This is a genomic window from Helicobacter pylori SA213A (assembly GCF_000476275.1).
Taxonomy (GTDB): Bacteria; Campylobacterota; Campylobacteria; order Campylobacterales; family Helicobacteraceae; genus Helicobacter; species Helicobacter pylori_CL.
In genome coordinates, this window is sequence record NZ_CBOM010000009.1 from 1 (window position 1) to 57,671 (window position 57,671).

56 protein-coding genes and 1 pseudogene (1 of these 57 running past the window's edge) are annotated in these 57,671 nt (G+C 39.4%); 36 read left to right on the top strand and 21 right to left on the bottom strand.

From position 1 onward, the window contains the following. The 9 genes from QT74_RS04350 to QT74_RS04390 form a co-directional block, all read right to left on the bottom strand. On the bottom strand, positions 1–552 hold a 552-nt coding region (locus QT74_RS04350; protein WP_195742339.1), incomplete at its 3' end, for a DNA adenine methylase. Then, positions 549–1,550, bottom strand: a complete 1,002-nt coding sequence (locus QT74_RS04355; RefSeq protein ID WP_033764921.1) for a DNA adenine methylase — start codon at positions 1,548–1,550, stop codon at positions 549–551. The genes QT74_RS04355 and QT74_RS04350, both read right to left, overlap by 4 nt. Positions 1,551–1,606: 56 nt before the next feature. Next, positions 1,607–2,674, bottom strand: coding sequence for an LptF/LptG family permease (locus QT74_RS04360; RefSeq protein WP_033764923.1), 1,068 nt, complete (start codon positions 2,672–2,674; stop codon positions 1,607–1,609). 54 nt (positions 2,675–2,728) lie between these two features. Further along, on the bottom strand, positions 2,729–3,289 hold the full coding sequence (gene pth / locus QT74_RS04365; RefSeq protein WP_033764925.1) for an aminoacyl-tRNA hydrolase: 561 nt from the start codon (positions 3,287–3,289) through the stop codon (positions 2,729–2,731). 10 nt (positions 3,290–3,299) lie between these two features. Next, positions 3,300–3,836 carry a 50S ribosomal protein L25/general stress protein Ctc gene (locus QT74_RS04370; RefSeq protein WP_033764927.1) on the bottom strand — a complete coding sequence of 179 codons (537 nt, stop codon included), beginning with the start codon at positions 3,834–3,836 and terminating at the stop codon, positions 3,300–3,302. 54 nt (positions 3,837–3,890) lie between these two features. Then, complete coding sequence (gene tal, locus QT74_RS04375; RefSeq protein ID WP_033764929.1) at positions 3,891–4,841, bottom strand: transaldolase; 951 nt, start codon at positions 4,839–4,841, stop codon at positions 3,891–3,893. Positions 4,842–4,844: 3 nt separating this feature from the next. Then, positions 4,845–6,188: a UDP-N-acetylmuramoyl-L-alanyl-D-glutamate--2,6-diaminopimelate ligase gene (locus QT74_RS04380; protein WP_033764930.1), complete on the bottom strand. Its 1,344-nt coding sequence runs from the start codon at positions 6,186–6,188 to the stop codon at positions 4,845–4,847. A 3-nt stretch (positions 6,189–6,191) separates the two neighbouring features. Beyond that, entirely contained in the window at positions 6,192–6,803 is a 612-nt protein-coding gene (locus tag QT74_RS04385; protein WP_001168590.1) for a hypothetical protein, read from the bottom strand. 11 nt (positions 6,804–6,814) lie between these two features. Then, positions 6,815–7,084 carry a NifU family protein gene (locus QT74_RS04390; protein ID WP_000569296.1) on the bottom strand — a complete coding sequence of 90 codons (270 nt, stop codon included), beginning with the start codon at positions 7,082–7,084 and terminating at the stop codon, positions 6,815–6,817. Between the two features lie 140 nt (positions 7,085–7,224). Here QT74_RS04390 and QT74_RS04395 point away from each other — a divergent pair, with 140 nt between their 5' ends. The 24 genes and pseudogenes from QT74_RS04395 (at position 7,225) to ilvE (ending at position 34,522) form a co-directional block, all read left to right on the top strand. Continuing rightward, entirely contained in the window at positions 7,225–8,826 is a 1,602-nt protein-coding gene (locus tag QT74_RS04395; protein WP_033764931.1) for an inorganic phosphate transporter, read from the top strand. Positions 8,827–8,929: 103 nt separating this feature from the next. Continuing rightward, positions 8,930–10,279: a hemolysin family protein gene (locus QT74_RS04400; RefSeq protein WP_033764933.1), complete on the top strand. Its 1,350-nt coding sequence runs from the start codon at positions 8,930–8,932 to the stop codon at positions 10,277–10,279. Continuing rightward, entirely contained in the window at positions 10,276–11,808 is a 1,533-nt protein-coding gene (locus tag QT74_RS04405) for a TolC family protein (RefSeq protein ID WP_033764935.1), read from the top strand. Before QT74_RS04400 ends, QT74_RS04405 begins: the two co-directional genes overlap by 4 nt. Before the next feature lie 11 nt (positions 11,809–11,819). Continuing rightward, a complete protein-coding gene (locus QT74_RS04410; protein WP_080247175.1) occupies positions 11,820–12,809 on the top strand; it encodes an HlyD family secretion protein in 990 nt (329 codons plus the stop codon). 9 nt (positions 12,810–12,818) lie between these two features. Continuing rightward, positions 12,819–13,916 (top strand): ABC transporter permease, encoded by a 1,098-nt coding sequence (locus tag QT74_RS04415; protein ID WP_033764937.1) that lies wholly within the window; start codon positions 12,819–12,821, stop codon positions 13,914–13,916. Then, positions 13,913–15,043 carry an ABC transporter permease gene (locus QT74_RS04420; RefSeq protein WP_033764938.1) on the top strand — a complete coding sequence of 377 codons (1,131 nt, stop codon included), beginning with the start codon at positions 13,913–13,915 and terminating at the stop codon, positions 15,041–15,043. The genes QT74_RS04415 and QT74_RS04420 overlap by 4 nt, the downstream gene beginning before the upstream one ends. Next, on the top strand, positions 15,030–15,602 hold the full coding sequence (locus QT74_RS04425) for a YigZ family protein (protein WP_033764941.1): 573 nt from the start codon (positions 15,030–15,032) through the stop codon (positions 15,600–15,602). The genes QT74_RS04420 and QT74_RS04425 overlap by 14 nt, the downstream gene beginning before the upstream one ends. A 9-nt stretch (positions 15,603–15,611) precedes the next feature. Continuing rightward, complete coding sequence (gene hemJ / locus QT74_RS04430) at positions 15,612–16,058, top strand: protoporphyrinogen oxidase HemJ (RefSeq protein ID WP_033764943.1); 447 nt, start codon at positions 15,612–15,614, stop codon at positions 16,056–16,058. A 26-nt stretch (positions 16,059–16,084) separates the two neighbouring features. After that, complete coding sequence (gene ubiE / locus QT74_RS04435; protein WP_033764944.1) at positions 16,085–16,816, top strand: bifunctional demethylmenaquinone methyltransferase/2-methoxy-6-polyprenyl-1,4-benzoquinol methylase UbiE; 732 nt, start codon at positions 16,085–16,087, stop codon at positions 16,814–16,816. A 9-nt stretch (positions 16,817–16,825) separates the two neighbouring features. Then, on the top strand, positions 16,826–17,077 hold the full coding sequence (locus QT74_RS04440) for an exodeoxyribonuclease VII small subunit (protein WP_033764946.1): 252 nt from the start codon (positions 16,826–16,828) through the stop codon (positions 17,075–17,077). Between the two features lie 3 nt (positions 17,078–17,080). Next, positions 17,081–17,878: a carbon-nitrogen hydrolase family protein gene (locus tag QT74_RS04445; RefSeq protein ID WP_080247176.1), complete on the top strand. Its 798-nt coding sequence runs from the start codon at positions 17,081–17,083 to the stop codon at positions 17,876–17,878. Beyond that, complete coding sequence (gene serS / locus QT74_RS04450; protein WP_033764948.1) at positions 17,879–19,126, top strand: serine--tRNA ligase; 1,248 nt, start codon at positions 17,879–17,881, stop codon at positions 19,124–19,126. A gap of 9 nt (positions 19,127–19,135) precedes the next feature. Then, on the top strand, positions 19,136–21,670 hold the full coding sequence (locus tag QT74_RS04455; RefSeq protein WP_033764949.1) for a tetratricopeptide repeat protein: 2,535 nt from the start codon (positions 19,136–19,138) through the stop codon (positions 21,668–21,670). Then, positions 21,670–23,715 (top strand): DNA helicase UvrD, encoded by a 2,046-nt coding sequence (gene uvrD, locus QT74_RS04460; protein WP_033764951.1) that lies wholly within the window; start codon positions 21,670–21,672, stop codon positions 23,713–23,715. Before QT74_RS04455 ends, uvrD begins: the two co-directional genes overlap by 1 nt. Next, the gene (flgA, locus tag QT74_RS04465) at positions 23,712–24,368 is read left to right on the top strand and encodes a flagellar basal body P-ring formation chaperone FlgA (RefSeq protein WP_033764953.1); all 657 of its coding nucleotides are present in this window, start codon (positions 23,712–23,714) and stop codon (positions 24,366–24,368) included. The genes uvrD and flgA overlap by 4 nt, the downstream gene beginning before the upstream one ends. A gap of 9 nt (positions 24,369–24,377) precedes the next feature. Continuing rightward, positions 24,378–24,941, top strand: a complete 564-nt coding sequence (locus QT74_RS04470; RefSeq protein WP_000780111.1) for a UbiX family flavin prenyltransferase — start codon at positions 24,378–24,380, stop codon at positions 24,939–24,941. Then, entirely contained in the window at positions 24,941–25,414 is a 474-nt protein-coding gene (coaD, locus tag QT74_RS04475) for a pantetheine-phosphate adenylyltransferase (RefSeq protein ID WP_001169275.1), read from the top strand. The genes QT74_RS04470 and coaD overlap by 1 nt, the downstream gene beginning before the upstream one ends. A 1-nt stretch (position 25,415) precedes the next feature. Beyond that, entirely contained in the window at positions 25,416–25,991 is a 576-nt protein-coding gene (gene tmk / locus QT74_RS04480) for a dTMP kinase (RefSeq protein ID WP_033764955.1), read from the top strand. Next, entirely contained in the window at positions 25,979–26,554 is a 576-nt protein-coding gene (locus tag QT74_RS04485; RefSeq protein WP_033764957.1) for a ComF family protein, read from the top strand. Before tmk ends, QT74_RS04485 begins: the two co-directional genes overlap by 13 nt. Before the next feature lie 32 nt (positions 26,555–26,586). Further along, positions 26,587–28,625 (top strand): annotated as a pseudogene (locus QT74_RS04490) (HsdM family class I SAM-dependent methyltransferase). Continuing rightward, a complete protein-coding gene (locus QT74_RS04495; protein ID WP_033764959.1) occupies positions 28,622–29,818 on the top strand; it encodes a restriction endonuclease subunit S in 1,197 nt (398 codons plus the stop codon). Before QT74_RS04490 ends, QT74_RS04495 begins: the two are co-directional and overlap by 4 nt. A gap of 69 nt (positions 29,819–29,887) precedes the next feature. After that, positions 29,888–32,587, top strand: a complete 2,700-nt coding sequence (gene polA, locus QT74_RS04500) for a DNA polymerase I (RefSeq protein WP_033764962.1) — start codon at positions 29,888–29,890, stop codon at positions 32,585–32,587. A 115-nt stretch (positions 32,588–32,702) separates the two neighbouring features. Beyond that, positions 32,703–33,449, top strand: a complete 747-nt coding sequence (locus tag QT74_RS04505; protein ID WP_033764964.1) for an outer membrane protein — start codon at positions 32,703–32,705, stop codon at positions 33,447–33,449. A gap of 50 nt (positions 33,450–33,499) precedes the next feature. Beyond that, complete coding sequence (gene ilvE / locus QT74_RS04510; protein ID WP_033764965.1) at positions 33,500–34,522, top strand: branched-chain-amino-acid transaminase; 1,023 nt, start codon at positions 33,500–33,502, stop codon at positions 34,520–34,522. 4 nt (positions 34,523–34,526) lie between these two features. Here ilvE and QT74_RS04515 read toward each other — a convergent pair whose 3' ends face one another. Then, entirely contained in the window at positions 34,527–35,222 is a 696-nt protein-coding gene (locus QT74_RS04515; protein WP_033764967.1) for an outer membrane protein, read from the bottom strand. 133 nt (positions 35,223–35,355) lie between these two features. Here QT74_RS04515 and QT74_RS04520 point away from each other — a divergent pair, with 133 nt between their 5' ends. The 5 genes from QT74_RS04520 to QT74_RS04540 are packed head-to-tail and all read left to right on the top strand — an operon-like array spanning position 35,356 to position 39,353. Beyond that, on the top strand, positions 35,356–36,489 hold the full coding sequence (locus QT74_RS04520) for an ABC transporter permease (RefSeq protein WP_000845827.1): 1,134 nt from the start codon (positions 35,356–35,358) through the stop codon (positions 36,487–36,489). Beyond that, entirely contained in the window at positions 36,489–37,274 is a 786-nt protein-coding gene (locus tag QT74_RS04525; protein ID WP_033764971.1) for an ABC transporter ATP-binding protein, read from the top strand. Before QT74_RS04520 ends, QT74_RS04525 begins: the two co-directional genes overlap by 1 nt. Then, positions 37,259–38,074 (top strand): MlaD family protein, encoded by an 816-nt coding sequence (locus QT74_RS04530; RefSeq protein WP_000439508.1) that lies wholly within the window; start codon positions 37,259–37,261, stop codon positions 38,072–38,074. The genes QT74_RS04525 and QT74_RS04530 overlap by 16 nt, the downstream gene beginning before the upstream one ends. Positions 38,075–38,076: 2 nt before the next feature. Beyond that, on the top strand, positions 38,077–38,754 hold the full coding sequence (locus QT74_RS04535) for a hypothetical protein (protein ID WP_033764974.1): 678 nt from the start codon (positions 38,077–38,079) through the stop codon (positions 38,752–38,754). A gap of 11 nt (positions 38,755–38,765) precedes the next feature. Next, entirely contained in the window at positions 38,766–39,353 is a 588-nt protein-coding gene (locus tag QT74_RS04540) for an META domain-containing protein (RefSeq protein ID WP_001053531.1), read from the top strand. A gap of 294 nt (positions 39,354–39,647) precedes the next feature. Here the strand turns inward: QT74_RS04540 and QT74_RS04545 are convergent, their stop codons facing one another. Then, complete coding sequence (locus QT74_RS04545; protein WP_033764979.1) at positions 39,648–40,700, bottom strand: cytochrome-c peroxidase; 1,053 nt, start codon at positions 40,698–40,700, stop codon at positions 39,648–39,650. A 148-nt stretch (positions 40,701–40,848) separates the two neighbouring features. On the opposite strand from QT74_RS04545, the gene dnaE reads away from it, so the two are divergent. From dnaE to QT74_RS04580, 7 genes are all read left to right on the top strand, one after another. Continuing rightward, entirely contained in the window at positions 40,849–44,484 is a 3,636-nt protein-coding gene (dnaE, locus tag QT74_RS04550; RefSeq protein WP_033764981.1) for a DNA polymerase III subunit alpha, read from the top strand. Continuing rightward, positions 44,466–45,254 (top strand): pseudouridine synthase, encoded by a 789-nt coding sequence (locus QT74_RS04555; RefSeq protein WP_080247178.1) that lies wholly within the window; start codon positions 44,466–44,468, stop codon positions 45,252–45,254. The genes dnaE and QT74_RS04555 overlap by 19 nt, the downstream gene beginning before the upstream one ends. Positions 45,255–45,309: 55 nt before the next feature. Further along, positions 45,310–45,624, top strand: a complete 315-nt coding sequence (locus tag QT74_RS04560; protein ID WP_000895155.1) for a thioredoxin family protein — start codon at positions 45,310–45,312, stop codon at positions 45,622–45,624. Between the two features lie 414 nt (positions 45,625–46,038). Beyond that, positions 46,039–46,671, top strand: coding sequence for a penicillin-binding protein activator LpoB (lpoB, locus tag QT74_RS04565; protein ID WP_000243392.1), 633 nt, complete (start codon positions 46,039–46,041; stop codon positions 46,669–46,671). A gap of 23 nt (positions 46,672–46,694) precedes the next feature. After that, on the top strand, positions 46,695–47,222 hold the full coding sequence (locus QT74_RS04570; RefSeq protein ID WP_000795979.1) for an LPP20 family lipoprotein: 528 nt from the start codon (positions 46,695–46,697) through the stop codon (positions 47,220–47,222). Positions 47,223–47,229: 7 nt separating this feature from the next. Then, positions 47,230–47,571 (top strand): hypothetical protein, encoded by a 342-nt coding sequence (locus QT74_RS04575; protein WP_033764983.1) that lies wholly within the window; start codon positions 47,230–47,232, stop codon positions 47,569–47,571. Positions 47,572–47,580: 9 nt separating this feature from the next. Further along, positions 47,581–48,492, top strand: a complete 912-nt coding sequence (locus QT74_RS04580; RefSeq protein WP_033764985.1) for an LPP20 family lipoprotein — start codon at positions 47,581–47,583, stop codon at positions 48,490–48,492. Positions 48,493–49,304: 812 nt separating this feature from the next. On the opposite strand, the gene QT74_RS04590 is transcribed toward QT74_RS04580, so the two are convergent. The 10 genes from QT74_RS04590 to smpB form a co-directional block, all read right to left on the bottom strand. Then, entirely contained in the window at positions 49,305–51,545 is a 2,241-nt protein-coding gene (locus QT74_RS04590; protein WP_033764987.1) for an outer membrane beta-barrel protein, read from the bottom strand. Between the two features lie 209 nt (positions 51,546–51,754). After that, positions 51,755–53,107: a tRNA uridine-5-carboxymethylaminomethyl(34) synthesis GTPase MnmE gene (gene mnmE, locus QT74_RS04595; RefSeq protein WP_033764988.1), complete on the bottom strand. Its 1,353-nt coding sequence runs from the start codon at positions 53,105–53,107 to the stop codon at positions 51,755–51,757. Beyond that, complete coding sequence (locus QT74_RS04600) at positions 53,100–53,894, bottom strand: Jag N-terminal domain-containing protein (RefSeq protein ID WP_033764991.1); 795 nt, start codon at positions 53,892–53,894, stop codon at positions 53,100–53,102. Before QT74_RS04600 ends, mnmE begins: the two co-directional genes overlap by 8 nt. Next, positions 53,894–55,540: a membrane protein insertase YidC gene (yidC, locus tag QT74_RS04605; RefSeq protein WP_033764993.1), complete on the bottom strand. Its 1,647-nt coding sequence runs from the start codon at positions 55,538–55,540 to the stop codon at positions 53,894–53,896. Before yidC ends, QT74_RS04600 begins: the two co-directional genes overlap by 1 nt. Positions 55,541–55,545: 5 nt before the next feature. Continuing rightward, on the bottom strand, positions 55,546–55,902 hold the full coding sequence (gene yidD / locus QT74_RS04610; protein ID WP_033764995.1) for a membrane protein insertion efficiency factor YidD: 357 nt from the start codon (positions 55,900–55,902) through the stop codon (positions 55,546–55,548). Next, a complete protein-coding gene (gene rnpA, locus QT74_RS04615; RefSeq protein ID WP_033764997.1) occupies positions 55,889–56,374 on the bottom strand; it encodes a ribonuclease P protein component in 486 nt (161 codons plus the stop codon). Before rnpA ends, yidD begins: the two co-directional genes overlap by 14 nt. Further along, positions 56,334–56,468, bottom strand: coding sequence for a 50S ribosomal protein L34 (gene rpmH / locus QT74_RS04620; protein ID WP_001868466.1), 135 nt, complete (start codon positions 56,466–56,468; stop codon positions 56,334–56,336). The genes rnpA and rpmH overlap by 41 nt, the downstream gene beginning before the upstream one ends. Positions 56,469–56,539: 71 nt before the next feature. After that, positions 56,540–56,941 carry an ExbD/TolR family protein gene (locus QT74_RS04625; RefSeq protein ID WP_000755082.1) on the bottom strand — a complete coding sequence of 134 codons (402 nt, stop codon included), beginning with the start codon at positions 56,939–56,941 and terminating at the stop codon, positions 56,540–56,542. A 10-nt stretch (positions 56,942–56,951) separates the two neighbouring features. Further along, positions 56,952–57,404: a TonB-system energizer ExbB gene (gene exbB, locus QT74_RS04630; RefSeq protein WP_000661837.1), complete on the bottom strand. Its 453-nt coding sequence runs from the start codon at positions 57,402–57,404 to the stop codon at positions 56,952–56,954. 2 nt (positions 57,405–57,406) lie between these two features. Next, a protein-coding gene (smpB, locus tag QT74_RS04635) for an SsrA-binding protein (RefSeq protein ID WP_000766473.1) crosses the window boundary here: on the bottom strand, positions 57,407–57,671 show its 3' portion. 194 nt of this gene lie beyond the right edge of the window; 265 of the gene's 459 nt are visible here — the last part of the coding sequence; its start codon lies beyond the right edge, outside the window; its stop codon occupies positions 57,407–57,409.

Below are 57,671 nucleotides of genomic sequence, written 5' to 3' on the forward strand. Positions count from 1 at the left end.
GGTGTTTTGTTGCATAAAATCTATGTAGTTTTTTAGGGCATTATAAACATTTTCATTAAAATCTACATTACCTACAGGTAAATTAAAAAGCCCTTTAGAATTAAATCTAATCATGTGATTAAACCCATAAATTAAAAGTAAATACAAATAGAGCATGTTGTTTTGATTGGAGTTAAAATCAGCCCTTAGTTTTTCATAAGCTAATTTATTGTATTTAGCGTAGTAAGTTTTTATATATTGTTTTTTTAATTCATCAGGGGCTGTAATCCCCTTAAAAGAGAAAGACAAGCCATAATGAATGATGATTTTAGACAATTCATCAAAAAGCTCACAAGTATTGAACTTGCTTAAAGTTTTATGTAAATTGATAATATTGGTATCTATGTCGTTAGCTAAGTATCTTTTAGCCTTAGTGTTTAAAAACACGCTACCCCCACCCACAAAAGGCTCAATAAATTGATTAATGTTATTTGGGAATAGTTTATTGAGTTGTGGCATGAGTTTATATTTATCCCCTACATAGAAAAAGGGAGAACGAATGCCTTTTTTCAAGGTTTCACTTCCACTATAAATAAAAATTCTTTATGCTCTTTAAAATCAGTTTTTCCTGAATTAAAAAAACTATGAGCCTTTTCTTTAACGCTTAATTTTCCTTTTCGGCTTAAAATTTCCACTAAATCTTTAAAGCCTATTTTATTTTGCGAAGAGCTAGACTTAGAATTATAGGTATTATTATAAGTTAAAGCAATCCTTTTACAATCTAGTTTTTCAATCAAATCGCTCAATTCTTTCTTGGCATTAGAGCGACAATATTCGCTCATGTTCTCGCATAATGGCTTTAAAGCTGTTCCATAGAGTTTGGGTTTTTTCCACTGCACTAGGTTTTCATAGAGATGATAAAACCGGCTGTATTGCCTTGAATTGTATGGAGGGTCAATAAAGACTAAGTCTATTTTTAAGGTTTTAGCCAATTCGTTAGCGTTTTTTCTCTCTATCATGATATTTTTATCATGCTTTATAGGGCTAATAAGCTCAAAAATAAATCTATCTTGCAAAATCTCTTTTTTCCTATAAGCTTCATAATGCCCTACCGTGTTAGCTATCTTATCCATTGAATAAATCAAGCTTGTTAATAAAATATCTTTATTTAATTTATCTAAATTCAAGCTTTCTATATGCTCTCTAATGCTACCGATTTTGACGCAATCTTTATAGCTGAAAAATTTGTCGCTAAAATGTTGGCTAAAATAATTTTCTTCTAGCTTTAAAGCTTGAGTATAATATTCTTTCAACTCTTCAAGCATCTTAAAATCAGCGTCTTGCCCCCTAAAAAAAGCATGATAAATGATTTCATTAGAAAATAAAATATCATTTATAATAATGTTTTTAATGTTAGGAATAGTGGCAAATTGACCAGCCACTACCCCACTTCCGGCAAAAATATCGCACACGCTTTTGATATTATTTAATTTTAAACTCCCAAATACCCACTCTATAAGCTTGGTTTTTGAGCCGATATACCGGCGGTTTTTTAGATTAAATCTTTCCACTAGCCACCTTTAAACTAAGAGAATAAAACCACTTAGTAACATATAAGATTTAAAAATCACAATCTCTTATTAAGCTTTTTAAAATACCAAAGACTGAGGGCTAAGAATACGAAAAAGGGCGATAGCACGCCTATTTCAGGAATGAGTATCCCTGAAATGCTGAACTTCCCTAAAGCAAAGAATAGCCCCCAAACAACGAGCGTGATAATGATAAACTTTAGCCCTAAAAGAGCCAGGTTTTCATAGCGGGCGAGACTGGGCGAAAAATAAGCGATTAAAACGCTTAAAAACGGCACAAAAAAGGGCAAAATCGCAAACACATACAAAAACGAGCGCACTTTTTTCGTGTCCGCATTTTGGCGCACTAAAGCATGCAAGGATAAAAGAGCGTCTGTGATAGAAACCGCAGGCTTGTTTTGATAAATGGTGTCCAAAACTTTAGGGCGGAAATTTTTGAGCGTTTTAAAGGTTTCTAAACGCGTGGTGCTTAAAGCGTTTGTGCCCAGTTCAAAACTTAAGGGCATCTCATAGATAGTAGTGTCATGCAAAATCCAATACTTGTCTTCAAAAAAAGCTTCTTTAGCTTCAGCATAAGATTCCAAAGTCTTATCTTTTAGGCGAAAAACCTTGATGTTTTGGGCTTTTTGCAATAAGGGATTAATCTTATCAAAATACACGTAATCATCGTTGTATTTCACTAACAAATGCTCTGAGACGCTCAAAGAATTGTCTTTATAGATCAAATTTTGCGTTTTTTCTTCCATATACACAAAAGGAGTCGCGTTCAACCCCACATAAACAGCCGTGAAAAATAAGCTAATCAAAAAAATAGGGCTTAAAATCTGGCATTTGGAAAAGCCAATGGAGAGCAGGGCGGTGTATTGGTTGGATTTAATGAATGCGATATAAAATAAAACCATCGCTAAAAGCAAGGAAATGGGCAAGGTGTAATTGAGGGCGAATAAGATGTCATAGGTGAAAAATAAGATAATCATGTTCGCAGAATCGGGCATTTTATCGGCGTATTTTAGGCTGTCAATGCCTACAAAAAACAATTCCAAAGCCAAAAGCACGATTAAAAAGTATTTGAAATAATACCACCCCACAAATCTAAACAAACGCACTTTAAACCCTTATTCAAACCACGATACAAACTTAAAACTTTTGATAGAGCGCATTTAACTTTCTATTTTTAAAGGTTTTTTAAGCGTGAAACGATTTTGCATGGCGTTAAAATCATGGCTTTCTATAAAAAATTTTAAGGCGTTTTTGGCATGTTCAAACACAGCGTTTTTTAAAGGCTCTTCGTTTTTGTGGAATTTTGAAAGCACATGCTCAATCACGCCAATCCCTTTAGAAATCCCCACCCTCAAGCGGTAATAAGAATTTGAACATAATAAATCAATGGACTTTAAGCCATTATGCCCCCCATTCCCCCCACCCTTTTTAAACCTCACAACGCCTAAAGGTAAATCCAAGTCGTCATGGACAATTAAAAGCTCTTTAATTTTGTAAAAATTTTTAGCGCTTAAAACGCTCTCGCCGCTCAAATTCATGTAAGTTTGGGGCTTGAGTAAGATAAAATCCTTATAAATGCATAAACAAGCGTTGTGTTTGGGAGAAAAAGCGAAAGAAAGATCCAATTCGCTAACGAGCGAATCTAAAATATCAAAACCAGCGTTGTGTCTGGTGTGAGCGTAACGCAAAGTAGGGTTGCCTAAACCCACTAAAAGCGTCATCACCTAAAAATCACTTCGCTTTAATCACACCGATCACAGCGATAGAATCATGATCTAAAATCTTAACATTCTCGTGTTTTTCTAAATCGCGCACCAAAATAGACTCATTCACGTCTAAAGGGGCCACATCCACTAAATAGTGATCGGGCAAATGCTCTGGAGCGCATTCCACGCTGATACGCTTTTTAGAGAGCATTAAAATCCCTTTATTTTTCAAGCCCACCGGAGTGCCTTGGTGTTTAACAGGGACTTTAAACTTAGACTTCACGCCCTTAGTAACAGCGAGTAAATCCACATGGATAAGCTCGTTAGTAACAGGGTTTTTTTGGTATTCTTGAACCACGACTTCAAAAGTCTTATCCCCTAATTTCACTGGGAAAATCAAATGCTTTTTTTCCTTAAGGTATTTAATGAAAGGGTTTAATTTGAACGCGCCATTCACATTTTCAACACCCTTTCCATAAATATTTGCGATTAGATAGCCATCTTTTTTTAAAGCTTTAGCGTTAGCTTTAGTAATACTCTCTCTAATAACGCCTTCTAACATGTCAATCCTTTAAAATAAAATAAGGGCTTATTTTATCCAAAAAACCCTTAAAAATCAAAAACTGCTTAAAAGCTTTTCAAAGGATTGTTTGAACGCTATCAAGCCTTCTTTAAGGAGTTTTTGAGCGGTGTTTTCTAAATCAATGTTTTGTGCTTTTAATCCTTTTTTAAACGCTTCAATTTCTGTAATTTTTAAAGGGGTTTGATACTCGGTGTTTGGGTCAAGCAAATAAGCGTTTAAAGCCTCTAGGGGGGCTGTATTGATAGAGTTTTTAAAACACAGCGCTTTAATGTAATAATCTTTAGCTAAAGAATTGGATTTAACGCCCGTGGATGCAAAAAGGGTGCTTATTAGCGTATTAGTATGCTGATGGATTTGATAATAGCACTCGGTAGCGTTGATAATCCCGCTTTGAGCTTGCAAATTTTTTGGCACTAAAGGGTCTATTTCTTTGTCAAATCGTGAGACAAACACGCTAATGACCGCTCTTTTTTGCGCTTCTTTGGCTAAGATTTGAGCGGTTTCACCGGCAATTTTAGGCGAAAAGACTAAAGTTACATTAATGGGGATAGAGGCTTTAGTTAAAGCGCTAATCACTTCAAGAGCGCTTTCGCTCGCTGGGACTTTAATCATCACATTAGGGCGGTTTAATGTTTTGAATAGCCGCTTGGCTTCATCAATGCTTTTAACGGCATCATCTTCTAAAAAGGGGTCAATTTCTAGGCTAATGTAGCCATTATTAGGGTCTTTTTCATACAAAGGCATTAACGCACTAGAAGCTTGTAAAATATCCTTTAGCGCCAAAGTTTCATAAATTTCTTTAGCTTTTTTGCCTTTGAGTTTAGCGATTTCATCTTGATAAAACGCGCTTTTTGTGATCGCTTCACAAAACAAACTAGGGTTACTCGTCGCCCCGCAAATAGCCCCCTTATTGATGAGCTTTAAAAAGTCGTTTTCTAAAAAATCCCTTTCTATAAAATCGCACCACAAACTGAATTCTTGCATGTTTTATCCTTGTTTTAAATGTTGGTAATAGCTTTTAACGACTTCTTGGTCGCTAAAAAAAATCGTTTTGTCTTTAAAGATTTGAGTGTTTTCATCGCCCTTGCCTAAAATCAATAACACCTCATCGTCTTTTAAATTTTCTAAAGCGTTTAAAATGGCTTTTTTTCGGTCTTTTTCTACAATGACTTTAGAAGAATCATTGATGCCTTTTAAAATATCCTTGATAATGTCTTCTTCGTTTTCGCTTCTGGGGTTGTCTGAAGTTAAGATGATTTTATGCGCGTAATAGCTCGCTACTGCTCCCATTTCAGGGCGCTTGGTTTTATCCCTATCGCCCCCTGCCCCAAAAAGAGCGGTGATTTTTTGATTTTTAAAGCTTTCAAAGACTTGTTGCATGCCGTCTGTGGTGTGGGCAAAATCCACGATCACTAAAGGTTTAGAATGCACAATTTCCAAACGCCCCTTCACCCCATAAAAGTTTTCTAATAACGGCGCGACTACTTCTAGCGGTAATTGAGTGAGTAATTTAACCCCTAAAACGCCCGCTAAAATATTATAAAGGTTGTAACGCCCTAAAAGGGGGGAATGCATAAGGGCGACTTCTTTAAGATTGGGATCTCTTAAATCTTGTTGGTAGCATAAAGACGCGCTAATAAAGGGGTTGAGCGAAAAGGCTTGAACGTTTAAATGCGCTTTTTTATCTAGCGCGTAAGTGTGCGCGTTAATGGGGTTAAAAAGGGCGTTTGTTTCATCTCTGTTGATCACTTTCAAGCCCTCATCTTTAAAAAAGCTGTTTTTAGCGTCTCTGTAATTTTCTATATTTTGATGGAAATCTAAATGATCGCTTGTGATATTGGTTAAGATTTTAAGAGCAAAATCAAGCCCAGCGATGCGCTTTTGGACAATCGCATGGGAGCTCACTTCCATGATAAAGTATTCACACCCCAAACGAATCGCTTCTTCTAAATCGCTATAAAGCTCTAAAAGAGTGGGCGTGGTCAAGCCCTTTTCTTTGATGCGTTCATCGTTAATAAAAAACCCTCTTGTGCCTAAAAGAGCGGTCTTTTTATTCAAATCTAAGAGCAAGGAATACATCAAACTCGCTGTGGTCGTTTTACCATTAGTGCCAGTAATCCCTACAATTTTAATCTTAAAATCAAAGTAGTTTTTAAGCTCGTTAGAATCTAAAATAGCTAGGTTTTTTTCTGCAATTAAAGGAGAGTATTTTTCATTTAAAGGCGTTTTGACAAAAAGAATTTCTTCAGGGTTTTCTAAAACTTCATTCGTGTTATCGCTTAAAAAAGAATAGGTGTGGTTGCGATAAGTTAGGGTTTTTTTAAGTTTCATTTTTTAAGCCTTATTGGATTTTAAGGCGTCTTCTAAAAGAGAACGCAAAAATTTATCGTAAATAAAAGAATCTTCATGCATGTTTTCAATGTAATTGATTGCTAATTCATAATAGCCATAGTGGTTCAATTCTTTCAAAAATTCATAAAAATCCTCTTTATTGTCAAAAATCACCCTAGAGCTGAACATCAAATCTTCAAACGCCTCCTTAAAACCGCGCTCCAAGCTCAAGCGTTTGAAATCCGCATACAAAATGCCATTCAACTCCTCGCCTTTTTGAGAAATTTGTGCGTCAATCTTTTCAGTCATTTGGTTCAATCCCTCATCAAAAGAAGCGATCAAATTGATGATTTGCTCTTCAGCCTGGTTTTTTAAACTCCGTTTTTGCATAGCGATCAGGCTTTGATACAATTCATAAAAACTATGGGCTTCTTTAGGGAAATCCTTAGCGATGTCGCTTAATAACGCCCCCACTTTGGCTTTTTGGTTGTCTTTATCCAAAAACAAAACTTCAGAAAAAAGGCGTAACGCTTCAGCGTAATGGGCTTGCTTGAACGCTAAAAAGCCATCTTTAATCAACGCGCGCTTTTTAAATTCATAATCAAACTTTTGCATGCCTATAATCCTTAAAGCTTATCAAACTCCTTAGCGTTTTCTAAGCACACCACTTCTAAATTGGGGTGAATGTCCATTTTAAGCTGCCTTTCAATGACATTTTTTAAAGTGATCTTACTGCTAGAGCAAGTCTTACACGCTCCCTCTAAAGCCACATAAATTTTCATGCTTTTCACCCCTAGCACTTCAATATTACCGCCATCTTTGAGCAAGTAAGGGCGGATCTTTTCTATTACAATACGCACCGGTTTTTGCAAATCTTCATCGCTAAATTCTATCATTTTTTAAAACCTTATTTTTAAAATTTTACTTTAAGATACCATATAATGAGCCATTTTTATCAAACAACGCTTTTTAAGAGTGGCTCAAGGGCTAATTGGATAGAATAGAGCCACTATTAGAATAAGGTTTTGATGACGGTATGGAAATTAAAAACATCAAAGAGTTTGAAAAAGCTTCCAAAAAACTCCAAAAAGACACTTTAAAGATCGCTCTCGCTCTTTTGTTTCTCATTGGCGCTGCTTTGCTCGCTCTCATTTTTGGGCAGGCTAATTCTAAGGGATTGTTGCTCATCTTTGCGGCCGTGATTGGGGGCTATATGGCGATGAATATTGGCGCGAACGATGTGTCTAACAATGTCGGTCCTGCCGTAGGCTCTAAAGCCATTAGCATGGGTGGGGCGATTTTGATCGCTGCGATTTGCGAAATGCTTGGAGCGATCATTGCTGGGGGGGAAGTGGTTTCTACGATTAAGGGCCGTATCGTTTCGCCTGAATTTATTAATGATGCGCATGTTTTCATTAATGTCATGTTGGCTAGCCTTTTGAGTGGGGCGTTGTGGTTGCATGTGGCGACTTTAATAGGCGCTCCCGTTTCCACTTCACACTCCGTAGTGGGGGGGATTATGGGGGCTGGAATGGCAGCAGCTGGAATGGCAGCGGTCAATTGGCATTTTTTATCAGGCATTGTGGCTAGTTGGGTAATCTCGCCTTTAATGGGGGCTTTGATAGCCATGTTTTTTTTAATGCTCATTAAAAAGACTATCGCTTATAAAGAAGATAAAAAGAGCGCGGCTTTAAAGGTCGTGCCTTATTTGGTAGCGTTGATGAGCTTAGCCTTTAGCTGGTATTTGATGGTTAAGGTTTTAAAACGCCTCTATGCGGTGGGTTTTGAAATCCAGCTGGCTTGCGGTTGTATCCTTGCGCTTTTAATTTTTATCCTTTTTAAAAGATTTGTGTTAAAAAAAGCCCCGCAATTAGAAAATAGCCATGAAAGCATTAATGAGCTTTTCAATGTCCCTTTGATTTTTGCCGCCGCGCTTTTAAGCTTTGCGCATGGGGCTAATGATGTGGCTAACGCTATAGGCCCTTTAGCGGCTATCAGTCAAACTTTAGAAGATGCAAATAGCCCTATGGGGAATACTTTAAGCTCTGTGCCGTTGTGGATTATGGTAGTGGGGGCAGCTGGGATCGCTTTAGGCTTGAGCTTGTATGGGCCAAAGCTCATTAAAACGGTGGGGTCAGAAATCACAGAATTAGACAAAATGCAAGCTTTTTGCATCGCACTTTCTGCAGTCATCACCGTGCTTTTAGCCTCTCAATTAGGCTTGCCCGTAAGCTCTACGCATATTGTGGTGGGCGCGGTGTTTGGGGTGGGCTTTTTAAGAGAGCGCTTAAGAGAGCAATCAAGAAGGCGTTTTGCCAGAATCAGAGACAACATTGTAGCCGCACACTTTGGGGAAGATTTAGAAGAAATTGAAGGTTTTTTAGAACGCTTTGATAAAGCCAATTTGAAAGAAAAATCGCTCATGCTAGAGAGCTTGAAAAAAAGCAAAAACACCGCCATCGCTTTGGAATTGAAAAAGAAAGAAAAAAAGTCGCTTAAAAAAGTGTATAAAGAAGAGGTGATCAAACGCTCCATTTTAAAAAAGATTGTTACCGCTTGGTTGGTAACTGTGCCGGTTTCTGCACTTTTAGGCGCGCTTCTGTTTGTGGCTCTTGGTTTTATAGAAAAGTATTTCTAGGGTTTTTAAAGGCTTGATTTTTAAAGTTAGGCTTAATCTTTTATGTTAAAATTCTGAGATTTTATATATTTTATATTTATCGTTAGGTTTTAGGTTTAAAGTTATGGGGAGGAATCAAGGAGCTTATTTGGATCCGTCTGAGTCGATTTTGATGTTGATGGTTGCTTTTTTATTGGTGCTGTTGAACGCTTTTTTTGTGCTTTCAGAGTTTGCCCTTGTGAAAGTGCGTAAAACCCGCTTAGAAGAGCTGGTTAAAATCGGTAATTCCAACGCTAAACTCGCTTTAAAGATGAGTCAAAGACTAGACACTTATTTGAGCGCTACGCAGTTAGGCATCACCCTTTCTTCATTAGCTTTAGGCTGGGTGGGTGAGCCCGCTATTGCAAAATTGTTAGCCGCGCTGTTTGAGTCTATGAATTTGAGAGAAAATCCTATTTTTATCCATTCAATGAGCGTGGTTATAGCGTTTTTAAGCATCACTTTTTTGCATGTCGTGCTGGGCGAGATTGTGCCTAAATCTTTAGCGATCGCTAAATCTGAAAAAGCCACCCTTTTTGCCGCGCGCCCTTTGCATGTGTTTTGGGTGGTGTTTTATCCGGTGGTGCGTTTGTTTGATGTGATCGCTCATTTTTTTTTGAAAAAGATGGGCATCAATCCTAAAGAGCATGACGGCACGCATTCTGAAGAAGAGTTAAAAATCATTGTGGGCGAGAGTTTGAGAGAGGGCATTATTGATTCGGTAGAGGGCGAAATCATTAAAAACGCGGTGGATTTTTCTGACACGAGCGCTAAAGAAATCATGACCCCACGAAAAGACATGGTGTGTTTGGACGAAGAAAACAGCTATGAAGAAAATATAGACATTGTTTTAAAAAGCCGCTTCACGCGCTACCCTTATTGTAAGGGTTCTAAGGATAACATTATCGGCATGGTGCATATTAGGGATTTGCTTTCTCGCTCTATTTTCACCCCCAAAATGCATGATTTCAAGCAAATCGTTAGGAAAATGATCATCGTCCCTGAAAGCGCTTCCATTTCTCAAATCCTTATCAAAATGAAAAAAGAGCAAATCCATACCGCTTTGGTGATTGATGAATACGGCGGCACAGCTGGGCTGCTCACTATGGAAGACATTATTGAAGAGATCATGGGCGAGATTAGCGACGAATACGATTTAAAACAAGAGGGCGTGAACAAGCTTGAAGAGGGCGTGTTTGAATTAGAAGGCATGCTGGATTTAGAGAGCGTAGAAGAAGTGCTTCACATCCAATTTGACAAAGAATGCGAGCAGGTAACGCTTGGGGGCTATGTTTTTAGCTTGTTAGAGCGCATGCCTATGGAGGGGGATACAATCGTTTCGCATGGGTATTCTTTTGAAGTCTTAAGCGTGGATGGGGCTAGGATAAAACGCTTAAAAGCGGTTAAACAAGATCAGGGAGAAAATGAAGCATGAAAAAAACAACCCTCTTTGTATTGGGCTTATTATTTAATAGCTCTTTAAGCGCTGTTGATGGGATCTCTCAAACCGAGCCTTCTTCTTTGAATTTGGCTGAAGACAGCCTACCTTTGAACCACCCTAACGCCCAAAAACTCTCCTTAAAAAACGCATGGGCTAGGGTATTGTCTAACCATGAAGGCTTGCATGCGCAAGAATACGCCATTAAGCGAGCGAGTAAAATGAAATTAGCGGCTAAGCTTTCTTTTTTGCCTCAAATTGATTTGAGCGCTTTTTACGTGTATCTTTCTAACCCCATTAAAATGGATTTTGCCAGCCAAAAACAACCGGGCGTGCAAAAAGCCACCAACCAGATCCATCAAGGCTTGCAAAACATCCAGCAAAATATCCCCCCTCAAGTATTAACCCCTCAAATCCAAGCGGGCATGCAAGGGGTGATGCAAGGCTTTGGGGCTTTGAGCAGCACTTTAGAAGCCCCCTTATTGTTTTCTAAGCAAAATGTGGTGATTGGGGCTTTGAGCATTATTTATCCCCTGTATATGGGTGGGGCAAGATTCACGATGGTGCGCATTGCGGATTTGATGCAAAAAGACGCCAATGAAGTGTATCGCTTGAAAAAGCTTTCCACTTTTCAAGAGCTTGTGAGCGTGTATTATGGCATGGTGTTAAACGCAGAAGTGGCTGAAACTTTAGAAGAGGTGGAAAAAGGCCATTATAAGCATTTCCAAAACGCTTTGAAAATGCAAAAAGTAGGGCAAATCGCTAGGGTAGAAACCTTAGGCGCTCAAGTGGCTTATGATAAGGCCCATATCGCTAGCGTTAAGGCTAAAGACGTGTTAGAAGTTTCGCAACTCTCGTTCAATTCCATTTTATCTAGCAAGGACGATCTAGCGCCTTCAAGCAAATTGGAGATCCACACCGAGAAAAATCTGCCCGATTTGAGCTTTTTTGTTGCTTCCACGCTCAATTCTTACCCGGCTTTAAAAACTTTAGAAAACCAGGTTCAAATTTCTAGAGAAAACACGAAATTACAGATCGCTAAATTCTTGCCCCAAGTGCATTTTTTTGGCTCTTATCTCATGAAACAAAACAATTCGGTGTTTGAAGACATGATCCCTAATTGGTTTGTGGGCGTGGCTGGGCGCATGCCCATACTCTCCCCCACAGGGCGTATCCAAAAATACCAAGCGAGCAAATTAGCCGAGTTGCAAGCCAGTAGCGAGCAAATTCAGGCTAAAAAAAACATGGAATTGCTAGTGAATAAGACTTATAAAGAGACGCTTTCTTATTTGAAAGAATACAAAAGCTTGCTTTCTAGCGTGGAATTAGCCAAGGAAAATTTAAAACTCCAAGAGCAGGCTTTCTTACAAGGCTTAAGCACGAACGCGCAAGTCATTGACGCAAGGAACACGCTTTCTTCTATTATTGTGGAGCAAAAAAGCGTGGCTTATAAATACATTGTTTCATTAGCGAATTTAATGGCGTTGAGCGATCATATTGATTTATTTTATGAATTTGTTTATTGAAGGAAAAAATCATGTCAAATAGCATGTTGGATAAAAATAAAGCGATTCTTACAGGGGGTGGGGCTTTATTGTTAGGGCTAATCGTGCTTTTTTATTTAGCTTATCGCCCTAAGGCTGAAGTGTTGCAAGGGTTTTTGGAGGCCAGAGAATACAGCGTGAGCTCCAAAGTCCCTGGGCGCATTGAAAAGGTGTTTGTTAAAAAAGGCGATCGCATTAAAAAAGGCGATTTGGTTTTTAGCATTTCTAGCCCTGAATTAGAAGCCAAGCTCGCTCAAGCCGAAGCCGGGCATAAAGCCGCTAAAGCGCTTAGCGATGAGGTCAAAAGAGGCTCTAGAGATGAGACAATTAATTCGGCTAGAGATATTTGGCAAGCGGCAAAATCTCAAGCGACTTTAGCTAAAGAAACTTACAAGCGCGTCCAAGATTTATACGATAATGGCGTGGCGAGTTTGCAAAAGCGCGATGAAGCTTATGCGGCCTATGAAAGCACCAAATACAACGAAAGCGCGGCTTATCAAAAGTATAAAATGGCTTTAGGGGGTGCAAGCTCTGAAAGTAAGATTGCCGCTAAAGCCAAAGAGAGCGCGGCGTTAGGGCAGGTGAATGAAGTGGAATCCTACTTAAAAGATGTCAAAGCGACAGCCCCTATTGATGGGGAGGTGAGCAATGTGCTTTTAAGCGGTGGCGAGCTTAGCCCTAAAGGTTTTCCTGTGGTGTTAATGATTGATTTAAAAGATAGTTGGCTAAAAATCAGCGTGCCTGAAAAGTATTTGAGCGATTTTAAAGTGGGTAAGGAATTTGAAGGCTATATCCCGGCGTTGAAAAAAAGCGCGAGATTTAGGGTGAAATACTTGAGCGTGATGGGGGATTTTGCGACCTGGAAAGCGACGAATAATTCCAACACTTACGACATGAAAAGCTATGAAGTGGAGGCCATACCCTTAGAAAAGCTGGAAAATTTTAGGGTAGGAATGAGCGTGTTAGTTACCATTAAGCCTTAAAGGATCGCCTTGTTAAGATTGATGAGCGCATGGGTTTTGCAAGACAAGTTCTTGTTTATCGTGTGTTTTATATTGCCTTTTTGTTTAGGGGTTTTAGGCACGCAAATCTTTAAACAAGAAATCCCAAGACAGCTCCCTATCGTGGTGGTGGATTTGGATAAGACCACGACAAGCCATCAGGTAGCGTTTGAATTAGGCGCTACAAGCGCGCTTCAAATCAAACACCAGGTTACTAGCCTTTTAGAAGCCAAACGCTTTTTAAATTCCGCTGAAGTGTATGGGGCGTTGGTTTTGCCTAAAGATTTAGAGAAAAAAATCAAAATGGGGCGAAAGATTGATCTGCCGTTTTATTATAATGCAGAATACGTTTTGGTGGGGAAAACGCTCAAAAACGCCTTTTTGCAAACCGCTTTGACCTTAGACGCTAAAACTTTAGCCACTAAAGCCTTAGTGCGAGATTCTAATTTGATTTCTGCTAAAGCCCAAGCGATGCCCATCATTCTCCAATTGCATGCCCTATACAATGAAGAAAACAATTACACGCAATACCTTTTAAGCGTGATGCTGCCTTGCATGTGGCTTATTTTTATTGCAATTGGCATGCTCAATTTCATTCAAAAAATCTCTAACATGCGCGAGCTTTTAATCAGTATTGTAGCGAATGTGTGCGTGTTTAGTTTTTGGGGGATGGGCATGGCGTTTTATTTTAATTTCATTGGCATGCAGGGGAATTATGCGCATTTGTTGTTGGTCTTTTTGGCGGTAGTTTTAATGGCGCTTATTATGAGCGGGTTTGTGGTGCTAGTTTATGGCATTTCAAAAAGCGTTATTGAAACTGCGGGTGCGATTGGGGTCTATACCGCTCCAAGCTTTGCGTTTGCTGGGGTAACTTACCCGCAAAACAACATGGAAATTTTTGGGGATTTTTGGAGCCATTGCTTGCCTATTAGCCATTTTATGAAGTTCTTTTTACAAGAGGCTTACTATAAGACGGATTTTACCGAGTCTTTAAATTCTCTAATGCCGCTTGTGTTCTTTTTGATTTTTTTAGCTTTAGGGCTTTTGATTTTTTATTTTTCTTTTAAAAAAGATAGGGCTAGCGCATGAATTTTTTTAAAATCCTTTTAATGGAATTAAGGGCTATTGTTTCTCATAAAGGCGTTTTGTTAATCCTTATAGGCGCTCCTTTAATCTATGGCTTATTATACCCTTTGCCTTATTTGAAAGACATCGTAACGCAGCAAAAAATCGCCCTTGTAGATGAAGACAATTCCTTTCTTTCCAGGCAATTAGCCTTCATGGCGCAAAGCTCCAACGAATTAGAGATCGCTTTTTTTAGCCCCTCTATGTTAGAAGCTAAAAAGCTTTTGAAAGAAGAAGAAATTTATGGGATCTTGCACATCCCTTCGCATTTTGAAGCCAATATCCACAAACAAGTGCCTGTAACGATAGATTTTTATGCGAACTCCAATTACTTTTTGATTTATGGCGCGTTAGCGAATGCGGTGGTGGAGAGCATCAACGCTTTAAATGATGAAATAAGGTTCAAACGCAACGCCCAAATAGAAGAAGCTGAATTAGGGACAGACGGGATTAAAATCAGGCCTATCGCCTTGTATAACCCTAGTGAGGGGTATTTGAATTACGCGCTCTCTAGCGTGTTTATTTTCATTTTGCACCAGGTGATGCTCATTGCAAGCAGCATGTTTACTAGCTCCAGGCGTTTGGAATTGGCCCTTTTAGATAAAAAGCAAATCGCTTTAAGGCTGTGTGCAAGACTCTTGGTGTTTATGGCGGCGTTTAGCGTTTTTATTTTATGGTATTTTGGGGCGCTGTTTTCTTTTTATGGGATCGAACGGCATGGAAGCGCTTTAATGGTGTTTTTGAATAGCTCCATCTTCATGCTTGCAACCTTGAGTTTGGGGTCGTTTTTAGGCGCATGGATCAAAAATGAAGCCCACACCACTCAAATCGTTTTGATTTCTTCTTTGCCCTTGATTTTTATGATGGGTTTTGTGTGGCCTTTTGAATCCTTGCCCTCTTATTTGCAGGTTTTTGTTCAAATAGTGCCAGCTTATCATGGGATTAGTTTGCTCGGGCGATTGAATCAAATGCATGCGGAATTTATAGATGTTTCTATCCATTTTTATGCGCTTATTGCGATTTTTATTGCGAGTTTTATAGGGTGCGTGTTCAAACTCAGCTCTTTAAAGAAAGCTTGTGAAAACGCTTAAAAACCTCATCACTTCCAAGCACCAGATTAAAGCGTCTCGCTTTTTAGGGTATCTTATGCCTTTTGATGATTTTGAAAAAACTCTTTTACAATTGAAAAAAGAGCATTTTAAAGCCGCGCATTTTGTAACGGCGTTCCGCTATTCCTTAGAGGGCAAAATCACGGAGGGTTTTAGCGATGATGGCGAGCCTAAAGGGAGTTCAGGGATGCCTGTGCTTAGCGTTTTAAAGCGAAAGGATTTAATCAATATAGGATTAGTGAGCGTGCGTTATTTTGGAGGCACGCTTTTAGGGGTGGGGGGCTTGATGAAAGCTTATGCTACTAGCGCGTTATTGTGCGTAGAAAACGCTCAAAAAGAAAACGCTTTGAAGGATTTTGTGGAGTTAGAAACTTTAAGCGCTCATTATTCTTACAAAGAATTAGACGCTCTTCAGCGTGAAATTAAGAAATTTAGCTTACAATTAAGCAAAAAGAATTTTTCAAACCAAAGCGTGGAAGTGGAAATCAGCGGTGCAAGAGAAAATTTGCAAGCGTTTTTACAACAAAATAAGATAAATTAGGGAGAGTGAATGGAATTTTTGAGCGGGTATTTTTTATGGGTTAAGGCTTTCCATGTGATAGCGGTCATTTCGTGGATGGCGGCGTTATTTTATTTGCCGCGCCTTTTTGTCTATCATGCAGAAAACGCACATAAAAAGGAGTTTGTAGGAGTGGTTAAAATCCAAGAAAAAAAGCTTTATTCCTTTATCGCTTCACCGGCTATGGGTTTCACGCTTATCACAGGGATTTTAATGTTGTTGATAGAGCCTACACTCTTTAAAAGTGGGGGTTGGTTGCATGCTAAGTTGGCTTTAGTGATCTTACTTTTAGCCTATCATTTTTATTGCAAAAAATGCATGCGCGAGCTGGAAAAAGACCCTACAAGAAGAAACGCAAGGTTTTATCGCGTGTTTAATGAAATACCCACGATTTTAATGATTCTCATTGTGATTTTAGTGGTTATCAAGCCTTTTTAAAGACAAGCCATGAAAAAAGAAAAGTCATGAAGAAAGAAAAGCACCTCAAGCAAGAAAAAATCATCAACATGTTTGATGATATAGCCAGCTCTTACGATCAAGCCAACCGCTTGATGAGTTTTGGATTAGACATTAAATGGCGCCAAAGGGCTTGCGAGCATGCGTTTTTGTTTTTGGAAAACAAGAAAGCGTTAAGGCTTGTGGATGTGGCATGCGGGACGGGGGATATGCTTGTGGCTTGGCAAAAAAGCGCTCTCAATTGCGGCATAGAGTTTAAGGAATGTTTGGGGATTGACCCCTCTAATAATATGCTTGCGTTGGCTGAAAAAAAGCTTGAGAACAAAGCTTCTTTCATCCAAGCTCAAGCTAAAGATTTAAAAGGTGTTGAAAATAACAGCGTGGATATCCTCTCCATTGCGTATGGCTTGCGTAATATCGTGGAAAGACAAGAAGCTTTAAAAGAGTTTTTTAGGGTGTTAAAGCCTAGGGGCGTTTTAGTGATTTTAGAATTTTTAAAAAAAGACAACCCCACATGGCTGGATAAAATCTCAGGGTTTTACACGAATAAGGTTTTGCCTTTAGTGGGAGGGGCTATCAGTAAGAATTATGGCGCTTATTCTTATTTACCGCAATCCATTGAGGGGTTTTTGAGTTTGGAGGGTTTGAAATTTGAATTAAAAAACGCAGGGTTTGAGATTTTAAGGGCTGAAGATTCTATCGCTCAAATTTCAACGACCATGCTTGTTAAAAAACGCTAAAGGAATGTTATGCAAGATGAATTATTTGAAACCGAAAAAGCCCCCCCAAAAAACACTAAAAACACCCCTAAAAAAAGTTTTGAAGAGCATGTTCATTCCCTAGAGCGAGCCATAGATCGCTTGAATGATCCCAATTTATCCTTAAAAGACGGGATGGATTTGTATAAAACGGCCATGCAAGAGTTGTTTTTGGCTCAAAAGCTTTTAGAAAACGCTTATTTAGAGCATGAAAAACTCCAAACGCCAGACAAAAAGGCTTGAAGCATGCGAGTGTTTGCTTTGCAATTAGAGTCTTTTGAAGAAAACCTCATGCAATCCTTATTCAACTCCATACCCAAGCAAAGCGTGGTGGTGTTGCCTGAATACGTGATCAACCCCTTTTTCCACCATAACATGGGATTGGATGTGAATGAAATCAGCGCGCAGTCTGCGCGAGCGATAGAGTTTTTATCGCAAAAATGCGAAGAATTGGATTTGATCATTTCAGCTCCGGTGCTTTTAGAAGAACATTCTAAAATCTATAAAAAAATCGCCCTCATTTCTAAAGAAAGCGTGAAGTATTACACGCAACAACGCTTAATCCCCTATCCTCACTGGGATGAAGAGAGCTTTTTTGACAATGAAAAAAGCGCTTTTAAAGAATTGCTCGTTTTTGAAAGAGACGGCTTAAGAATCGCTCCTTTGTTTGGCTTTGAAGCGCATTTTGATGAAATATGGGTTCAGGCTAAAAATCAGGGCGTGGATGTGGTGCTTTTAAGCAGCGTGGCCACTTTTGAATCCAATGAAAGGTGGCGGCTTTTGTGCCAGATGCGCGCTTTTTGCGCTTCTTGCGTGGTGGTAAGGGCCAATAGGATCGGAGCGTATCGCCAAATCATTGTAGAAGAAAATCAAAAAAACGAATTTTTGTGGAAATTTTATGGGGATAGTTTTGTAGCCTTGCCTAATGGCACTATTGAAGATTCTTTAGAGGGTAAAATGGGGGCTTTGAGCGCTCAAATAGATAAAAACGATATAGACGAATGGGCTAAATTGTGGCATTTTAGAACGATTAAAGAGGGTTGAATGATTGATAGAAAACTTTTATTGCAAGATTTTGATAAGGTGGCTCTTTCTTTAAAAAAGCGTAATAATGCGATGGATGATGAATTAGAGCGTTTGCGCGAAGTCATCACGCATTATAAAAAGCAGCTCATTGAATTAGAAGGCTTGCAAGCCTTTCAAAACAAGGTTTCTAAAGAATTTGGTATCAAAATGGCTCAAAAAGCGGATGCAAGCGATCTCAAAAAAGAGCTAGAAAACAATAAAATCAAACTGAATGAGCTTTCCAAAAGCGTGGGCGAATTGGAGCAACAAATTGATTTGAAGCTTTCCATAATCCCCAATCTAGTGGATGAAAAAACCCCTTTAGGCACGAATGAAGAAGACAACATAGAAATTAAAAAAATCTTAACCCCAAGGGTTTTCACTTTCAAACCCAAAGAGCATTTTGAACTCGCTCAACAAAATGGTTGGATTGATTTTGAAAGCGGCGTGAAACTCGCCAAAAGCCGTTTTTCGGTCATTAGGGGTTTTGGGGCTAAAATTTATCGTGCGCTCATTCATTTAATGTTAGATTTTAATGAAAAAAATGGCTTTGAAATCATCTACACGCCGGCGTTAGTGAATGAAAAAATGCTTTTTGGGACCGGGCAATTACCCAAATTCAAAGAAGATGTTTTTAAAATAGAAAATGAAAATTTGTATTTGATCCCCACCGCTGAAGTAACGCTCACTAATCTATACAACGACACCATTATTAGCGTTGAAAACCTCCCCATTAAAATGACCGCGCACACGCCTTGTTTCAGGAGCGAAGCAGGGAGCGCGGGCAAGGACACAAGGGGGATGATAAGACAACACCAGTTTGATAAAGTAGAACTAGTGGCTATCACGCACCCTAAAGAAAGCGATGTTATGCAAGAGCATATGTTAGAGAGCGCGAGCGAAATTTTAAAGGCTTTGGAATTACCGCACCGGTTCGTGCAATTGTGCAGTGGGGATTTAGGCTTTAGCGCGAGCAACACGATAGACATTGAAGTGTGGCTGCCTGGGCAAAATTGTTACAGAGAAATCAGCTCCGTGTCTAACACGAGGGATTTTCAAGCTAGGCGCGCTAAAATCCGCTTCAAAGAAAATCAAAAAAACCAATTAGTGCACACCTTAAACGGCTCTTCTTTAGCGGTAGGCAGGACTATGGTCGCTTTAATGGAAAACCACCAGCAAGCGGATGGGAGCATTCATATTCCTAAGGCGTTAGAAAAATACCTTTAAGGCTAGTTCGTGCTGAATGAAGAGCAAAATTCATTAGAAGAAAAAGGGGGCGAAAACAAAAACGAAAAAGAAACCCCTTTAAAGGGCATTCATTCTAAAATCCCCTCTTTGAAGCAGGCTTTAGAGCAGACGATTAATAAAATCAAAAGCTCTAAAGAGTTTTTCAAACAGCTTTTACGCAATAAAAAAAAGCTTTATATCGCACTTGGAATATTGCTTTCACTCATCGCGCTCATTGTAATTTTGAGTTTGTTACTAGGGCATAAAAAAGAAAATAAACAAACTTCTTTACAAACTAATACCATCGCCACCAATAACGAAACGCCTAACGACACCAACAACGCTAACAACACAGAAGCCGAGGGGCAAATAGAGAATTTAGACTTACCCGATTTAATCGGCAAAGACTCTTTGAAAAGAAGCGATGAAAGCCAAGTGGATGCGATGATGCAAAAAGCGAGCCTTTTATATGAGCAAGGGCAAAAAGATGAAGCCTTACACTTGTTTGACAAAGCCGCTTCTTTTTCGCAAGGGATTGCGAGCCATAATTTAGGGGTGATTAAGTTTAAGGAAAAGGATTTTAACGGGGCGTTGGATTTGTTTGATTCTAGCATCGCTTCTAAAGAAAACGCGAGCGTGAGTGCGATTGACGCGTTAGTGAGCGCTTATCATTTGCAAGATGAAGATTTGTATTATCATTATCTAAAAATTGTAAGAGACACTTTGTATAAAGACTATAAAAAGTCTTTTTACTCCTACGCTTACGCGCTCAAATCCTATTACGCTGGGGAGTATTTTGAAGCCCTTTCGCCCTTAATGCACCCTAATTCCAACGCCTTTTTAAAGCCTAACGCGCGCTTGGCGTCTAAATTGTTTTTGATGTTTAAAGATGAAACGAACGCTTACAAGCAATTACAAAAAAGCGCGAACGCTCAAGATGAGCTTGCTTTAGGGCTTTTGCAGGCTCGTTTGGGCCATTACAAGCAGGCTTTGGAGCATTTGCAGCATTATTTGCACAATTACCCTAAAGATTTAAACGCTTTGATGGCTTTGGAATTGGTGAGTTTGAAAAAAGGCGACACCCTTAAAGCGAGCGAAGCCTTAAAACTGGCCAGCCACACCAAAGAAGACAGCGAATTAGCCAACTCTTTTTACCCCATCAAGCCCACTATCAACCCTATTTTTTTAGACAAAGAAAGAGCCAAAGAGCGTTTTTGGAACACGCAATATTTTGAAGGCAAAAGGGATTTTATCTACCGCTTGCTGTTTTATTACGCTCCTTTTAAGGTTTTAGACTCTAAAGAAACCTTAGGCGTGATTGAAGAGGGGCTGTTTCTTTTGGATTCTGAAGCAAAAAAGGATTTAGAGGGGGCAAGCCTTGCTTTTAAAAGGGGGCGTTTGATGGCGATAGCGGATAAAAACGCGCTCAAAGGGTTGAAAGCGTTAGAAAACAAGCAGTTAAAAAAAGCCCTTTCTTTTTTTGATTTGTCTTTAAAAAATAGCCCCAATAACGCGCTCCTCCATTATAATACGGGCTTGATTTATGCGCAATTAGAAAATTACCACAAAGCTTATTTCCATTTTTTAAGGGCTTTTCATTTGAATTCTGCGGATTATTTGAGCGCGATTTTTGCGATTCTAGCCTCGCATTTCACCCACGAAGACACCACGGAGTTTTTAAGAGAAATCACCGAGAGTTTTTATAGTCAGGATTTTTCTAGCCCCACGCAAAAAGCTTTACTCTCTTCGCTCATCGCTTATTTGAATTACCGCACCAATTGGGATATGGACTGGCTTAAAAACGCCCCTAAAAAGCTCCCTTTTTATTACGCGCTAGAAGCGGTGTTCGCTAAAGAGAGCAAGGATAAAAAATTGATGGTGCAATCTTTTGGGAATTTAAAAAAAATGCTCCCTAAAGATCTCATCTCTAATATCTTTTATGAAATCGTCTCGTATTATGATGCGAGTATTCGGCACACTTTAAGCATTTACACCCTTTTAGATTCGCATAAAATCAGTTGGGATCAAACCATGCAAGGGCCCATTTTAGGGCGTCATTTCTACACTTACATGGGATTTATGGTCAATGATTTGGATCATCAAGAAAGATTATTGGAGCAAAAAATCGCCAGTTTAGAAGAGGGCGAAGCCCCTAACGATTGGTTAGAAAATTTAGCGCTAGTGAGTTTGTTTCAAGGCCAGTATGAAAAAGCGAGCGCGTTGTATCAAAACTTAATTAGCGATCTTAAGGACAATGAGGTGCGTTTAAAAATCCTAGCGGGTTTGACTTATATCGCGCAAAAGAATTACAATAACGCCGCTTTATGGCTAGAGCTTGGGAAATTAGACGATCCCAATAATGAAAATATCCGTTACGCTTTGGGGTTGTTGTATCAAAGAAAAGGGGACTTGAAATCAGCGTTAAACCATTTTTTAGCCATTAAAACCTCTGATTTTTCTTCGCCTTATTTTGATTTTGAAATTGATACCAACCTTTTAAAAGAGCGTTTAAACCAAGAAGAAAAGGGCGAGTTTTTAGAATAATGGGTTTTGAAAAAAGCATTTTAGACCATTTGAACGGAGCGCAAAAAATCGCTGCAAGCCACATTCAAGGGCCTTTATTGATTTTAGCAGGAGCTGGGAGCGGTAAGACTAAGACTTTAACGAGCCGTTTAGCGTATTTGATTGGCGCTTGTGGCGTGCCTAGCGAGAACACTTTAACGCTCACTTTCACCAATAAAGCGAGTAAAGAAATGCAAGAAAGGGCTTTGAAATTGTTGAAAAACCAAACCCTTATCCCCCCCTTGCTTTGCACTTTCCATCGTTTTGGTTTGCTGTTTTTAAGGCAACACATGAGCCTTTTAAAAAGGGCATGCGATTTTTCGGTGCTAGATAGCGATGAAGTCAAAACGCTGTGCAAACAGCTCAAAATTTCAAACTTTAGAGCCAATATTTCTCAAATCAAAAACGGCATGATGGATTTGAGCATGCAAGATAGCGAATGCTATAAAGCGTATGAGCTTTATCAAAACGCGCTCAAAAAAGACAATTTAGTGGATTTTGACGATTTGCTTTTTTTAAGCCTTAAGATTTTACAAGATAATGAAAAACTCGCCAAAGAGATTAGCGAACGCTACCATTACATTATGGTAGATGAGTATCAAGACACGAACGCCTTGCAACTGGAATTTTTAAAACAATTGAGTTGCGCGCATCATAATTTGTGCGTGGTGGGCGATGACGATCAGAGCATTTATGGTTTTAGGGGGGCTGATATTTCTAATATTTTAAATTTTTCCAAGCATTTTAAAGGGGCTAAAATAGTAAAATTAGAGACCAATTATCGCTCCAGCGCTGAAATCTTAGCGTGTGCTAACGCCCTTATTAGCCATAACCAACACCGCCATATTAAAACGCTTCAAAGTTTCAAAGGCTCGCATAAAAGCGTGGTTTGTAAAGAATATTTGACGCAAAAAGAAGAGAGCCTGGATGTGGCTTATCAAATCAAAGCCCTTTTAAAGAAGGGCGAGAATTTAGAAAATATCGCTATTTTGTACCGCTTAAACGGGCTTAGCCGCAGCATTGAAGAGAGTTTGAACGCTTTGAATATCCCTTATAGGCTTATTGGGGCGCTGAGTTTCTATGAAAGAGCCGAGATTAAAGACGCTTTGGCGTTCATGCATGTAGTGGCGAAAAAAGACGATCGCTTTTTTATCAAGCGCGTTTTAAACAAGCCCCCAAGAGGCCTTGGCAAGATCACTCAAGAATGGATTTTTTCTCTTTTGGATGAAGAGGGTTTGAATTTAGAAGAAGCGCTAAAACTTGGGGCGTTTAAAGACAAATTAAACCCTAAAAACGAATACGCTTTAAAGAAATTCACCGCTATGATAGGGCGTTTGAGGGAGGCTTTTGAAATTTCAGTAGAGGAGTTTTGCGCTCAGTTTTTAGAAGAAACCAACCTTTTAAAAAGCTATGAAAAAGAAGACAATTACGAAGAAAGAGAGGGCTTTGTTAAAGAGCTTTTAAGTTTAGTGAAAGAGCATTTTAAAACTAACCCCACGCATTCTTTACTGGATTTTTTGAATGAAAGCGTTCTGGATACCCATAATACAGAAAACGCGCAAAAAGTGAGTTGCATGAGCGTGCATATGAGTAAGGGGTTAGAGTTTAAGCATGTGTTTGTGATCGGGTTAGAAGAAGGGTTTTTCCCGCATAGGGGGTTCAATCAAGAAAGCGATTTAGAAGAAGAAAGGCGCTTGGCTTACGTAGCGATCACTAGGGCTAAAGAAGAATTGCAGCTCTCTTATGTCAAAGAGCGTTCGTATTTTGGGAGGAAAATTTCTTGCTCGCCCTCTGTGTTTTTAGAAGAAGCCAAGCTGCTCCAACAAGACAAACCCCCTAAACAGGATTGCAAAAAAGACGCGCCCATTAAAGTGGGGGATTTGATCAAACATAAGATTTTTGGAACCGGTAGGGTTTTAGGCGTAGAAAAAGGCTTGAGCGGTTTGTGCTTGAAAATCAATTGCGGAGGGAATGTCTATGATAAAATCTCAGAAAAATTTGTAGAAAAAGTGGATAACGAGTTTTGAAAATTTTAACCCTTTTTTTGATAAGTTTAAACGCGCTCTTCGCCCTAGATTTGAACGCGCTTAAAACAGCGATTAAAAAAGCTTACCTTAAAGAATACCAAGACTTAAAATTAGAAATTGAAACCATTAACTTAGAAATCCCAGAGCGCTTTTCTCACGCTTCCATTTTAAGCTATGAATTGAGTGCTTCTAACAAGCTTAAAAAAGATGGGGTCGTGTTTTTAAGGTTAGAAAATGAGCCTAATTTACGCCTACCGGTGCGTTATAGCGTGATAGGCAGCATGCAGGCTTTTAAAAGCGTTAGTGCGATTAAAAAAGACGAGAACATCACCGCTAACAACACCAAAAAAGAGCGCGTTTTGTTTGGCGCGCTTTCTAACCCCTTATTAGAGGGCGCGATTGATAGAGTGAGCGCGAAACATTTTATCCCCCCTGACACGCTTTTAAGCACAGATAAAACCCAAGCTTTAATCATCGTGCGTAAAAACGACATCATCACCGGGGTGTATGAAGAGGGGCAAATCAGCATAGAAATAAGCTTAAAAGCCCTAGAAAATGGCGCGCTCAATCAAATCATTCAAGCCAAGAATTTAGAAAGCAATAAAATACTCAAAGCAAAAGTGTTGAGCAGCTCTAAAGCGCAAATCTTATAAAGGATATTCATGAAATTGGTTTTAGGCATCAGCGGGGCAAGCGGGATACCCCTAGCCTTGCGGTTTTTAGAAAAATTACCCAAAGAAATTGAAGTTTTTGTCGTGGCGTCTAAAAACGCGCATGTCGTGGCGTTAGAAGAATCTAATATCAACCTTAAAAACGCCATGAAAGATTTACGGCCTAGTGCGACTTTTTTTAACGAGCAAGACATTCATGCGAGCATCGCTTCAGGGAGTTATGGTATCCATAAAATGGCGATCATTCCGGCGAGTATGGACATGGTGGCTAAAATCGCGCATGGCTTTGGGGGGGATTTGATTTCTAGGAGTGCGTCTGTGATGCTTAAAGAAAAGCGCCCCTTACTCATTGCCCCTAGAGAAATGCCTTTAAGCGCTATTATGTTAGAAAATTTGCTCAAACTCGCCCATTCTAACGCGATTATTGCACCGCCGATGATGACTTATTACACCCAGAGCAAGACTTTAGAAGCGATGCAAGATTTTTTAGTGGGGAAGTGGTTTGACAGCTTAGGGATAGAAAATGACTTATACCCACGATGGGGAATGAACTGATGCAAAAAATCGGCATTTACCCAGGCACTTTTGATCCGGTCACTAACGGGCATATAGACATTATCCACCGCTCTAGCGAATTGTTTGAAAAGCTCATTGTCGCTGTGGCGCACTCAAGCGCTAAAAACCCCATGTTTAGTTTGAAAGAGCGTTTAAAAATGATGCAACTGGCCACTAAAAGTTTTAAAAATGTAGAATGCGTGGCGTTTGAAGGGCTGTTAGCCAATCTGGCTAAAGAATACCATTGTAAGGTGTTAGTTAGGGGTTTAAGGGTGGTGAGCGATTTTGAATACGAATTGCAAATGGGCTATGCGAACAAATCCTTAAACCACGAATTAGAGACCTTGTATTTCATGCCCACTTTACAAAATGCGTTTATTAGCTCTTCTATTGTGCGATCCATTATCGCGCATAAGGGCGATGCGAGCCATTTAGTGCCTAAAGAAATTTATCCTTTGATTTCAAAGGCTTAAAATGTATGTTGTGTTAGAAGGCGTTGATGGCGCGGGCAAAAGCACTCAAGTAGAATTATTAAAAGCCAGGTTTAAAAACGCCCTTTTTACCAAAGAGCCAGGGGGGACAAAAATGGGCGAGAGTTTAAGGCGTATCGCTTTAAATGAAAACATCAGCGAATTGGCTAGAGCGTTTTTATTTTTAAGCGATAGGGCTGAGCATGTAGAAAGCGTGATCAAACCGGCATTGAAAGAAAAAAAGCTCATCATTAGCGACAGGAGTTTGATTTCTGGCATGGCTTATAGCCAATTTTCAAGCTTAGAATTAAACCTGCTTGCCACTCAAAACATCTTGCCTACAAAAATCATTCTTTTAGTGATAGACAAAGAGGGCTTAAAACAGCGCTTAAGCCTTAAAAGTTTAGACAAAATAGAAAACCAAGGCATAGAAAAATTACTCACAATCCAGCAAAAGCTCAAAACCCACGCTTATGCGTTACAAGAAAAATTCGGGTGCGAAGTTTTGGAATTAAACGCTAAAGAAAGCGTTAAAAACTTGCACGAACAAATCACCGCCTTTATTGAATGCGTTGTTTAACTTGTTTGAAGCTTTCTTTTAAGCCTCTTTGCCCAAATTGCTTAAACGATCTGCCCTTAAGCTTAAGAATAAGGGTTTTAGAGGGCGTGAGCGTGTATAGTTTTTACGCTTATAGCGAAATAGAAGAACTCATTAAAAGCAAATACGCGTTGATTGGCTCTCGCATTTTGCCCTTGCTTTCTCAAAAAGCCGGTGCAAAGTTTGTGAAAATCTTACAAGAACAAGGCTTGAATATCCCCCTTTATGGTATCGCCATTGATGATAAAATCAAATCCTTTTACTCGCATTCAGCCGCGCTTTTAAAAGGTTTTTGTCAAGGCAATTTAAAAGCCACTTACGGGCGTTTAAGGGCTAATAATGCTGTTTCGTATGCGGGGAAAAGCCTGGAATTTCGCGCCAACAACCCACGGAATTTCATTTTCAAAGGCGATGAAAGTTTAGATTATTTTTTATTAGATGATATTATCACCACCGGCACCACCCTAAAAGAAGCCCTAAAATACCTTAAAACCCTAAACATTAAGGCGCATTTTGCGATCGCGCTTTGCAGCGCGGATGAATGAGTTATAATTTTGTTTTTTAAAAGGATAAAACCATGCAAGCTTTTCGGTTAGAAGATGATGTTGATGACTATGTTAAAAAAGAATTGACAAAATTAGGGCTTATGAAAAATACGGATTTTAATGTTAAAAGCCAAATGAGTCCTAGCCTTAAAAACGCCCTTTTGAATGCGAGTAAAACTAAAGACAAAACTTCTTATGGCGAGCCAGATTTTAGTTTAGAAAGATACACGCACCCTAAAAATAAAGAGAGCGTTATCCCTATAATCATAGAAAACAAACTCTACGCTAAAAATTTAAAAAAGCTCAAAAACAGCGCGTTGCAAAACGATGACAATTCCATTTCAAAGTTCGCCGTGAATGGGGCTTTACACTACGCTCAAAATATCCTAAGAGACAAAGAAAAATATAAAGAATGTATCGCCATAGGCATAGCCGGCGATGATGAAGAAAACCTTTTGATAGAAGTGTATTATGTTTTTGCAAGCGGGATCAATTCGCACAAACTCACTAGCGCTAAAAACCTGCATTTTTTAGAAAATCAAGAATCGTTTAACGCTTTTTATAAAGAATGCACGCTCACTGAAGAAGAAAAGCATTTTATCTTAATCAAAACCAAAGCCGATCTAAACGAAACCGCTAAAAAACTCAACCGCCTTATGCATAACCACAACATCACCGCGCCTCAGCGCGTGCTATACGTGAGCGGCATGCTTTTATCCATGCAAGAAATTAAGGGCAAAAAAGGTGGTTTAAAACCAAGCGATTTAAAAGGCGAAATAACTGATACTAGCCGTGATGGCGTTTTAGTGTTTAACCAAATTAGCGAATTTTTGAAAACCAAAAACTTGAGCGAAGAAAAACGAGATCTCATGCTCGCTAGTTTTAAAGAAATCAGTAAAGATCCGCAGCGCGATAAAAAACGAGCCTGGATAAAGCCATAAGCATGCTTTTAGAAAAAGATTCAAGCATCACTAAGCAAATTTTTACCTTTCTTTATGAATTTGTCCATAAGCCCATTAATGAAAGCGACAATACCGGTCATTTAGACATCATGGGCGAACTTTATAGCGAATTTTTAAAATACGCTTTAGGGGATGGTAAGGAATTGGGCATTGTTTTAACCCCGCCTTATGTAACTAAAATGATGAGCGAACTTTTAGGGGTTAATGCGAAGTCTTTTGTGATGGATTTAGCCACAGGGAGCGCGGGATTTTTAATTTCTTCTATGGTGCTAATGATTGAAGACATTGAAAAAACCTATGGTAAAAACACTACTAAAGCGAATGAAAAAATCAAAGACGCAAAAACCACGCAACTTTTAGGCGTGGAGCTTAACGCTGAAATGTTTTCGCTAGCCACCACTAACATGATTTTAAGAGGCGATGGCTCAAGCTTGATCATCAAAGGCAACACTTTTGAAACCAATAAAAAGATTTATGAGGATTTTAAACCCAATATCCTTTTATTAAACCCTCCTTTTAGCTACGAAGAAAACGGCATGCCTTTTATCAAGTTCGGGTTAGAACACATGCAAAAGGGCGCTTTAGGAGCGATCATTATCCAAGATAGCGCAGGGAGCGGGCAAGCGTTAAAATCCAATGTTGAAATTTTAAAAAAACATTCGCTTTTAGCGAGCATTAAAATGCCCACCGATTTATTCATGCCTCAAGCCGGGGTGCAAACCAGCGTTTATATTTTTAAAGCTCATGAACCGCATGATTATGAAAAGCCCGTTAAATTCATAGACTTTAGAAACGATGGCTTCAAACGCACCAAAAGAGGCTTGAACGAAACCTCTAACCCCACCAAACGCTACGAAGAAATCATTAAAATTTACAAAGCCGGCTTAAACGCTAAAGTTTCTAAAGAGCTGTGGGGCGATTTAGAAACAATCTATATTGAAGACTTTATCGCTAAGCCACATGAAAACAAGCATGCTAAAGACTTTAATTTTGAAGCGCACCAAAAGAATGAGACTAAACCCAAATTAGAGGATTTTAAAAGAACGATAGCCGATTACCTTTCTTATGAAGTAAGCTTGATTTTAAAAAACCAAACGCCCCCAAAGTGATTGGCCCCCTTAGCAGCCAACTCAACGCTATTAAGTGGGGCGAGTTCAGATTAGGGGATTTGTTTGAAGCGAGTAACGGCGATTTTGACATTCAAAAACGCCATATCAATCATAAGGGCGAATTTGTCATCACCGCAGGGCTTAGCAATAATGGCGTTTTAGGGCAAAGCGATATACAAGCAAAAGTTTTTGAAAGCCATAGCATTACTATTGACATGTTTGGTTGCGCGTTTTATCGCAGTTTTCCTTATAAAATGGTAACACACGCTAGGGTATTTTCTCTCAAACCTAAATTTGAAATCAACCATAAAATCGGCTTGTTTTTATCCACGCTATTTTTTGATTACCCTAAAAAATTCGGCTATGAAAACATGTGTTCATGGGTAAAAATTAAAAACGATAAGGTCATTCTACCCCTAAAAACCACCGCTAACACTCAAACCCTTGATGGTATTGATTTTGATTTCATGGAAACATTCATAGCCGAACTTGAGCAGTGTCGGCTCGCCGAACTTCAGGCTTATTTAAAAGCTACAGGGCTAGAAAACACCACCCTTTCTAGCGATGAAGAAAACGCCCTTAATGTTTTCAATAATTCTATGGGGGGTAATACCCCATGCGGCTTAACATGGCAACACTTCAAATTAGGGGATTTGTTTGAGATTGAAAAAACCTTAAGTTTTAATAAAGATGCTTTAACGCAAGGACGAGATTACGATTACATTACAAGGACTTCGCAAAATCAAGGCGTTTTGCAAACCACAGGATTTGTCAATGCAGAAAATTTAAACCCACCATTTACTTGGAGTTTAGGGCTTTTGCAAATGGACTTTTTTTATCGTAAAAAATCATGGTATGCGGGACAATTCATGCGAAAAATCACGCCAAAAACTAAAATCAAAAATAAAATTAATTCGCACACAGCCCACTATTTCACAACGCTTTTAAACGCCTTAAAACGCCCTTTATTAAGCGTATTAGTTAGGGATATTGATAAAACTTTTAGGGAGCAAAAAATCCAACTCCCCACCACCCAAGATGGCGGTATGGATTTTAATTTCATGCATACCCTCATCAACGCCCTAACCAAACAAGTCATTCAAGGCGTGGTTGAATACTGCGGCGCTAAAATCCAAGCCACAAAAGAAATCATCAGTCAAGAAACGCCGATCCAAAAAGACTCGTTGTTTTAAAAGGGGTTTTAGGGGCGTTGCTTGTGTTACAATTGAGTTTAAATTTTGCTTGATTGAAGAAGAGGTTAAATGGAACAGCCAATCACTAAAGAAGGGACTTTAGCTTTAATTGACACTTTTGCGTATTTGTTTAGAAGCTATTACATGAGTGCTAAAAATAAGCCTTTAACCAACGATAAGGGCTTTCCTACAGGGCTTTTAACGGGGCTTGTGGGCATGGTTAAAAAATTTTATAAAGATAAAAAAAACATGCCTTTTATCGTGTTCGCTCTAGAAAGCCAGACTAAAACCAAACGATCTGAAAAGCTAGGCGAATACAAACAAAATCGTAAAGACGCCCCTGAAGAAATGCTTTTGCAAATCCCTATCGCCTTAGAATGGTTGCAAAAAATGGGTTTTGTTTGCGTGGGAGTGAGCGGGTTTGAAGCTGATGATGTGATTGCAAGCCTGGCCACGCTAAGCCCTTATAAAACGCGCATTTATTCTAAAGACAAGGATTTTAACCAACTTTTGAGCGATAAAATCGCGCTTTTTGATGGCAAAACGGAGTTTTTAGCGAAGGATTGCGTGGAAAAATACGGGATTTTGCCGAGTCAATTCACGGATTATCAAGGCATTGTAGGGGATAGCAGCGATAATTATAAGGGGATTAAAGGCATTGGGAGCAAGAACGCTAAAGAATTGTTGCAACAATTAGGGAGTTTGGAAAAAATCTATAACCATTTAGATCTGGCGAAAAATTTACTCAGCCCTAAAATGTATCAAGCCCTGATACACGATAAAGAGAGCGCGTTTTTAAGCAAAGAATTAGCCACTTTAGAGAGGGAATGCATTCAAGAATTTGACTTTTTAAGTTGCGCTTTTCCTAGCGAAAACCCTTTATTGAAAATCAAAGATGAATTGAAAGAATATGGTTTCATTTCCACTTTAAGGGATTTGGAAAACGCCCCTATGCCTTTAATTTTAGACAACGCCCCTATATTAGACAGCGCACCCCTATCAGACAACGCCCCCGTATTAGACAGCGCCCCTACAAAATCAAGCATGATTGTTTTAGAAAACACCGCATCTTTGAGCATGTTTTTAGAAAAATTAGAAAATCCTAATGCAAGGGTTTTTGTGCGTTTGGTGTTCAATAAAGAAAAAGAAATGCTAGCCCTAGCGTTTTTATTGCAAGATCAAGGCTATTTTTTACCTTTAGAAGAGGCGTTATTTTCGCCCTTTTCTTCAGAGTTTTTACAAAACGCTTTTTCTCAAATGTTACAGCATGCGTGCATCATTGGGCATGATTTAAAACCCTTGTTAAGCTTTTTAAAAGCCAAATATCAGGTTTCTTTAGAAAACATTCGCATCCAAGACACTCAAATTTTAGCGTTTTTAAAAAACCCGGAAAAAGTGGGGTTTGATGAGGTCTTAAAGGAATATTTACAAGAAGATTTAATTTCGCATGAAAAAATCAAAGACTTTAAAACAAAAAACAAGGCGGAACAATTAGAGCGTTTAAATTTGGAATTAAACGCTTTAAAGCGTTTGTGCGAGTATTTTGAAAAAGGGGGGCTAGAAGAAAATTTGCTTTCTTTGGCTAGAGGAATTGAAATGCCGTTCATGAAAGTTTTAATCAATATGGAATTTCAAGGCTTTAAAATTGATGCGCCTTATTTCAAGAGATTAGAGCAGGAGTTTAAAGATGAATTGAAAGTTTTAGAGCGCCAAATCTTGGATTTAATCGGCGAGGATTTTAACCTCAATTCGCCCAAACAGCTTGGCGAAGTCTTGTATGAAAAATTAAATCTTCCTAAAAATAAAAGCCATTCCACCGATGAAAAAAGCTTATTAAAGATTATGGACAAGCACCCAAGCATTTCTTTAATTTTAGAATACAGAGAATTAAACAAGCTTTCTAACACTTATACCACCCCCTTGTTGCGCCTAAAAGACAAAGACGATAAAATCCATACCACTTTCATTCAAACCGGCACAGCTACCGGGCGTTTAAGCTCGCATTCGCCTAATTTGCAAAATATCCCGGTGCGATCTTCTAAGGGCTTGCTCATTCGTAAGGGCTTTATTTCTAGCTCCAAAGAATATTGTTTGTTAGGGGTGGATTATTCGCAGATTGAATTGCGCTTGTTGGCCCATTTTAGCCAGGATAAGGATTTGATGGAAGCGTTTTTAAAAGGGCGAGACATCCATTTAGAAACTTCTAGGGCGTTGTTTGGCGAAGATTTAGCCAAAGAAAAACGATCGATCGCTAAAAGCATTAATTTTGGGCTGGTGTATGGCATGGGGAGTAAGAAATTGAGCGAAACTTTAAACATTTCTTTAAGTGAGGCTAAAAGCTATATAGAAGCGTATTTCAAACGATTCCCTAGCATCAAAGATTATTTAAATAACATGCGAGAAGAGATTTTAAAAACTTCTAAAGCTTTCACTTTGCTTGGGCGTTATCGGGTGTTTGACTTTAATGGCGTTAATGATTATGTTAAGGGTAATTATTTGCGAGAGGGCGTGAATGCGATTTTTCAAGGGAGTGCCAGCGATTTATTGAAATTAGGCATGCTCAAAGTGAGCGAGCGTTTTAAAAATGATTCTTCAGTGAGGTTGCTTTTGCAAGTGCATGACGAATTGATTTTTGAGATTGAAGAAAAAAACGCCCTAAAGTTGCAACAAGAAATCCAGGGCATTCTCAATCATGAGGTTTATGCTTTAAGAGTGCCGCTAGAAACAAGCGCGTTTATTGCAAAGCGTTGGAATGAATTAAAAGGTTAGTTTTTAATTGAGTTTAAGAAAAAATATATTATTATTTCTTTATAAGTAATACTTAACCATGTTAAGCTAATATTAATGTCAAGCGATTATAAATAGAATAAAGGGAAAAGACTGAATGTTGAAAAGAATGATATTATTAGGGGCTTTGGGCGTTGTAGCGAATGCTGAAGAGAGCGCTGCTTTTGTGGGAGTCAATTACCAGGTGAGCATGATACAAAACCAAACGAAAATGGTGAATGAAAATGGCCTTCAAAAGCCTTTGATAAAGTTCCCGCCTTATGCAGGAGCGGGCGTTGAAGTGGGTTACAAACAATTTTTGGGTAAGAAAAAATGGTTTGGCATGCGTTATTATGGGTTTTTTGACTACGCGCACAACCGCTTTGGCGTGATGAAAAAGGGTATTCCGGTGGGCGAGAGCGGTTTTATTTACAATAGTTTTAGTTTTGGGGGGAATACTTTAACCGAAAGGGAGTCTTATCAAGGGCAATACTATATCAATTTATTCACTTATGGCGTAGCGTTGGACACGCTGTGGAATTTTGTGAATAAAGAAAACATGGTTTTTGGTTTTGTGGTGGGGATCCAATTAGCCGGGGATAGTTGGGCCACGAGCATCAGTAAAGAGATCGCTAGTTATGCAAAACACCACAGCAATTCCAGCTATAGCCCGGCTAATTTCCAGTTTTTATGGAAGTTTGGGGTTCGCACCCATATCGCTAAACACAATAGCCTGGAATTAGGGATTAAAGTGCCTACGATCACGCACCAGCTTTTCTCCATCACCAACGAAAAGGGATACACCTTACAGGCTGATGTGCGTAGAGTTTATGCGTTTCAAATCAGTTACTTGAGGGATTTTTAACCCCTTTTTAGATACAATCACACCTGAAACTATCCATTTAAAGGTGTGAAATGCCAAATTTAGAAAATTTAGACTGGAAAAATTTAGGCTTTAGCTACATTAAAACGGATTTTCGCTTCATCGCTAGTTATAAAAACGGCTCGTGGTCGCAAGGCGAATTGGTGAGCGAAAATGTGTTACAACTCAGCGAAGGCTCGCCGGTCCTACACTATGGGCAGGCTTGTTTTGAAGGCTTGAAGGCTTACCGCTCTCAAAAGGGGAAAGCTTTACTTTTTCGCCCTTTAGAAAACGCCAAACGCTTGCAAACTTCATGCGAAAGACTGCTCATGCCTAAAGTGAGCGAAGAGCTGTTTTTAAGGGCATGCGCTGAAGTAGTCAAAGCGAATCAAAAATGGCTCGCTCCTTATAAAAGCGGGGCGAGTTTGTATTTGCGCCCTTTTGTCATAGGCGTGGGGGATAATTTGGGGGTAAAGCCGGCCAGTGAATACCTTTTTATCGTGTTTTGTGCACCGGTGGGGGCGTATTTTAAGGGGGGTATAGAAAAAGGAGGGGCTAGGTTTATCACTACGATTTTTGATAGGGCCGCGCCTAAAGGCACTGGTGGGGTGAAAGTGGGGGGGAATTACGCTGCAAGCCTGTTAGCCCATAAAATAGCCACAGAGCAAGGCTATGATGATTGCATTTATTTAGATCCTACCACGCACACTAAGATTGAAGAAGTGGGGGCGGCGAATTTTTTTGGCATCACGCATGATAGTGCCTTTATCACCCCGCATTCGCCAAGCATTCTGCCAAGCGTTACCAGAAAAAGCTTGATGGTTTTGGCTAAAGAATATTTGAACCTAAACACAGAAGAGAGGGAAATCTTAATGGATGAGTTGGATGCGTTTAAAGAAGCTGGAGCGTGCGGGACAGCCGCAATCATTACGCCCATTAAAGAAATCACGCACAACAACAAGTCTTATTTTTTTGAAACACCGGGCAACATTACTAAACGACTCTATGACTTGCTTTTATCCATCCAGCAAGGCGAACAAGAAGCCCCCAAAGATTGGATTTTTGAAGTTGGCTAAAAGGTTAAAATTTATAGCTGTATGCCGTATAAAATAAGGGCGAAGTCTCAAAGCGTTTGGAGCTAGAAAGCAATCTGGCGGTGGGTAAGATTTTAAACCCTAATTCAATGCGGTGTCTTAAAAAAAGCGTGAGCATAACCCCCCCATTAATCGCTAAGCCCCCTGAAACCACCGAATGTTTAAAAAACTTGAAATTTTGCTTGTCTGTATAAACGACTAAAGCCCCCCTAGCTCCCCCAAACGCCCCTAAATAATGCCTATAACTCCCTAAAGGGAATTCCATAATCACATCCAAACCCACCGCAAGCATGGTAAAAAAAGAGTTGGTAGGATCTTTATGGCTTTGGTAATTCACTTTTCCTGACCCAAGATCCCATGCAAAAACCCCCCTAATCCCGATATATTTTTTAAAAAAACTTTGCACGCCGGTTTTTAAATTGAGCGTGGCGATCCAATCTTTCATTTCTTGGCCTTGATAGTCCTTAATGGCCTCTACAGCGCCAAACCCTCCTAAAAAATACCACCCGCTTTTTTTGCGCGTGAGCTTTTGGCGGTTAATGATGCTTCTATAGAGCTTTTCATGGGCTTCTTGGTAATTTTTTTTAGGGGTTTTATCGTGCAAAATAGGCATGGCTTCAAGGGGCGGAATAACAAATCCCCCCATTAAGAAAACGCCAAAAAAAATGATTTTTTTAAACATTTTAAAAATAATTAATCCTTTATTAAACAGAATATTGTTTAACTTTTTGTTTTATCATTGTGTTAAAATAGTCGTTTTAACAAACGAAATTTTGTTAATAGATTTTACCTAATCTGAGAGAGAATATATTTTAATGAAGACAGAGAAACAAAAATTTTTAGAGATGCGTAAAGATGGGGCGAACTCTGTGCTGATTTTAAGAGGGGATTGGGATTTTAGAACGAGCGTGTTTCGTTTAGATGAGTTGAAAAAAAATTTATTGGATCATCAAGGGTCTTTAAAAATGGATTTTTCAGGGTGCCAAAAAGTGGATTTTGTTTTTGGCATGTTTTTATTTGATTTAGTTAAGGAGCGTTCTTTAAACATTGAATTGTGTAACGTGAGCGAGAATAACGCATGCGCTTTGAAAGTGGTTAAAGACTGGCTTGAAAAAGAAGAGGATTTAGAGTCTAAAAAAGCGGGCAAACACTACGAACTTTTGATCACTAAATTGGGTAAGAGTATCGTAGAGACTTATAATACCTTTTTAAACGCGTTCAATTTTTGCGGCATGATTTTATTTTACTTCATTAAAAGCGTTTTCAACCCCAAACGCTTTTGCATCACTCCTTTGCTCTATCACATCAATGAATCCGGGTTTAAGGTTTTGCCAGTGAGTATTTTAACGGTGTTTATCGTGGGGTTTGCCGTTGCTTTACAAGGGGCTTTACAATTACAAGACATGGGCGCACCTTTAATGTCGGTTGAAATGACGGCTAAACTCGCTTTAAGAGAGATCGGCCCTTTTATTTTAACCCTTGTGGTGGCCGGGAGGAGCGCGAGCAGTTTTACCGCGCAAATTGGGGTGATGAAGATCACTGAGGAATTAGACGCGATGAAAACCATGGGCTTTAACCCTTTTGAATTTTTAGTGTTGCCTAGGGTGTTAGCCTTAGTGATCGTTTTGCCTTTATTGGTGTTTATCGCTGATGCGTTCGCCATTCTTGGGGGCATGTTTGCGATTAAATACCAATTGGATTTGGGCTTTCCAAGCTATATAGACAGATTTCATGACACAGTGGGCTGGAATCATTTTTTGGTAGGGATTGTCAAAGCCCCTTTTTGGGGGTTTGCGATTGCGATGGTAGGGTGCATGCGCGGATTTGAAGTCAAGGGGGATACTGAGAGCATTGGGCGCTTGACCACTATTAGCGTCGTGAACGCGTTGTTTTGGATCATTTTCTTAGACGCTATTTTTTCTATTATCTTTTCTAAGTTGAACATATAATGAACGCTATTAACAATCAAGTCTTAATTGAAGTGAAGGATCTCCATAGCACTTTTGGAAGCACCATTATCCATAGGGGCGTGAGTTTTAGCGTGCATAAGGGCGAAGTGATGGCGATTTTAGGGGGTTCAGGGAGCGGTAAAAGCACGCTTTTAAGGTGCATGATCTTGCTCAATCGCCCTACAAAAGGGGAAGTGTTGCTTTTTGGGGAAGATATATGGAAACTCAAAGAAGAAGAGCAGCAAAAGATTTTTAACCGCTGTGGGATTTGCTTTCAGTTTGGAGCGCTCTATAGCTCTTTAACGGTTTTAGAAAATGTGGGCATCATGCTAGAGCAATACGGCACGTATTCTAAAAAAATTGTTGAAGAAATTTCTAAAATGTGGATTGAAAAAGTGGGTTTGCCCCCTAGGGCTTATCATCTTTACCCCTATGAATTGAGTGGGGGGATGAAAAAGCGCGTGGGTATCGCAAGGGCCATGGCGACTAATCCGGAGATTTTGTTTTTAGATGAGCCTACAAGCGGGTTAGATCCTTATAGCGCGGGCAAATTTGATGAATTGATTATGACGCTCAAAGAGAGCTTACAGCTTACGGTGGTGATGATTACGCATGATTTGGATTCTGTGCATGACTGCGTGGATCGGTTTATCATGCTCAAAGACGGGTTATTAGAATTTAACGGGGATTTAAAAGATTTTATCAAAAAAGCCCAAACTCAAGGGCTAGATGAAGGCAATTTATTCAATTCAACACGAGGAGAGAAATTTTGGAAAGGCATGTGAATTACACTTTAATCGGCGGGCTCTTCTTTTTATGCTTAGTTTGCATGGTGGGTTTTATTTTATGGCTAGGCCATTTGGGTTTAGATGACGGAAAGTATTATGAATATGTGGTCTATACGGACAAAGACTTAGGGGGCATTGCAACCAACTCGCCCATTAATTACAAAGGGATTCAAGTGGGTAATGTCATCAAGGTAGGCTTTGCAAAGGATAAAGTGGGGGTGGTCCGTTTGGATTTGATGATTAAATCCAGCGTTAAGATCCGCAAAGACTCCAAAGTAGCGGTTTCTTCTAGAGGGTTTATGGGGTTAAAATTTTTAGCCTTAGAGCAAAGCCACAATGAAGAATTTTATGGCAGTGGCGATAAAGGGGAGCGGATTTTAATCTTTAAAGAAGGGCTTATGGATCGCTTGAGTGGCGATGCTAATCAAGTGGTGCAAGAAGTGATGAAAGCGATCAGGAATGTGAATAGGATTTTAGACGATGAAAATGTGGAAAAATTCAAGCACATTCTCGCTTCAGTAGATGATCTCATCGCTAACTTGGATTCAAGAAAGACTCAATTTGATTCGCTAATCAGCAACGCTAACAACCTTGTTTCTAATGTCAATAATGTGGCTTTAGATGTGGATAAACGCCTAAAACAGGGGCAATACGACTTTAAAGCGATGTTTACTCCCTTAATCATGCAAGCGCAGTTGAGCTTAAGAAACATTGATAATTTTGTGGAAAAAGGCTCTGCTTTGATAGATAAATTTGACGCTAACCCTTATAAAACGATTTTTGGAGAAAGGAAATAATCATGAGAGCTACGGCGATAAAAATCTTTTCACTCTCATCAGCATTAGCGTTCTTGCTTCAGGGTTGCTTGAGCATCAATTTAAAACAAATGCTGCCAGAGATCAGAACTTATGATTTGAATGCGAGTTCTTTTGAAATCACGCAATGCGCTAAACCTTTGACTGAAGTAAGGCTCATTAGCATTTTGAGCGCGGATTTATTCAACACTAAAGAGATTGTGTTTAAAGCCAAAGACGGGCAGATCACGCATGGGAAGCACCAAAAATGGATAGACTTGCCTCGCAACATGTTAAAAACCATGTTCATGCAAGAAGCGCAAAAAGCATGCTTAGGCGTGGCTTTGCCTCCTTATGGTGCGGGTGCGCCCACTTATGCGGTGCGTTTTACGATTTTGTCGTTTTCTCTTTTAGAAAAAGAAAATTCTACCTATAGGGCGGAATTCGCGCTAGGCTATGACATTAGCGTGAAAGGCGATTCGCATTCTGGAGTGATCATTAAGCATGAAAATATTTCTAGCTTGGAAAATAAAACGACCAAAACGAGTAAAAATGGCAATCAAGATTTCCAAGAAAGCGCGATACAATCCCTCCAACATGTCAGCACGCAAGCGATGCAAGAAGCGATTTCTTTGATTAAAAAAGCCATTGAAGCGCAAAGCGTAAGCCCGTTAAAAAAATAAGGAGGAATTGTTTGAATTTGCGATTGGCTGGAGCAAGCGTTTTAACGGCTTGTGTCTTTTCAGGGTGTTTTTTTTTAAAAATGTTTGATAAAAAGCTTTCTAGTAACGATTGGCATATCCAAAAAGTAGAAATGAACCATCAAGTGTATGACATTGAAACCATGCTCGCTGATAGCGCTTTTAGAGAGCATGAAGAAGAGCAAGATTCCTCTCTAAATACCGCTTTACCTGAAGATAAAACAGCACTTGAAGCCAAAGAGCAGGAACAAAAAGAAAAAAGAAAACACTGGTATGAGCTTTTTAAAAAGAAACCCAAGCCTAAAAGCTCTATGGGAGAGTTTGTGTTTGATCAAAAAGAAAATCGTATTTATGGGAAAGGCTATTGCAACCGGTATTTTGCCAGCTATGTATGGCAGGGCGATAGGCACATTGGGATTGAAGATAGCGGGATTTCAAGAAAAGTGTGTAAAGATGAGCATTTGATGGCGTTTGAATTGGAATTTATGGAGAATTTTAAGGGTAATTTTACGGTAACTAAGGGCAAGGACACGCTCATTTTAGACAACCAAAAAATGAAAATTTATTTGAAAACGCCTTGAGTTTATGTTTTGTGTTTTAAATGCGATCTAAAATCAAAAAACATTCTAAATGATAAAGAGATTAAAAAATTTTTAAAAAATAGGAGTAAAACTCATTCTTTTAAGGGGATAGGGGTATTTTGAAACAATTCTCCCCCTACAACTCTCCAACTAAACCCCTCTAAACCCCATAAAGATCGCTTTTTAAGGGATTATCGCTCGTTTTTTGAAAGCTTTTTATTATTTTGATCGCAAAAGATGCTTTGAGCGTTTTTTAGATTTGGCGCCAAAGCCCCCTAAAAGGACTTTTTTAAATCAAAAAGAGGGTTTAGGGGTTTTGTCTGTCATTACAGGGAGTTCTGGATAGATGATTTTAGGTTTTTTACCTCTTAAGGCTTCAAAGAAGGTTTCAATTTTTTTCGCTTCTTCATCGCTGATTTCAATGCCTAACTGGATAGAGCCCATTTCTTTAATCGCATCTTTAACATCCCAGAATTGCCCGTTATGAAAATAGGGCATCGTTTCGGTGATATTCCTTAAAGTAGGCACTTTCACAAGCCCGTTTTTATCGCCTTTGAAATCGCCCACATTAGCGAATTTATAAGGTTTGACCACCCCAAAAGGCTGCATCGTTCCCCCAAGATTGATGCCGTTATGGCAAGCCACACAGCCTTTAGAAATGAATAAATTCAGCCCTTCTTTTTCGGCTTTACTGAGCGCTTTAGGATTGCCTCTTAAAAAATCGTCATAACGGCTTGGGGTAATAAGCGTGGCTTCAAACATAGCGATACTATCAGCGATCAATTTAAAATCAATTTTGACTTTAGAGCCATAAGCTTTTCTAAAGAGTTTGACATAGCCTGGCATGGAATTGATTTTTTCTACCACCACTTTAGGATCAGCCCCCATTTCAAAAGAAGATTGGATGGGCCCTTGCGCTTGTTCGTTTAAATGCGTAACCCTGCCATCCCAAAACTGCACATCGTTAAAGACGGAGTTATACACCGTTGGGGAACTTAAAAGGTGGGGGTTTTTCTTCCATTGAGAACCTACCGCGCTTGGGACTAAATCCACCCCGCCTAAGCCCAGATTATGGCATGTGTTGCAAGACACGAGATAGGAAGTGGAAATCCTAGGGTCAAAATAGAGCATTTTGCCTAATTCCACTTGAGCGGAGGTCATGATTTCGCTGTTTTTAGCGCCAATACCCACATCTCTGGTTTTTTTGATTTGGTATTCTTTGAGCGCTTTGCCCATAGGCATGGGTTCTAACTGGCTTTCCCTCGCTTTTTTGATCAATTCTAAATCGTTTAGGGCATGAGCGCAAGAAAAGGCCAAGCAAACGCCCAACAAAATGGATTTTTTCATGATGAACTCCTAAAATAGCGTTAAAAACAAGACAAAACTTTCTTATTATAACCACCATTTTAAAATAATTCACCACTAAATGAATTGATAAAGAGTTTTTTAAAGAGCGGTAGGTATAATGGCATTAAATCCAAATAGGGGTTATACAATGAAAGAGAATAAAGCCTTCACGCATTTGCACTTGCACACGGAATATTCGCTTTTGGACGGAGCGAACAAGATTAAAATTCTAGCCAAACGCATTAAAGAATTGGGCATGAAAAGCGTGAGCGTAACCGACCATGGGAACATGTTTGGAGCGATTGATTTTTATACGAGCATGAAGAAAGAAGGCATTAAGCCTATCATCGGCATGGAAGCGTATATCCATAATGACGATAATCTCTCTAGCAAAGAAACCAAGCAGCGTTTCCATTTGTGCCTGTTCGCTAAAAACCAAGAGGGCTATGAAAATTTGATGTTCTTAAGCTCTATGGCGTATTTAGAGGGGTTTTATTATTTCCCGCGCATCAATAAAAAGCTTCTAAGGGAGCATTCTAAAGGCATTATCGCTTCTAGCGCGTGCTTGCAAGGGGAAGTCAATTACCATTTAAATACTAATAATGAGAGAAACCGCAAGTATGGGGCTAAAGGCTATGATGAAGCTAAAAGAATCGCTTGCGAATACCAAGAGATTTTTGAAGACGATTTTTATTTAGAAATCATGCGCCATGGCATTTTGGATCAGCGATTCATTGATGAGCAAGTCATTAAAATGTCTTTGGAAACGGGGTTAAAAATCATTGCCACCAACGACACCCACTACACCATGCCTAATGACGCTAAAGCTCAAGAAGTGGCGATGTGCGTAGCGATGGGTAAAACCCTAAACGATAAGGGGCGTTTGAAACACTCCGTGCATGAGTTTTACATTAAATCCCCTGAAGAAATGGCAAAGCTCTTTGCGGACATTCCAGAAGCTTTAGAAAACACCCAAGAAATTGCGGATAAATGCGTTTTAGAGATTGATTTAAAAGACGATAAAAAGAATCCCCCAACCCCCCCAAGTTTCAAATTCACTAAAGCTTACGCTCAAAAAGAGGGGCTGGATTTTGAAGATGACGCTTCTTATTTCGCCTATAAGGCCAGAGAGGGCTTGAAAGAGCGCTTAATTTTAGTGCCAAAAGAAAAGCATGATCAATACCAAGAACGCTTAGAAAAAGAAATTGAAGTCATTACGAACATGAAATTCCCAGGGTATATGCTGATCGTGTGGGATTTTATCCGTTACGCTAAAGAAATGGGCATTCCTGTGGGGCCTGGTAGGGGGAGTGCGGCCGGGAGTTTGGTGGCTTTTGCTTTAAAAATCACCGATATTGACCCCTTGAAATACGATTTGCTCTTTGAAAGGTTTTTAAACCCTGAAAGAGTCAGCATGCCTGATATTGATACGGATTTTTGCCAGCGCCGGCGTAAGGAAATCATAGAATACATGATTGAAAAATACGGCAAATACAATGTGGCTCAAGTCATCACCTTTAACAAGATGTTGGCTAAAGGCGTGATCAGAGATGTCGCAAGGGTTTTGGACATGCCCTATAAAGAAGCCGATGATTTTGCCAAACTCATACCTAACCGCTTAGGAATCACGCTTAAGGGCTATGAAAAAAATGGCGAGTTCATCGAGGGGGCGTGGGAATTAGAGCCTAAAATCAAGGAATTAGTAGAAAGCAATGAAGTAGCCAAACAAGTATGGGAATATTCGCTCAATTTAGAGAATTTGAATCGCAACGCAGGCGTGCATGCCGCAGCCTTAGTGGTGGATAGCCAAAAAGAGTTGTGGCATAAAACCCCTTTATTTGCCTCTGAAAAAACCGGCGGTATCGTTACGCAGTATTCCATGAAGTATTTAGAGCCGGTGGATTTGATCAAGTTTGACTTCTTGGGGCTTAAAACCTTGACCGTGATTGATGATGCGCTTAAAATCATTAAAACGCAACATAACATTGATGTGGATTTTTTATCGTTGGATATGGACGATCCGAAAGTGTATAAAACGATCCAAAGCGGGGACACGGTGGGGATCTTCCAAATTGAATCCGGGATGTTTCAAGGGCTTAACAAACGCTTAAGGCCTTCAAGCTTTGAAGACATTATCGCCATTATCGCGCTAGGGAGACCGGGGCCTATGGAATCAGGCATGGTAGATGATTTTGTGAATAGAAAGCATGGCGTTGAGCCTATCGCTTATGCGTTTAAAGAATTAGAGCCGATTTTAAAGCCCACTTACGGCACGATCGTCTATCAAGAGCAGGTGATGCAAATCGTGCAAACTATCGGCGGTTTCAGTTTGGGTGAAGCGGATCTCATCCGCCGCGCTATGGGGAAAAAAGACGCTCAAATCATGGCGGACAATAAGGCTAAGTTTGTAGAAGGCGCTAAAAATTTAGGGCATGATGGCCAAAAGGCGGCTAATTTGTGGGATTTGATCGTTAAATTTGCCGGCTATGGTTTCAACAAATCGCATTCAGCCGCTTATGCGATGATCACTTTCCAAACGGCGTATTTAAAGACTTATTACAAGCATGAGTTCATGGCAGCGATGCTCACTAGCGAATCCAATAAAATCGAATCTGTGGCACGCTATATTGATGAGGTCAGGGCTTTAGAAATTGAAGTGATGCCCCCACACATCAATTCTTCTATGCAAGATTTCAGCGTGGCGGAGTTTAAAAATCAAAAGGGTGAATTAGAAAAGAAAATCGTGTTTGGTTTGGGAGCGGTTAAAGGGGTTGGGGGTGAGCCGATTAAAAACATCATTGAAGAAAGGGCTAAAGGGGATTATAAGAGTTTGGAAGATTTTATTTCACGGGTGGATTTTTCTAAACTCACTAAAAAATCTTTAGAGCCATTAGTGAAATCAGGGAGCCTGGACAATTTAGGCTACACTAGAAAAACCATGCTCGCTAACTTGGATTTGATCTGTGATGCAGGGCGCGCTAAAGACAAGGCTAATGAAATGATGCAAGGGGGCAATTCTCTTTTTGGGGCCATGGAAAGCGAAACAAGAGAGCAGGTCATTTTGGATATGGTTGATTTGGGCGAACATGACGCTAAGACGCTTTTAGAATGCGAGTATGAAACTCTAGGTATTCATGTTTCAGGCAACCCTTTAGATGAGTTTAAAGAAGAGGTTAAGGGCTTTAAAAATTTAGTCAAAAGCATTGACATTGAAGAATTAGAAATCGGCTCGCAAGCCTACTTATTGGGTAAAATCATGGAAGTTAAAAAGAAAATTGGCAAACGAAGCGGTAAACCTTATGGCACAGCGGACATTTTAGATAGATACGGCAAGTTTGAACTCATGCTTTTTGAAAAGCAATTAAACGCTTTAGAAGAGTTGGATATTAATAAGCCTTTAGTGTTTAAATGCAAGATTGAAGAGCAAGAAGAGGTCGCACGATTAAGGCTTTTTGAAATCTTGGATTTAGAGAGCGCCAAAGAGGTTAAAATCCCTAAAGCCCGCTATAAAGACCCTAACAAGCAAAAAGAAGATGTGCGCGAAATCCCCCCCATGGAAATACTCGCTTCTAGCTCTTGCTCTTTGGCGATCGTGTTAGAAAATGACGTGAAAAAAGAGTTTTTAAGACAAATCAAAGAGAGCGCTCTAAAACACCAAGGTAAACGCCCCTTGTATTTGATCATCAAAGATAAGGATAAGCAATTCAAAATCCAAAGCGATCTAATGGTGAATGAAAAGATTAAGGACGATTTTAAAGAATTAGAGTGGAGGGATTTAGCTTGAGGATCAACCAGTTTTTAGCCCATTACACCAAGCACTCCAGAAGAGAGGCTGAAAAATTGGTTTTAGAAGGGCGGGTGAAAATCAACCATGAGCATGCCAAACTCGCTAGCGTGGTTAAAGAAAACGACAAGGTGTTTTTAGACAAACGACTCATCAAGCCCTTAAAAAACAAAAAATTCAGCGTGCTGGTTTATCACAAGCCAAAGGGCGAATTAGTGAGTAAGGCCGATCCCTTAAAACGGCGCGTGATTTATGAAAGCTTGGAGAAAAAATACGCCCATTTTACACCGGTGGGGCGTTTGGATTTTGCGAGCGAGGGGGTGTTATTATTGAGCGATAGTAAAGCAGTGGTGAGCGCTTTAATGCATGCGAATTTAGAAAAAGAATATCTCATTAAAATTCAAGGCTTTGTTACAAGAGAGATGGAAAATGCGATGCAAGAGGGCTTGAAATTAGAAAACGCTACTAAGGGAGCGCACCAAAAAACCCCCATTAAAAGCATGGAATTTGCCCCCTTTGTTGGTTATGAAATCATCAAAAACCATGCCAAATATTCTAAAATGAGAGTCATTATCAATGAGGGGAAAAACAGAGAATTAAGGCGTTTTTTTGCGTTTTTTAACGCTGGAGTGTTGGATTTAAGGCGCGTTCGTTATGGTTTTGTGAATTTGAATGCCTTGCCGGTAGGGAAAATGCGTTTTCTAAACCGCCAAGAATACAATGAGTTGCATGCGTTTATGGCTAATAGGGCTAATACTAAAGGGGATTAGCGCTTGAGTTATGCTATACTTCGGCGGTTGGGGGAAATAAAAATTAAGGATTATCATGTTAGAAGTGATTAACGGGAAGAATTACGCAGAAAAAACCGCTCATCAAGCGGTGGTGGTTAATGTGGGGGCGAGCTGGTGCCCGGATTGCAGGAAGATTGAGCCGATCATGGAAAATTTAGCCAAAACTTACAAAGGCAAGGTGGAATTTTTTAAAGTTTCTTTTGATGAGAGCCAGGATTTAAAAGAGAGCTTAGGCATTCGCAAGATCCCTACTTTGATTTTTTATAAAAACGCCAAAGAAGTGGGTGAACGGCTTGTAGAACCTAGCTCTCAAAAGCCGATTGAAGACGCTCTAAAAGCGTTATTGTAAGGGGTATCATAAAGGGCGTTATTAAAGGGCGTTATTGTAAAAATAAGAGTTTAAAAATCTTTTAACTCTTTTTTTATTTAGTCTTTTTTTCTATAGTCCCTTTTTTTAGCCCCTTTTTCTATAAAGGGGCTAACTTCAAAGAGCTTTTATATTATTTTTTATTTTAAAAAATCGTTTTTATCGTTTTTAATAAACATGTTTGCTAAAAAAGTTTCTTTAATTAAGCTAAAAATGAGCGGATTTGTAGTATTAATGCTTACAGTGTGAAATTTGTAGGGCTAAAACTTGTAAAATGTGAAAAAAAAGACACATAAAATGCTAAAATCCGCAAAAACACTGTGTGTTTAGATTAGAAGTTTAAAATTAGAAACAGATGTATCTGTTTTAAATTTTGAATAGGGAGTTTCTATCATTATGGTATTGAAAACAAAATTAAAAATTATAAGCTCGGTGATTTTGAGCGCTTTATTGTGGGTGGGTTGCTCGAGCGAAATGGCAACTTATCAAAATGTGAATGATGCCACCAAAAATACAACTGCAAGCATCAACAGCACGGATTTATTGCTAACCGCTAATGCGATGTTAGATTCCATGTTTAGCGACCCTAATTTTGAGCAACTCAAGGGCAAGCATTTGATTGAAGTTTCAGATGTGATTAACGACACCACTCAACCCAATTTGGACATGAATCTTCTCACGACTGAAATCGCGCGGCAATTGCGGTTGCGATCTAATGGGAGGTTCAATATCACAAGAGCGAGCGGAGGGAGTGGCATTGCAGCGGATAGCAGAATGGTGAAACAGCGCGAAAAAGAACGAGAGAGCGAAGAGTATAATCAAGACACCACTGTAGAAAAAGGCACTTTAAAAGCCGCTGATTTATCTTTAAGTGGTAAAGTATCCAGTATCGCAGCCTCTATTAGTAGTTCTAGGCAGCGCTTGGACTATGACTTCACCCTAAGCCTTACCAACAGGAAAACGGGTGAAGAGGTATGGAGCGATGTTAAGCCTATTGTGAAAAATGCTAGCAATAAGCGTATGTTTTAAATTTATATTTGAAAGGATGAACGATGAAAAATCAAGTTAAAAAAATTTTAGGGATGAGTGTGGTAGCAACGATGGTGATCGTAGGTTGTAGCCATGCCCCAAAATCAGGTATCAGCAAAAGCAATAAGGCATACAAAGAAGCGACTAAAGGCGCTCCTGATTGGGTGGTAGGGGATTTAGAAAAAGTGGCGAAGTATGAAAAATATTCAGGGGTCTTTTTAGGAAGGGCTGAAGATTTGATCACTAATAATGATGTGGATTATTCTACTAACCAGGCTACAGCGAAAGCTAGGGCTAATTTAGCGGCGAATTTAAAATCCACTTTACAAAAAGATTTGGAGAATGAAAAAACCAGAACGGTAGACGCTTCTGGTAAAAGGTCCATCAGCGGCACTGATACTGAAAAAATTTCTCAATTAGTGGATAAGGAGTTGATCGCTTCTAAAATGCTTGCCCGCTATGTTGGTAAAGATAGGGTTTTTGTTTTAGTGGGCTTGGATAAGCAAATTGTGGATAAAGTGCGCGAAGAGTTAGGCATGGTTAAAAAGTAGGGTTTTAATGAAACGCCTTGCTATTGTGCTTGTTTTGGTGTTGGGGGTTGTGTGGGGGAGGTCCTTGCCTAAGTGGGCAAAAGATTGCTCAAAAGAAGTGCAGATTGAAAAGACCCAAACCAAAGACGAAAAAATTTTGGTGTGTGGGATGAGCGATATATTGCTTTCAGATATGGATTATAGCTTGTCCTCAGCCAGACAAAACGCCTTAGAGAAAGTGATGGAAGCTTTCAAGGGGGATAAAATAGAGATTAAGGCTAGTGAGCTAAAGGCCACTTTTATTGATACGGATAAAGTTTATGTGCTTCTAAGAATCACTAAGAAGCATGTCGCTTTAATGAATGAGTAAGGATTAATAATGAAAAAGATTATTCTTGCATGCCTTATGGCTTTTGTGGGTGCCAATTTGAGCGCAGAGCCTAAGTGGTATGGCAAGGCCTATAACAAAACAAACACCCAAAAAGGCTATCTTTATGGGAGTGGTTCAGCCACTTCTAAAGAGGCTTCTAAACAAAAAGCGTTAGCGGATTTAGTGGCGTCTATTAGCGTGGTGGTTAATTCCCAAATCCATATCCAAAAAAGTCGTGTGGATAATAAGTTAAAATCTAGTGATTCGCAAACGATTAACTTAAAAACCGATGACTTGGAATTGAATAATGTAGAAATTGTCAATCAAGAAGCGCAAAAAGGGATCTACTACACCAGAGTAAGGATTAATCAAAACTTGTTTTTGCAGGGTTTAAGGGATAAGTATAACGCTCTTTATGGGCAGTTTTCCACCTTAATGCCTAAGGTTTGCAAAGGGGTTTTTTTACAGCAATCTAAGAGCATGGGGGATTTGTTGGCTAAAGCGATGCCTATGGAAAGGATTTTAAAAGCGTATTCTGTCCCGGTGGGTTCGTTAGAAAATTATGAAAAAATCTATTATCAAAACGCTTTCAAACCTAAAGTGCAAATCACTTTTGATAACAACAGCGATGCGGAAATCAGAAGTGCTCTCATAAGCGCTTACGCTAGAGTGCTAACCCCTAGCGATGAAGAAAAACTCTATCAAATCAAAAATGAAGTTTTCACAGACAGCGCTAATGGCACCACACGCATTAGAGTGGTTGTTAGCGCGAGCGATTGTCAAGGCACGCCCGTATTGAATAGAAGCCTTGAAGTGGATGAAAAGAATAAGAATTTTGCTATCACGCGCTTGCAATCTTTGCTTTATAAAGAATTGAAAGATTATGCCAATAAAGAAGGGCAAGGCAATACGGGGCTATAAGCAAGGTATTAATCTTGCTTTATGCTTATTCATTCAGTTTTATAGCGTCATTATTTTGTTTAGCGTGGCGTTTTGCCCCCCTTAAAATAACTCTCTAAAAATTCATGGCTTTTGTTCTTGCCAAATAAACTAAAACATCATTCAATACTCTTTATCCCACAAACTCCTCTAAAACCACACCCGCTAAAAACTAAAATTAACAAAAACTAAAATCTTTTTAAAACCACCCAAGCAGAAATCCCAAACATCTTTGTAGTATAATACCCCCATACATTTGTATCTAGCGTAGGAAGTGCACAAAGTTACGCCTTTATAGATATGATGTGTGAGACCTGTAGGGAATGCGTTGGAGATCAAACTCTGTAAAATCCCTATGATTAGGGGCACAGAGTGAGAACCAAACTTTCCCCCAACATCAGCCTAGGAAGCCCAATCGCTTTAGCGTTTGGGTGCTTCACGAGCCTACACAAGCGAGATTGTTTGAAAAAACCCAATGACTTTGGGCTTTCAAACCCCCAAGTTAGGGTCTATCTTTTTGCCCCACAAACTAACAAACTTTTTTAAAAACTAACGCAATTTTAAACCAAACAAACGCCTAAAAAGGGGCGTTTGAATGTGAAAGGAGAACAAAAACATGAAACAAACAAATGAGATAGAAAAAAGCTTCAGTAAGCTTAAAGAAAACACGCAAGCGATGTGAGAACAAAAAGAGCGAACTCTCACACCCATGTGCAAAACAGAACTAAAAACGCCTACAAGAGAGCCTAAAAAGAGCGTTTTTAGAGCCAGAGTTAAAGCCAATTTTTAACCCCTTAAAAAATCCACCCGTAATTAAAAAACACTTTAAAATGGCTGCCCCCTTCATTCAGGGTGATAGAATTGGTGGTTGTGCCATCGCTAGAAACGACCCTAGATTTCAACTGGACTAAAGGAACGCTAATGCCTATAGAATATTTAGAATGCTTGTAGCGGTAATTCAACCCACCGGTCACATTTAAATTACCGCTCCCTTTGTATTGGTTCAACAAATAATAGCTGTTGTATAAGCCCCTTAACCCCCCAAACACCCCAAGAGAGGAAGTGAACACTTTCTTGGTTAGATTGTTTTTAGGGTTCTTTTCGTTGGTGTAATTGGTGATGAAATCAAACAACACATCCATTCCCACACCATAGCTTAATTGTTGGATTTTTTCGTTATTGGCTTGAGCGTAGTTGTATTTGATGATGCCATAAGAAGACAGCCCTAAGTAATCATTAAAGTATTTTTGATAGCCCATTTTAAGATTAACGCCTAATAGGGGGGCTCCAAAGGGCCGTGAGGTTTTTGAAGTGCGATAGGTAGTGGCGCTAGATTTAGTGGATGAAAGGCTTTGGCTGATCGCGCTAAGCATAGTGGTCGCAAAATCTTGCGTGTTCAAACTAGCGTTTAAATAGTTGGTTTGGCTGCTCAAATTAGTGTAATCCACCGGTAGGGCGTTTTGATCAATGAGTTGCTGCCAAACCGCACTGGTAACGCCTATAAGCCCAGCGGGGACTTGAGAGCAATCAGTGTAAATGGAATTGGGGTAACTGCCCGCTGTATAGGGCTTATCTTTAAAACGAGAACACACATCATAGAAAGAGCCATCGGTGTCTCGCACTTCGTGCCCGTTGTCAAACACTTGCACTTCTTGTCCATTCACTTGCTCTATTTTCCCGCCCTGACAGCGCTCTTCTGGCCCATTGTCTTCTTCACACATGCGCACCCTTTGATAAGTCATGTTCCCGTTATGCGTATAGCCTAAAGTATGCCCGTATTCATGGATAATGTCTCTTAATTGCATGATGGCGACTTTATTCAATTCTTTGCCAAAGAGTATTTCAGGATCTAAAAAAGGAGACAATATCCCTAAAGCGCCAAAATTGGTGCCATCATCGCCTGGGCCATTCGGGCCGCCATATTGAGACCCTAGCCCCAAATCCCCTCCTCTTGGGGGTAAGAGATTCACATAAAGATTATTCGTAACTCTATAGCTATAGATAACGTCTTGCGGCGTTAATATCACTGAGCCTGTTTGCCCGTTTTCTATATTGTATTCATCTCCTTTATTTTTAGCGATCAATTTAGGATCAACAAGCCCGTTGTTGTAAGGATTCACGCATGTAGAATAATTAGAATAACATGGCTTTGACAGGTTGTTGTCGCTAAACTGAAAGGGAGCGTTTTTAATAGCATCTTCCCACGATTTAGAGTCAAACACCGCCATCATGTTCAGCATTAAATTGGTCAGATTTTTAGCGTCTTGAGAGGTGAAAGGCGGCACTTTAGCCGTACAATTTTCTTGATTTTCGTATGGAGGGCATGGGGGTTTAGAACCACTGCCATTACCGCTAGAAAATTGGTTGTAATTGATATAAGTCATTTGAAGATTGGTTGTAACCTTACTGAGCTTATCAAACAGATTCTGCGTGCTGGCATCAGAAAATTTTGTGGTGGCAGTTTGGAGCTGTTGGAAGTCATCAGCGTTAAGTTGCGGATCGTTAAACAAGCTTGCGGGCAGAATGATTTGAGATTGTTTAGGGATAGTCTCTATCACGCCCAAACTGACTACATTGCCTTGATTGTCTGTATAATTCAGCTCAATGTTGTTTAAATTATAGGGCAAGAAGTTTTGTATCACGACCACGCTGTTATTGCCATAGCCTGCTATTTCAGCACTTTCTTGGTTATAAGCGGTTACATACACAGGGTTTAAAGAATAAAAGGTTAAGTTGGTGATATTGTTCTCTGCAAACAACTCAGTCGCATTCTTTAAAATGGTGCTTTGGGAGATGTAGTATTTCCCATAAGTGCTTTGAGGGGTAATGGGTTTTGGTTTGGGTTTTGGTTTGGGTTTGGGTTTTTCTTGAGTGGTGGCTATGGTTTGTTCTTGGGTTTGTGTGCCTTGTAATAGCCCGGTTTCAAACCCAGCTTCTATAAAAAAGCCGTCTTTTTGGTGTTTTTGAAAGGCTTCTACAGCGGTGAATGATCCGATTAGGGACAAACAAATCGTTTTACTAGCGAGTTTTAACATGAAATCTCCTTATTGTCTTTTTTAACATTTTTACTCAAAAATAGCTTATAGGTATGCATACATTTTAAACTAGCTCATTTTACCTTTTTTTTTTTTTTGAAAAATGGCAGTATTGTTTTTTGTAAATATGGGTATTAAACGGTGCTAATGGGTAAAAAAGTCTTAAAAAGTAGCGCTAAAAAGGGTTTTAATCCATGCTTTAAGCGGTTTCATTTACCTAAGCAAAATTCAGCAAACATGCTATCAAGCATTTGGCTGGTTTCATAAGGGCGGGTGAGCAAGTTCAAGTTTTCTATCGCGCTTAAAATATGATAAGAAAAAAGCTCTAAAGTGTCTAAATGGTTTTTAGCGTTTTGCAATTCAGTAATGGCGTTTTCTAGGGCGGTTGTTTGGGCTAGGGAAGTGAGCAAGAGCTTGTTTTGAGTGTCTAGTTTGGGGAAAAAGGCGCTGATTTTTTGGCTCAAATCTTTCAAACAAGCCTTGGAATTTAGGGTGTTGGTTTCTAGGATAGAATAAGGGATTTTAAGATAGGATTTTAAAATTTCAAGCTCCAGTTTAGGGGCTAAATCGTTTTTATTCAAAACGACAATGCAAGGCTTTTTAGCGCGATTAAGGGTATCCATAAGGTTAAAATCTTCTTTTTCTAGGGGTTTAGAAAGATCGAACACGCCTAAAATAATGTCGCAATTTTCTAAACTTTTAAGGCTTTTTTCAATCCCTAAACGCTCTATTTTATCCGCGCTCTCTCTAATGCCAGCCGTATCAATCAAGCGCACCTTATGCCCTTGTAGTTCAATGACTTCTTCTATGGTGTCTCTTGTTGTGCCTTTAATATCGCTCACTAAAGCCCTTTCTTCTAAAAGCATGGCGTTTAATAGGGAGCTTTTGCCAGCATTGGGTTTGCCAACAATGCTTAAGGCATGCCCTTTATTCCTTTGTTTTTGCGCATTAGAAAAATCCAATAAATCTTTAAAAGAGGCGATTTGTTTTTCTAAATTTTGAGACACTCCATCTAAAAAATCGCTAGGAATGTCTTCTTCGCTATAATCAATCAAAACTTCTGAGCTGGCCAAAAGCTTTAAAAGATTACCTCTAGCTTCTTCAATAAAAATTTTTAACTCGCCCTTAAGTTGCCTGGCTAGAGCGTTTAAAGTGCTTTCATCTTCACAAAGAATGAGCTGAACGCTCGCTTCAATCTCGCTCAAATCCATTTTATGGTTTAAAAAGGCTTTTTTACTGAATTCCCCCGCTTTAGCAAGCCTAGCCCCTAGATTCAAACAAGCTTGTAAGATATGTTGCGCTAAAAGGGGGCTTCCGTGGCATTGGATTTCGCACACATCTTCGCCGGTGAAACTATAAGGGGCTTTGAAATAAATGACTAACGCTTTGTCTAATAAAACACCATTAGAAAAAATATCGCGCACATAAGCGTATCTGGGGGTGAAGTCTTGTTTTTGGGTGAGTTGTTTGAGAATGTTTAGAGCGTTATGGCCACTGATTTTAACAATGCTAATCGCTCCCTTGCCTAAAGGGGTAGCGATAGCGGCGATGGTGTCATTCATTGTTAAAGTCGTTGATGACGATGTATTTTTCATCGTTTAAATTGGTTTTAATGGAAACATATTTGTTAGGGAACGCTTTTCGTAATTTCTTTAAAGCGATATAGGTTAAAACGCCATCAGGGGCTTTCATCTGCCCTTTACCCACTTCATGCACGGTCATGATCACGCTTTGGAGTTGCGCTTCCATAACCTTTTCTTGGTTTTGTAAAAAAGTGGAAATTTCTAAGCGGATGCTATAGCCATAAGCAGGGTGGATCCAATTAAAGAGCAAGTAAGAAAGGGCTTTGTAGCGATAACCTTTTTCGCCAATTAAAAGAGCGGAATCTTCGCCATCAATATCAATCAATAACACCCCCGGTTCATAAAGGCTGACTTCCACTTTATTGATTTTATAGGGCAAATGAGAGAAGAGTTCTTTCAACTCTTGCTTGATCGCATGGAGTTTGTCTTCGCCATGAGATTCTTCTTTAGGGTTTTTTTTAGGGGGTTTAGGGGTGATTTTTTCTTCTTGCGGTATTTCTGTTTCTAAGCTTTGTTTTTTTTCTTCTATATTGTTTTGATGGTTTTGATGATTTTCTTTAGCACTGGTTTCTTTAAGGCTATTTTCTTTAGTTTCTTTAACGCCCACTAAAATGATGGCTTCTTTTTTACCGATGTTTAAAAAACCTTTAGAGGGCGTTTGAATGACTTCGTATTGCAAATTAATAATGGGGCAATTCAAGGCGATAGAAGCTTGAATGAGAGCTTCTTCTAAGGTTTTGGCTTTGATTTCAATAAAATTTTGCATCAATTTTCCTTTTTGCTTTGCGCATGCATGCGTTTTTTATTCTCTAAGACTTTATTAATGATGAGTTGTTGCAACACCGAAAGGATGTTGTTCGTGGTCCAATACAAGACTAACCCTGCAGGGAAAGTGATTAAAAAGATTGTGAATAATAGGGGTAGGAGTTTAAAAATCTTCGCTTGCATGGGATCGGTCATGGTGTTTGGCGTAACGCTTTGGTGCCAATACATAGACGCTCCCATAAGAAGCGGTAAAATAAAATACGGATCCATGATGGATAAATCATGAATCCATAAGATCCACTCTGAGCTTTTCAATTCCACAGCGTTATAAAGCACCCTATAAATCGCAAAAAACACCGGGATTTGTAAGATTAAGGGCAGACAGCCACCTAGCGGGTTAGCCCCATGTTTTTTGTAAAGCTGCATCATGTGGGCTTGCAACTTTTGGGGTTCGCCCTTGTATTTTTCTTGGAGTTCTTTCATTTTGGGGGCTAATTCCTTGAGCTTTTGCATGCTCACCATGCCCTTATAACTTAAGGGGTAAAGGATAATGCGCACGATAATCGTTAAAAAAATGATAGCCCAACCCCAATTGCCCACGAATTGATACAAATAATCCAGTAAAACAAACACGCCTTTCGCAAAGAAAGTGATTAAGCCATACTCTATCACATCAGTGAGCATGGGTGAAATCGCTTTCAAAGAGCGGTAATCTTTGGGGCCAATATAGCCATGCAAATCCGATTCATTTTTAAGGGAAATGAACCCTAAGGGGTTTTTAGTCCCGATTTCTGAATCGATTAAGGCTTCAAAACCTTGAGGATCTTTAGTGAAAAGCAAGGTGGTGAAATACCTATCCACGCTAGATAAAAAGAGGGTGTTAGAAAAGCGTTTGATTTCTTTAGCGTCTTTATCTTCAATTTTTTCAATTTTTTTGTCGTTGTTTTCTAAAAGCACGCCTGAAAAGGTGTAGCTGTCCAAATCAGCCACCGGCCTGTAACCATTGGTGATCACATAGCTAGGGATAAGGTTATTGGGCGATTTGAAGGCGATTTTTAAATCATAATGCAAATCATCATAGAAAGTCAGGGTTTTAATGATAGTAAGAGCGCCTAAATCTTGGGTTAAAACGAGCTGTTCGTTAGGCCCAAGGGTGGTTTTTGAAGCGCTATAAGGGGTGTTGAACGCTTTATTATTGAGCGTGGGGTCTAAAAAACGCACTTCTAAAGGCTTGAGTTTATCGGCTGCTAAAAGGGGGAGCTCTTTTAGGGGGGGTTGCATGTTTTCTTTGGAGCTAAAAAGATGGCCCACATGCTCTAAAAAGCCCTTTTGTTTAGGGGTTAGATACTTTTTATCCTTGAGATAAACCTGTTTGATGCGCCCTAAAGAATCAATTTCAATTCTGGCATGCTCAAAAGAAATCGTGCTTAACAAATTCTCTTGGGGGGTTGTTTGAGTGGTGCCAAAATTTTGGGCGTTGGGCGCGTTAGGACTTGTTGCTGTATGGTTGTTGGTTGTTTCTTGTTTTGTGGTTTGGGTTGTTGTTTTGTTTGGTTTTTGGAAAAAATAGCTATAAAGAGCGATAAACAAGAAAGACAGAGCGATCGCTAAGATCAAGCGGAGATTATTATTGTTGTTTCTATCCATTGTGATTAAACCTTAATGATGTAGTAAGTTGTGCGGCTTTTTGCAGTAGGAACGAGCCAAAAAGTGATGGTTTTAAAATTGCGATTAGAATCTTTATGAGATTGGATCAAGCTTGGGCGTTTCAAGCGAGTGGTAGGGTAAGCAATGCCCCCAGAGCAAAAAGGGTTGCATGAGAGTATCCTTAGAATGATCTTACCCATAGCGCTCAAAGGGCTTTCAAAACAGAGCAACCACAGAGCGTAGTTAGAGCAAGTGGGGTAAAACCGACAGCTTGAAGGGGTGAAAGCCGAAAAAAAGCGTTGGTAACCCTTAATTGATGCCGTAAAAATCGCGCTCAAAAAAGGCGTTTTATTGTTTCGCATAGGTATGGGTTATTCCTTTTTTCAAGCCTTTCAAGGCTTTGTTCATATAGTTTTTAATGGAAGTTAGCATTTCTAAAAAATGTTTTTCTAAAGCCCAAAAATCCAAATGATAGCAATCGCTTCTAGGCACAAACACCAAAGCAAGCCCTTGACAAAGAGCGGCATGCTTTGATGTAAGCGAACGCAAACGGCGTTTGATAAGGTTTCGTTTCACGGCGTTGCCGACTTTTTTGGACACGCTCAAGCCTAATAAATAAAGCGTTTTTTTGTCTTTAAGCCTACAAGAGAGCGGATCTTTAAAACTCTCTTTTCCTTTTGGTGGCTCTTTTGATAAATCCAAAACAAAGAGCGAAAAAAAAGGGTTGTGTTTTTTGAAACCCTTTTGATAAACCCTATCAAACTCACTCTTGTTTTTTAAAGAGTCATAGGGTTTAGACGGAAAGCTTTTTTCTGCCCTTAGCTCGTCTGGCATTAATCACCTTGCACCCGTTTTTGGTTTTCATCCTCACAAGAAAGCCATGGGTTCGCTTTCTTGGTGTGTTGTGTGGTTGGTAAGTGCGTTTCATTTAAAACTCCCTTGATAAAAATTAAACATAAACACAGATTTTAGCTAAAGAATGCTAAAAATTGACTAAAACTAATTTTTTTGATTCTTTTTATCTTCAACAAGAATGTAAAGCTGCTTCAAATTGTTCGTTTGCAATAAATCCACGACTTTGATAAAGTTATCCAAATTGCTTTTCTTATCGCCTTGCAAGACAATAGGGGTGTCTTTAGCCAAAGTGGAAACCTTGTGCTTTAAATTTTCAAAGCTGATTTCTTTATCGTCAAAATAAAAAGAACCCTTATTAGAAATGGCGATCGTAACTTGTTTTTTGTCCAACACGTCTTTAGAATCAGTGCTGTCTTTATCCACTTGAGGAATGCTAATAGGGAGCTTTGAAGTTTGCACAAAAGACGCCGTTGTAAGCACGATCACTAACAACACAAGCATGATGTCAATGAAAGGCACCACATTCATGGATTCTACTTTTTTCACCGCTCAATCCTTAGGCTTTGTTATAAATCTCATGGGATTGCGTGTCAACCGGGTGGTGGAAAATATCCCATTTGGTCACTAAAATCTCGCTTTTTCTCACGAGCAAATTATAGATCACAATCGCAGGGATCGCTACCAATAACCCCATGCCAGTCGCCTTTAAAGCAAGGGCTAAATTAGTCATGATCGCTTTAGTGTCAATGCCAGAAGCGGATCCTAAATCCATAAAAGTGAGCATGATCCCCATAACCGTTCCTAAAAGACCAATATAAGGGGCGTTAGAGCCAATCGTGGCCACTAAAGTCAGTCGTTTGTGTAAGGCTAATTCCAGTTTACGCCTGTCTGTGTAGTCATCTACACGAAGAGTGGCAAAAAACCACAACCTTTCTATTGCGATTGCTATAACGATGACTGATAAAAAGATCAAAAAACCTATAATCCCATAATCTACCATTTCTTTCATTATTATCCTTTAAAGTGGTGTTTTAAATCGGCAAGAATTTCTTTATTGAGCGCTTTTTCTTTAAGACTTTGTCTTTTGTCGTGCAATCTTTTTCCTTTCACTAAAGCAATTTGGATTTTAGCTCTATTTTTTTGGTTAAAATACAATTTCAATCCTACAATACTCAAGCGTTCTTTAGACGCTTCAATCTGCCATTTCAATAATTGCTTTTTGTGTAAAAGCAACTTACGCTCTCGCCTTTCATTGGGCTTGTAATACGCATGGATT

Bases quoted from the DNA above. Each gene is read 5' to 3' on its own strand.
- polA (WP_033764962.1), top strand. From the start codon at position 29,888: ATGGAACAGCCAATCACTAAAGAAGGGACTTTAGCTTTAATTGACACT.
- QT74_RS04505 (WP_033764964.1), top strand. From the start codon at position 32,703: ATGTTGAAAAGAATGATATTATTAGGGGCTTTGGGCGTTGTAGCGAAT.
- QT74_RS04600 (WP_033764991.1), bottom strand. From the start codon at position 53,894: ATGCAAAATTTTATTGAAATCAAAGCCAAAACCTTAGAAGAAGCTCTC.
- QT74_RS04570 (WP_000795979.1), top strand. From the start codon at position 46,695: ATGAAAAATCAAGTTAAAAAAATTTTAGGGATGAGTGTGGTAGCAACG.
- rpmH (WP_001868466.1), bottom strand. From the start codon at position 56,468: ATGAAACGCACTTACCAACCACACAACACACCAAGAAAGCGAACCCAT.
- QT74_RS04515 (WP_033764967.1), bottom strand. From the start codon at position 35,222: ATGTTTAAAAAAATCATTTTTTTTGGCGTTTTCTTAATGGGGGGATTT.
- QT74_RS04575 (WP_033764983.1), top strand. From the start codon at position 47,230: ATGAAACGCCTTGCTATTGTGCTTGTTTTGGTGTTGGGGGTTGTGTGG.
- yidD (WP_033764995.1), bottom strand. From the start codon at position 55,902: ATGCGAAACAATAAAACGCCTTTTTTGAGCGCGATTTTTACGGCATCA.
- lpoB (WP_000243392.1), top strand. From the start codon at position 46,039: ATGGTATTGAAAACAAAATTAAAAATTATAAGCTCGGTGATTTTGAGC.
- QT74_RS04405 (WP_033764935.1), top strand. From the start codon at position 10,276: ATGAAAAAAACAACCCTCTTTGTATTGGGCTTATTATTTAATAGCTCT.
- ilvE (WP_033764965.1), top strand. From the start codon at position 33,500: ATGCCAAATTTAGAAAATTTAGACTGGAAAAATTTAGGCTTTAGCTAC.
- QT74_RS04485 (WP_033764957.1), top strand. From the start codon at position 25,979: ATGCGTTGTTTAACTTGTTTGAAGCTTTCTTTTAAGCCTCTTTGCCCA.
- QT74_RS04580 (WP_033764985.1), top strand. From the start codon at position 47,581: ATGAAAAAGATTATTCTTGCATGCCTTATGGCTTTTGTGGGTGCCAAT.
- QT74_RS04385 (WP_001168590.1), bottom strand. From the start codon at position 6,803: ATGCAAAAGTTTGATTATGAATTTAAAAAGCGCGCGTTGATTAAAGAT.
- ubiE (WP_033764944.1), top strand. From the start codon at position 16,085: ATGAAGAAAGAAAAGCACCTCAAGCAAGAAAAAATCATCAACATGTTT.
- QT74_RS04560 (WP_000895155.1), top strand. From the start codon at position 45,310: ATGTTAGAAGTGATTAACGGGAAGAATTACGCAGAAAAAACCGCTCAT.
- QT74_RS04590 (WP_033764987.1), bottom strand. From the start codon at position 51,545: ATGTTAAAACTCGCTAGTAAAACGATTTGTTTGTCCCTAATCGGATCA.
- rnpA (WP_033764997.1), bottom strand. From the start codon at position 56,374: ATGCCAGACGAGCTAAGGGCAGAAAAAAGCTTTCCGTCTAAACCCTAT.
- uvrD (WP_033764951.1), top strand. From the start codon at position 21,670: ATGGGTTTTGAAAAAAGCATTTTAGACCATTTGAACGGAGCGCAAAAA.
- QT74_RS04390 (WP_000569296.1), bottom strand. From the start codon at position 7,084: ATGATAGAATTTAGCGATGAAGATTTGCAAAAACCGGTGCGTATTGTA.
- QT74_RS04545 (WP_033764979.1), bottom strand. From the start codon at position 40,700: ATGAAAAAATCCATTTTGTTGGGCGTTTGCTTGGCCTTTTCTTGCGCT.
- pth (WP_033764925.1), bottom strand. From the start codon at position 3,289: ATGACGCTTTTAGTGGGTTTAGGCAACCCTACTTTGCGTTACGCTCAC.
- QT74_RS04420 (WP_033764938.1), top strand. From the start codon at position 13,913: ATGAATTTTTTTAAAATCCTTTTAATGGAATTAAGGGCTATTGTTTCT.
- dnaE (WP_033764981.1), top strand. From the start codon at position 40,849: ATGAAAGAGAATAAAGCCTTCACGCATTTGCACTTGCACACGGAATAT.
- QT74_RS04410 (WP_080247175.1), top strand. From the start codon at position 11,820: ATGTCAAATAGCATGTTGGATAAAAATAAAGCGATTCTTACAGGGGGT.
- tal (WP_033764929.1), bottom strand. From the start codon at position 4,841: ATGCAAGAATTCAGTTTGTGGTGCGATTTTATAGAAAGGGATTTTTTA.
- QT74_RS04380 (WP_033764930.1), bottom strand. From the start codon at position 6,188: ATGAAACTTAAAAAAACCCTAACTTATCGCAACCACACCTATTCTTTT.
- exbB (WP_000661837.1), bottom strand. From the start codon at position 57,404: ATGAAAGAAATGGTAGATTATGGGATTATAGGTTTTTTGATCTTTTTA.
- mnmE (WP_033764988.1), bottom strand. From the start codon at position 53,107: ATGAATGACACCATCGCCGCTATCGCTACCCCTTTAGGCAAGGGAGCG.
- QT74_RS04395 (WP_033764931.1), top strand. From the start codon at position 7,225: ATGGAAATTAAAAACATCAAAGAGTTTGAAAAAGCTTCCAAAAAACTC.
- tmk (WP_033764955.1), top strand. From the start codon at position 25,416: ATGTATGTTGTGTTAGAAGGCGTTGATGGCGCGGGCAAAAGCACTCAA.
- QT74_RS04400 (WP_033764933.1), top strand. From the start codon at position 8,930: ATGGGGAGGAATCAAGGAGCTTATTTGGATCCGTCTGAGTCGATTTTG.
- QT74_RS04535 (WP_033764974.1), top strand. From the start codon at position 38,077: ATGAGAGCTACGGCGATAAAAATCTTTTCACTCTCATCAGCATTAGCG.
- QT74_RS04525 (WP_033764971.1), top strand. From the start codon at position 36,489: ATGAACGCTATTAACAATCAAGTCTTAATTGAAGTGAAGGATCTCCAT.
- QT74_RS04440 (WP_033764946.1), top strand. From the start codon at position 16,826: ATGCAAGATGAATTATTTGAAACCGAAAAAGCCCCCCCAAAAAACACT.
- QT74_RS04520 (WP_000845827.1), top strand. From the start codon at position 35,356: ATGAAGACAGAGAAACAAAAATTTTTAGAGATGCGTAAAGATGGGGCG.
- QT74_RS04370 (WP_033764927.1), bottom strand. From the start codon at position 3,836: ATGTTAGAAGGCGTTATTAGAGAGAGTATTACTAAAGCTAACGCTAAA.
- yidC (WP_033764993.1), bottom strand. From the start codon at position 55,540: ATGGATAGAAACAACAATAATAATCTCCGCTTGATCTTAGCGATCGCT.
- serS (WP_033764948.1), top strand. From the start codon at position 17,879: ATGATTGATAGAAAACTTTTATTGCAAGATTTTGATAAGGTGGCTCTT.
- coaD (WP_001169275.1), top strand. From the start codon at position 24,941: ATGCAAAAAATCGGCATTTACCCAGGCACTTTTGATCCGGTCACTAAC.
- QT74_RS04470 (WP_000780111.1), top strand. From the start codon at position 24,378: ATGAAATTGGTTTTAGGCATCAGCGGGGCAAGCGGGATACCCCTAGCC.
- QT74_RS04445 (WP_080247176.1), top strand. From the start codon at position 17,081: ATGCGAGTGTTTGCTTTGCAATTAGAGTCTTTTGAAGAAAACCTCATG.
- hemJ (WP_033764943.1), top strand. From the start codon at position 15,612: ATGGAATTTTTGAGCGGGTATTTTTTATGGGTTAAGGCTTTCCATGTG.